A 57,671-nucleotide genomic window follows, 5' to 3' on the forward strand; every position below is an offset into this window, starting at 1 on the left:
GCCCGCTCGCGCAGGTGCTCGGCGACCGTGAAGGCGGGGTCGAGCTCGCTGACGCCGGGGACCTGCCCGAGGGCGCTGATCCGCCGCACCGCCGCCATCTTCCGGGGCAGCGGCAGACCGCCGACCTCGGCGGTGCCCTCCTTGGCCTTCATCCGGCCGGTGAGCGCGAGCAGCAGACAGGTGCGGCCCGATCCCGACGGTCCCTCGATCGCCACCAGCGCACCCGGCTCGGCCCGGAAGGAAACCTTCCGGAAGGCCCAGCCGCGCGGCCCCTTCAGTCCGAACCCGTCCGCGACGACGGCGGCGCCGTGCGGCCGCTCCTCGGCTTCCGCTCCCACGGGCCCACCCCCCGATTCCCCATTTTGAACTGACTGGTCAGTTCAAAAACTACCCCGCGCCGGGAGTTGAGGCAAAACCCCAGGTCAGCGCGATTGTCAGTGGGGCGGTGCACGATGAACACATACGGCCACAAGGCCGTCACGCGACGACAGGAGGACTCGTCATGGCAAGCCCTTCCGCAGCAGCCGCGCCCCGCCGCCACTCCGACGGCCGCCCCGCTCCCGCACGGTCCGGACCCGCGTCCGACATCCACCCCGTCCCGCGCCGCACCACCGCCCCGCCCGCCGCCCTCGACCTCCTCGCCAAGGCCCGCGCCGGACTGGCCGAGGCGGCCGGCCTCGACCGCCCCCACGAGCGGTACGCCGCCGCGCACCTCGCCGCCCTCCGGGCCGCCGCCGCCGTGCTCGCCGCCCGCGCCAGACCCGAGACCCACCCCCGCCGCCGGCAGCGGATACGGAGCGCCTGGGAACTCCTCGCCGAGCTGGCGCCCGAGCTGACCGAGTGGAGCGCCCTCTTCGCCGCCGGAGCCCAGCGCCGGGCCCGCGCCGAGGCCGGGATCGCGAGCGCCGCGACCCGGCGCGAGGCCGACGACCTGCTCAGGGACGCCGCGCTCTTCCTCCGCCTGGTCGAGCGGCTGCTCGCCCTCCAGCCGGTGCTGCCCCGTCAGCCGGGGGCGGACGAGGCGGGAGGATGATCCGAAAGCGGGGGACCAGGCCATAGGGTGGGGAACGTCCGTACCCGTCACCGAGGAGTCAACAGCCGTGCCGGACCCTTCCCCTGTCTTCGGTCGAGAGGCGACGTCGCGCCCGTCGCGCGCCTCCCTGCGCACCGCCGTCGTCTGGGACGTCCTCAAGGACGCCCTCGACCGCCGGGTCGAGGCCACCGGGAAGGACGGCCTCGACGTCCTCGACACGGGCGGCGGCTCCGGCAACTTCGCGGTGCCGGTCGCCCGCCTCGGCCACCGGGTCACGGTCGTCGACCCCAGCCCCAACGCCCTGTTCGCGCTGGAGCGCCGGGCCGCCGAGGCCGGGGTCGCCGACCTCGTCACCGGCGTCCAGGGGGACATCAGCGGCCTCTTCGACGTCGTCGGGCGCGAGAGCTACGACACCGTGCTCTGCCACGGCGTCCTGGAGTACGTCGACGACCCCGCCGAGGGCGTGCGGAACGCCGTCGCGGCGCTCCGCCCCGCCGGCAGCCTCAGCCTGCTCGCCGCCGGCCTCGGCGGCGCCGTCCTGGCCCGTGCCCTGGCCGGCCACTTCACCGAGGCCCGGCACGCCCTCGGCGACCCGGCCGGCCGCTGGGGCGCCGGCGACCCCGTACCCCGGCGCTTCACCGCCGAGCAGCTCACCGAGCTGGCCGACGAGGCCGGTCTCGACGTCGGCGCGGTGCACGGCGTCCGGGTCTTCGCCGACCTCGTCCCCGGCGTCCTCGTCGACACCGAACCCGGTGCGGCCGAGGCCCTGCTCAAGCTGGAGGCGGCCGCTGCCGAGCTGCCCTCCTTCCACGCCATCGCCACCCAGTTGCACGTGCTGGGCGAGAAGCGCGCCTGACCGGGACGGTCACCCGTTCGGCGGTGCGGGCGGTGGTGCTCCATGGAGTACGCCACAGCCCGCCCGGTAAGGGGCTCCGCCCCGTATGATCGGGGGACAGCATCCGGCATGACGGACGAGGGGCTGGGGAATCAACGCCTCAGCAACCGATCCGCATGGCGGCCCGGATTGGCTATTCGGTAGTGAGGGCGGGTTTCACGGGGGCGATTCCCTGCCTATCCTGAAAGGGCCGCAAACCGGTCGCCCCCGCGACCGACGACTAGGAGGACTCCGTGCCGCTCTCGGAGCACGAGCAGCGAATGCTCGAGCAGATGGAGCGAGCGCTGTACGCCGAAGATCCCAAGTTCGCGACAGCGCTCGAGGGAAGCGGACTGCGTACGTACACCCGGCGACGGGTCTACCAAGCGGTCGCCGGCTTCCTGGTGGGTATCGCGCTCCTCATGGCCGGAATGGTCGCACAGCAGATCTGGATCAGCGTGGTGGGATTCCTCGTCATGCTGGGCTGCGCGGTCCTGGCCGTCACCGGATGGCGCAAGGCGCCCAAGCCGGGTGAGCAGCAGGCCAGTGGTGGCGGAATGGCGGCCGGAGGCCGTCAGACCCGGCAGCGACGCTCCATGATGAACCGGATGGAAGAGCGGTGGCAGCGCCGCCGCGACGAGCAGGGCGGCGGCCACTGACGGCCCCCTGAGCGGAGGCCCCGCACCCCTCTGTACGACCGAGCCCCGTGGAGCCCGCGCCTCAGCGCGGACCCCACGGGGCTCGGTCGTACCCGGAGCCGGGCCGAGGGGGCTCGTGGCGACGAGCCCCCTCACCCCGTCCGCCGTCAGCCCGTCTCGCGCGGAGCCCTGCGGAACGGGGCCGTCACCCGGGTCACCAGCTCGTGGCGGCACACCGACCACGCCGTCGCCGTCCGCGACCAGCCGGCCGAGGCCGACCAGCGCAGCCGGACCGCCGAGCGCGGGGCGAGCAGGGCGCGGAGGCGGGTGCGGCGGTCCGCCCCCGCGTGGAAGCCCGCCCGGATCCGGGCCGCCTCCTCCGCGAGGCCCGCGACCGGCACCGGACGCGGCGCGTACAGCACCTCCTCCACCGCCCCTGCCACCCGGTGCACCGCGGCCTCGGCCTCGCCGCCCAGCTCGCCCAGGCGGACGATCCGGGCCGCCGTCGTCCTCGGCGTCCGCGCCTCGTCCGGCTCGACCCCGTAGTCCCAGGCCGTGTCGTTGATCTCCTCCCAGACCGCGAGCGTCCGTGCCGCCGCCTCCTCGGGGCCGCGGGCCCCGGCCGGACCGAGCCGGCGGGCCCGTACCCGGGTCCGCCAGAACAGCGGGACGAAGGGCAGCGCGAGGACGACGAGGATCCCGAGCGTCACCAGGAACACCGTCAGCGGGTCAGGGCCCGAGCCGTCCGAGGCCGCGCCGGCCGCGGCCGCGTCCGGGCCGCAGTCGCCGAGGCGGCGCATCTTCGGCGTGCAGCTCTCCGAGGCGCTCGGCGCGGCGGACGGCTGCGCGGAGGCACTCTGCTCGGGCCGCGCGGGACCGGTGGCCGTGCCCGAAGGCGCGACGGCCCTGGTGTAGGCGGGGGTGGAGCCGCGCGAGGGCGTCGGCTCGAACCGGGTCCACCCGGCCCCCTCGAAGTACAGCTCGGGCCAGGCGTGCGCGTCACGGATGCCGACCGAGACCGATCCGTCGGTCTGCGTGGTGCCCGGCATGAAGCCCACCGCGACCCGCGCCGGGATGCCGAGCGAGCGGGCCATCGCCGCCATCGAGAAGGAGAAGTGGACGCAGAAGCCCTCCTTGTCCTTCAGGAACCGGGAGATCGCCTGCACCCCGGTGCCGGACTCCACGTCGACGTCGTAGCGGAAGCCGCCGTCCCGGGCGAACCAGTCCTGGAGCTTCACCGCCCGCTCGTAGTCGTTGCGGGCGCCCTTGGTGACGTTCAGGGCCGTGCTCCGCACGTCCTCCGGCAGCGACGCGGGCACCTTGGTGTACTCGCGGCGCAGCGCCTCCGGGGCGGCCGTGGCCGAGGCCAGCTGCTCGGAGGTCGGCTGCACGTCGAGGCTGGCGACCTGGTAGCGGGCGCCCCTGGTGGTCTGCTTGTCGTCGCCGACGAGCATCCGCCCGGTCGGCTCGTACCGCCAGCGTCCCCCGATGTCGACCCGGGCGGCCGGGTACGGCATCGGCAGCCACTTCTGCTCGTACCCCTCGGAGGCGACGAAGTTGCTGGTCACCTCGGTGGTACGGACGTCCTGGCCGAGTCCCTGCGGCCAGGGCAGCTGTTTGGGCACGTCCTCGATCGGGCGGACCGAGGACTTCCACGAGGTGCCGTCGAACTGGTCGAGCGCGACGAGCCGCAGATACATGCCGGAGGTCTCGCGGGCGTTGGTCCGGTAGCGCAGGACCTCCCGGTCCTCCGGCTGGCGCAGGTTGTTCTGCAGGGAGACCAGCGGGTTCACGGCCGAGATCGTGCCGCCCTTGCCGGTGCCGCCCGTCCCCTCGCCGCTGCCGCCGCCGAGCAGACCGCCGCTGAAACCGGGCAGCGCGAACGGCACGACCATCGCGACGCCCATGGCCACGGCGCCGATCCGGCGGCCCGTGCGGGCCGGTGCGAAGGCACTGCCGCCGGTCGCGACGGCGGACCCGGAACGGCCGGAGCGCTGGGCTCCGCCGAAGACCCGGCCCCACGCCGAGAGCCGGTCGCGGCCCTCCGCGAGGAGCAGCAGCAGATAGCCGGAGGCCGCGAGGAGGAACCAGAGCCAGCCCGCGCCGCCGCCGGAGAGCCCGGCCGCGACCGAGTACAGGGCGAGCAGCGGCAGACCGGCCGGGGCCGCCTTGCGGAAGGTGACCGCGAGGGTGTCGACGAGGATGCCGATCGCGATGACACCGCCCACCAGCATGAGCCGGATGCCCTCGGTGTCCGGGGCGGGGATCGCGTACCGCCCGACGTCCTCGGCGCCCGCCCGGAACAGCTCGGCGGCGTGCGTGAAGACCTGCGGGCCCGGCAGGAACCCGAGGACTGCCTGCTTCCCGGCGAAGAGCGCGGTGAGTACGAGCAGCGTGACGACGAGCTGGGCGAGCACCGTCAGCGGCCGGGCCAGCGGGGCCCGTCGGGCCAGCGTGCCCACCCCGCTCACCAGGGCGAGGACGAAGGCCGCCGTGAAGATCCAGGTCGCCGGCTTCACCAGCGGGAGCAGTGCTCCGGCGCCCATCAGAGTGGCGGCCCAGGCGGCCAGGGTCAGCCGTGTGCGCCCGCTCATGACCATCCTCCGTAGGTGTCGGCGGCCGACTCGGCCCGGATTCCGGCGGCCTGCTGCCACAGGTCGGCGAGCCGGGCCCCCGGCGGTACGGCCAGGGCCGTCCAGCCGGCCTCCCGCAGCTGACGCACCCGGTCCTCGACGGCCCCGGTCACGGCGCCGCCGGTCAGCCAGGTCCCGGAGTCCAGGACGAAGGCGACGGCCGCACCGGCGCGGCCGCGCATCCGGGCGGTCAGCGCCGCCTGCTCCTCGTCGAGGTCGCCGACGAAGGCGACGAGCAGTCCCTCGTCGCCGCCGCGCAGCCGGTCGGAGGCGCGGGAGAGACCGCCGCCCTCGGAGTGGTCGACCACCGCGAGGGTGTCCATCATCAGACCGGCCGCCTCGGCCGAGTCCTGCGCCGGGGCGGAGAAGCCCTCCGAACCGTCGCCGGGCACCGTGCTCCCGGTGTCGGTGACCAGCCGCACGGCGAAGCCGCGCTCCAGCATGTGGACGAGGGCGGAGGCCGCGCCGGAGACCGCCCACTCGAAGGCGGAGTCGGGGCCGGAGCCCTGGTAGGCGACCCGGCGGGTGTCGAGCAGGACGGTGCAGCGGGCCCGCTGCGGCTGCTCCTCGCGGCGGACCATCAGCTCGCCGTAGCGGGCGGTGGAGCGCCAGTGCACCCGGCGCAGGTCGTCGCCGTGGCGGTAGGCGCGCGGGATGATGTCGTCGTCGCCGGCGAGGGCGAGCGAGCGCTGCTGTCCGTCGCCGTGTCCCAGGGCCTCGCCGACGAGCTTCACCGGCGGCAGGGCCTCCGTCCTGGGCACCACGGTGAGGGTGTCGTACGCGCTGAAGGACCGGGTCAGCTCGCACATCCCGAAGGGGTCGTTCAGCCGCAGCTGGAGCGGCCCGAGCGGGAAGCGGCCGCGCAGGTCGGAGCGGACCCGGTAGGACACCTCGCGGCGCCCGCCCGCCTCGACCCGGTCGAGGACGAAGCGGGGGCGGGGCCCCAGCATGTACGGCACGTGGTCCTGGAGCATCAGGAGCCCGGTGGGCAGCTTGGAGACGTTCTCCATCCGCAGCTGCACCCGGGCCTCGGAGCCCGCCTCCACCCGCTGCGGGGTGAGCCGGCGGGAGGCCGCGACCCGGTAGCGGGTGCGGTGCAGGACGAGGACGCAGATCAGCGGCAGCGTGGCGAGCAGCAGCCCGACGCGCAGCAGATCGGCCTGGCCGAGGACGTACGCGCAGGCGGCGGCGGCCACCCCGGCGGCGAGGAAGGAACGGCCGCGGGTGGTGAGACCGCCGAAGGCGGTCCGCAGACCGCCCCGGTCGTCCTCGTCGCCCCGCTGTCCGTCCGGCACGGCGGAGCCACTCATCACAGCCGCCGGGCGCCGGGCTGCTGGCCGTAGAGCGGTCCGGCGGGCGGGGTGGTGGCCGGCACGGGGGTGCGCTGCAGGATGTCCTGGACGACCTGCTCGGCGGTGCGCCGGTTCAGCTGGGCCTGCGCCGTCGGCAGCAGCCGGTGGGCGAGGACGGGCGCGGCGAGGGCCTGGAGGTCGTCGGGCAGCACGTACTCGCGACCGCTCAGCGCCGCGGAGGCCTTCGCGGCCCGCAGCAGGTGCAGCGTGGCCCGGGGCGAGGCGCCGAGCCGCAGGTCGGCGTGGGTGCGGGTGGCGGCGACGACGTCGACCGCGTACCGGCGTACGGAATCGGCGACGTGGACCGCGCGCACCGCCTCGATCAGCTTCAGGATGTCGTGGGCGTGGGCGACCGGCTGGAGGTCGTCCAGCGGGGAGACCGAGCCGTGCACGTCGAGCATCCGGAGCTCGGCCTCGGCGTTCGGGTAGCCGATGGAGACCCGGGCCATGAAGCGGTCGCGCTGGGCCTCGGGCAGCGGGTACGTGCCCTCCATCTCGACCGGGTTCTGCGTGGCGACCACCATGAACGGGCTGGGCAGCTCGTAGGTCTGGCCGTCGACGGTGACCTGGCGCTCCTCCATGGACTCCAGGAGCGCGGACTGCGTCTTCGGCGAGGCGCGGTTGATCTCGTCGCCGATCACGATCTGCGCGAAGATCGCGCCCGGCTTGAACTCGAAGTCCCGGCGCTGCTGGTCGAAGATCGACACGCCCGTGACGTCCGAGGGCAGCAGGTCGGGGGTGAACTGGATGCGGCGCACCGAGCAGTCGATGGACCGGGCCAGGGTCTTGGCGAGCATGGTCTTGCCGACGCCGGGGACATCCTCGATGAGGAGGTGTCCCTCGGCGAGCAGCACGGTCAGCGAAAGCCGTACGACCTCGGGCTTGCCCTCGATCACGCTCTCCACCGACCTGCGGACACGCTCCACGGTGGTGGTCAGATCAGTGAGGCTCGCTCGATCGTCATAGGTCGTCACCCGGCCCTCCTCGGCCTTCCGGAACAGGGACACCTGCCCCCGTGGGATCTCCGGGGGGTGTCACCCGAGCATTCTTGTTCGCGGGGCCGTGTCGTGTCACTCGCCCGCGGACAAGTGCGGAGGGAATGCCGGGGTTTGGGTGCTTACGCCGGGTCGGAGGACGAGTCGGCCGACGGGTCGATCTCGCGCAGGAGACCCGTCGTCACGTCGAAGACGAAGCCCCGGACGTCGTCGGAGTGCAGCAGGAAGGGGGAGGTCCGCACCCGCTGCATCGACTGCCGGACGTCCTGGTCCACGTCACGGAAGGCCTCGACCGCCCAGGCCGGACGCTGCCCGACCTCGTCCTCCAGCTCGTGCCGGAAGTCCTCGGTCAGCGACTCCAGACCGCAGTTCGTGTGGTGCACGAGCATCACGCTGCGGGTGCCCAGGGCGCGCTGGCTGATGGTGAGCGACCGGATGACGTCATCGGTGACGACACCGCCGGCGTTGCGGATGGTGTGACAGTCGCCGAGCTCGAGGCCGAGGGCCGCGTGCAGGTCGAGACGGGCGTCCATACAGGCGACGACGGCGACGCGCAGTACGGGGCGCGCGTCCATTCCGGGGTCGGTGAAATCGGCGGCGTAGCGCTCGTTCGCCCCGACGAGACGGTCGGTGACCGTGCCGCCGGTGCTTATGGCGTCGGCAGAGGGGTGCGCGGAGGTCGACATGGTTCCGACGTTAATGGTCACAGGGCTCCCGGGCCCGCTGTGAGAGCGGACAAAGAACCGCAATGAGCCTTGTTGTGAGCTAACCCACAGGCGCCACCGGGACGGCCCCGAACGAGTGAGCCGCCCGGAATGTCCGCCCGGTCGTCCGGCGCCGTGCGACGCGCCAGTCGGTTGATTGACCGGCGCGTCCGGTGGACTAAAGTGGCGCGAAGTTCACGGAGACAACGAGCGATTTCCGCGGTTTCTCCCCCGTGTGTGCGGCGGTACCTACGGCTCGGCCTCCTCCCGCTCGCCGGTCACCTCCGCGCCGGATCTGAGAGGGCGCATTGAGCAACGACCGACACGTCCCGGTCATGCTCCAGCGGTGCCTGGACATGTTGGCCCCCGCCCTGGAGCGCCCCGGCGCGGTCGTCGTCGACTGCACCCTGGGCCTCGGCGGCCACAGCGAGGCACTCCTGAAGCGGTTCCCCGAGGTGCGGCTCGTCGCCCTCGACCGCGACAAGGAGGCCCTGCGGCTCTCCGGCGAGCGGCTCGCCCCGTACGGGGAGCGCGCCACGCTCGTGCACGCGGTCTACGACGAGCTGCCCGAGGTCCTCGACCGGCTCGGCCTGCCCACCGTCGACGGCGTCCTCTTCGACCTGGGTGTCTCCTCGATGCAGCTGGACGAGGCCGACCGAGGCTTCGCCTACGCCCAGGACGCCCCGCTCGACATGCGCATGGACCAGACGACCGGCATCAGCGCCGCCGAGGTCCTCAACACCTACGCACCCGGCGAGCTGGTCCGCATCCTCCGCGCCTACGGCGAGGAGAAGCAGGCCAAGCGGATCGTCTCGGCGATCGTGCGCGAGCGCGACAAGGAGCCGTTCACCAACAGCGCCCGGCTCGTCGAGCTGATCCGCGACTCGCTGCCGCAGGCCGCCAAGCGCACCGGCGGCAACCCGGCCAAGCGCACCTTCCAGGCCCTGCGCATCGAGGTCAACCGCGAGCTCGACAGCGTCGAGAAGGCGATCCCGGCGGCCGTCGCGGCCATCGGCGTCGGCGGCCGCGTCGTCGTCCTCTCGTACCAGTCGCTGGAGGACCGCATCGTCAAGCAGGTCTTCGCGGCCGGCGCGGCCACCACCGCCCCGCCCGGACTGCCCGTCGTCCCCGAGAAGTACCAGCCCCGGCTGAAGCTGCTCACCCGCGGCGCCGAGCTGCCCACCGAGGAGGAGGTCGCCGAGAACCGGCGCGCCGCCCCGGCCCGGCTCCGGGGCGCCGAGCGCATCCGGGAGGACGTCCGGTGAGCACGGCGAAGGGGCCCCTCAAAGGGCGGGCCGCGCGACTCGGACGGCTCATGCCCTCCGGGCCGAGCACGGCGGCCCGCACCCCCTTCGTCCTGCTCGTCGTGGTGCTCCTCGGCGGTGGCCTGATCACCCTGCTCCTGCTGAACTCGGCCCTCAACCAGGGCTCCTTCCAGCTGAACGAGCTCAAGAACAGGACCACCGAGCTGACCGACGAGGAGCAGGCGCTCCAGCGGGACGTCGACGACTACGCGGCGCCCGACGCCCTGGAGCGGCGGGCCCGCGAGCTGGGCATGGTGCCCGGCGGCAGCCCCGCCTTCCTCGGCCCGGACGGCAAGGTGCTCGGCGTGCCCTCGGAGGCGGTCGCCCCGAAGCCGAGCCCGACCCCGAGCGCGAAGCCGACCCCGCCCGCGTCGGCCGGCACCCCGAAGCCGCCCGCGAACACCGGCGCCCCCGCCTCCACGGGTCCGGGCGCCACCGGCCAGGCACGGACCGAGCCCGCAGCTCCCCCCACTCAACCCTCCGGCAGGTGACCGAGCAGTGCCCTCCAAGGAGCCCCCGCGCCGCCGCGTTCCCGGACCCGCCCGGCCCGCGCGCCCCCGGCCCGCGTCCGCCGGAGCCCGCCCGTCCCGCCCCGCCCCGCGCCCGGCGGCCGCGAAGCGGACCCCGTCCCGGCCCCCGGCCCGGCAGCCCCGCACCATCCGGCTCGGCAGCCCGCGCCCCCGGCTGCGGCTGATCTCCTTCGGCCTGACCCTCGTCATGCTGGTCTTCGTGGTGCGGCTGCTCCAGGTCCAGGCCGTCGACGCCAGCGCGTACGCGGCCAAGGCCGACCGGTACCGCTTCCAGGAGTACACGCTCTCCGCCGAGCGGGGCGAGATCACCGACCGCAACGGCATCGCGCTCGCCGCCAGCGTCGACGCGTACGACATCACCGCCGACCCCAAGCTCTTCACGCCCGAGGAGTCCAAGCTCCCCGACGCGCCGGAACAGGCCGCCGCCCTCCTCGCCCCGCTCCTGGGCAAGGAGCCCGCGGAGCTGGCCAAGAAGCTGCGCACCCCCAAGTCCCGCTACACCCTGCTGGCCCGCAAGCAGACCCCCCAGGTCTGGAACCAGATCAGGGACCTCAAGCGCGTCTACGGGCAGAAGGCCCAGCGCTCCAACGGCGGTACCGGCGTCAACCTCCTCGGCGGCGTCCTCAGCGAACCCAGCAGCAAGCGTGTCTACCCGAACGGCGAGCTGGCCGCCGGGATACTGGGCTACGTCAACGCCGAGGGCAAGGGCGCCGGCGGCGTCGAGTCCATGCTCGACACGGAGCTGGCCGGCCAGGACGGCAAGATCCGCTTCACCGAGTCGCGCGGCCGCCAGGTGCCCACCGCGGGCTCCCAGGGCACCCCCGCCGTCCCCGGCTCCGACATCGAGCTGACCATCGACCGGGACATCCAGTGGGCCGCCCAGCAGGCCATCACCGAGCAGGTGAAGAAGTCCAAGGCCGACCGCGGCTACGTCGTCGTGCAGAACACCAGGACCGGCGAGGTCCTCGCCATGGCCAACGCCCCCGGCTTCGACCCCAACGACCTCTCCGCGGCCAACGCCGCCGCCATGGGCAACGCCGCCCTCCAGGACGCCTACGAGCCCGGCTCCACCAGCAAGCTGATGTCCATGGCCGCCGTCCTGGAGGAGGGCAAGGCCGCCCCCGACACCCATGTCACCGTCCCCAACCGGCTGCACCGCGGCGACCGGCTCTTCAAGGACGACGTCGACCACAAGACCTGGTACCTGACCCTCAACGGCGTCCTCGCCAAGTCCAGCAACATCGGCACCATCCTCGCCACCGGCCGGCTCGGCGACACCCAGGCCGAGTCCAACCGCGTCCTCCACGGCTACCTCCGCAAGTTCGGCATCGGCAGCCCCACCGGCCTGAACTACCCGGGCGAGACCCCCGGCATCCTCGCCAAGCCCCAGGACTGGTCCACCTCGCAGCAGTACACGATCCCCTTCGGCCAGGGCCTCTCCGTGAACGCCCTGCAGGCCGCCTCCGTGTACTCGACCATCGCCAACGGCGGCGTACGCGTCGAGCCGAGCCTCGTCCGCGGCACCAAGGGACCCGACGGGCGCTTCACCCCCGCCGCCCAGCCCAAGGAGTCCCGGGTCGTCAGCGAGAAGACCGCCAAGACCCTCGCCCAGATGCTGGAGTCCGTCGTCGACGACCGGGAGGGCACCGGCAAGAAGGCCGCCATCCCCGGCTACCGCGTCGCCGGCAAGACCGGCACCGCCAACCGTGTCGACCCCGAACTCGGCCGCTACAAGGGCTACACCGCCTCCTTCGCCGGATTCGCCCCCGCCGACGACCCGGAGATCACCGTCTACTGCGCCATCCAGAACCCCACCAAGGGCAACTACTTCGGCGGACAGATCTGCGGCCCCATCTACAAGAAGGTCATGGAGTTCGCCCTCAAGACCCTCCACGTCGCCCCCACCGGGAGCGCACCCGCCCGACTGCCGGTCGAATTCGTCCCCACCCCGTGACCCTCCGGGAGCACCAGTGACAACGATCACCCCCCATTCCGGGAACCGGAAATCGAACTCCGGCGAGGCCCCGGGCTCTTTTGGCCCCCCACAGGGTGCGCCCGGTACGCTCACCGCCGTGCCACACGCTGATCAGTACCGAACCACCCCGCCCCGGCCGGAGCAGGCCCGCCCGACACCCCTGGGCGACCTGGCCGCGCAGCTGGGCGTCGACGTCCCCGGTGTCTCCCGGACCGCCGAGATCTCGGGGATCACCCACGACTCCCGGGCCGTGCGCCCCGGCGACGTCTACGCGGCCCTGCCCGGAGCCCGCCTCCACGGCGCCGACTTCGTGACTCAGGCCGCCGGACTCGGCGCCACCGCGGTCCTCACCGACCCGACGGGCGCCGAGCGCGCCGCCGAGACCGGCCTGCCGGTCCTGGTCGTCGAGGACCCGCGCGGCCGGATGGGCGAACTCGCCGCCGAGATCTACGGGCGGCCCGGCGAGGGCCTCCTCCAGATCGGCATCACCGGCACCTCCGGCAAGACCACCACCGCCTACCTCGTCGAGGGCGGACTGCGCGGCACCGGACACAGCACCGGTCTCGTCGGCACCGTCGAGATGCGGATCGGCGACGAACGCATCAAGTCGGAGCGGACCACCCCCGAGGCCACCGACCTCCAGGCGCTCTTCGCCGTCATGCGCGAACGGGGCGTCGACGCCGTCGCCATGGAGGTCTCCAGCCACGCCCTGGTGCTCGGCCGCGTCGACGGCTGCGTCTTCGACGTCGCCGTCTTCAACAACCTCAGCCCGGAACACATGGAGTTCCACTCCGACATGGAGGACTACTACCGGGCGAAGGCCGGGCTCTTCACGCCCGAGCGCAGCCGCCTGGGCGTGGTCAACCTCGACGACGCGTACGGCCGCAGGCTCGCCGGGGAGGCGACCGTCCCGGTCCTCACCTTCTCCGCCGAGGGCCGCACCGACGCCGACTGGCGCGCCGAGGACCTCGTCCTGGGCTCCCACGACTCGACGTTCACCGCCGTCGGCCCCGAGGGCGAGCGGATCCCCGCCACCGCCCCGCTGCCCGGCCCCTTCAACGTCGCCAACACCCTCGCCGCCATCGCCACCCTCGCCGCCGCGGGCCTCGACCCGAAGGCAGCAGCCGAAGGCGTCGCCGCGGTTCCCGGCGTCCCCGGCCGGCTGGAGCGGGTCGAGGCCGGCCAGCCGTACCTCGCCGTCGTCGACTACGCGCACAAGACGGACGCCGTCGAGTCGGTGCTGCGCTCCCTGCGCGAGGTCACCGAGGGCAGGCTGCACGTGGTCATCGGCTGCGGCGGCGACCGGGACACCACCAAGCGCGGCCCGATGGGCGCCGCCGCGGCCCGGCTCGCCGACACCGCCGTCCTGACCTCCGACAACCCCCGCTCCGAGGACCCGCTCAAGATCCTCAGCACCATGCTCGCGGGCGCCGCCGAGGTGCCGGCGGGGGAGCGCGGCGACGTCCTGGTCGAACCCGACCGGGCCGCCGCCATCGCCGCCGCCGTCCGCCGCGCGCGCCCCGGCGACACCCTCCTGGTCGCCGGCAAGGGCCACGAGCAGGGCCAGGAGATCGCCGGGACCGTACGGCCCTTCGACGACCGCGAGGTCCTGCGCGCGGTGATCCTCGAACAGAACGCCCCGGCCGCCCCGGCGGACGAAGGCGCCGAAGCCAGCCACCAGAACAGTCAGGGATGAAGCAGTGATCGCCCTCTCCCTCGCCGAGATCGCCGAAATCGTCGGCGGGCAGGCGCACGACATACCGGATCCGGCCGCCCGGATCACCGGGCCCGTCGTCATCGACTCCCGCGAGGTGCGGGCCGGCAGCCTCTTCGCGGCCTTCGCCGGTGAGCACGTCGACGGCCACGACTACGCGGAACGCGCGGTCGCCGCCGGTGCGACGGCCGTGCTCGCCGCCCGGCCCGTCGGCGTCCCCGCCCTCGTCGTCGACGACGTCCAGACCGCACTGGGAGCCCTCGCCCGCGCGGTCGTCGAACGGCTCGGCACCGATGTCGTCGCCCTCACCGGCTCGGCCGGCAAGACCTCCACGAAGGACCTGATCGCCCAGGTCCTCGACCGGCACGCGCCCACCGTGTGGACGCCCGGCTCGCTCAACAACGAGATCGGCCTGCCGCTCACCGCGCTCCGCGCGAGCGACGAGACGCGGCACCTGGTCCTGGAGATGGGCGCCCGCGGCATCGGACACATCCGCTACCTCACGGGGCTCACCCCGCCCCGTATCGGCCTCGTCCTCAACGTCGGCACCGCCCACATCGGCGAGTTCGGCGGCCGCGAGCAGATCGCCCTGGCCAAGGGCGAGCTCGTCGAGTCGCTGCCCTCGGCCGAGGAGGGCGGGGTCGCGGTCCTCAACATCGACGATCCCCTCGTCCGCGCGATGGCGAGCCGCACCAAGGCCCGCGTGACCTTCTTCGGCGAAGCGGACGAAGCGGCCGTACGGGCCGAGAACGTCCGCCTCACAGACTCCGGACAGCCTTCTTTCAGGCTTCACACACCCACCGGGTGCAGCGACGTGACCTTGCGCCTGTACGGTGAGCACCACGTGTCGAACGCGCTCGCAGCGGCCGCCGTCGCGCACGAGTTGGGCATGCCTGTCGAGGAGATCGCCACCGCGCTCTCCGAGGCCGGCACCCTGTCGCGCTGGCGCATGGAGGTCACCGAGCGTCCGGACGGCGTGACGATCGTCAACGACGCCTACAACGCGAACCCCGAGTCCATGCGAGCCGCCCTGCGCGCGCTCGCGGCCATGGGCAGGGCCGGACAGGCCCGCGGGGCCCGCACGTGGGCGGTGCTCGGCAAGATGGCCGAGCTCGGTGACGCATCGCTCGTCGAGCACGACGCGGTCGGACGGCTCGCCGTCCGGCTCAACGTCAGCAAGCTCGTCGCGGTCGGGGACAGGGAAGCGTCCTGGCTGCAACTGGGCGCATATAACGAGGGTTCGTGGGGTGAGGAGTCGGTGCACGTGTCCGACGCGCAGGCGGCTGTCGACCTGTTGCGCAGTGAGCTGCGCCCGGGGGACGTCGTCCTTGTGAAGGCTTCCAGGTCGGTCGGTCTCGAAAAGGTCGCCCTGGCTCTCCTCGACACCGAGGGCGAGGTCACCGGCCGATGAGGCAGATCCTCTTCGCGGGGGCCATCGGGCTCTTCCTGACCCTGATCGGCACCCCGCTGCTGATCAAGCTCCTCGCCCGCAAGGGATACGGGCAGTTCATCCGCGACGACGGCCCGCGCGGCCACGCCGGGAAGAAGGGCACGCCCACCATGGGCGGCATCTCCTTCATCCTGGCCACGCTCATCGCGTACGCCCTGGCGAAGGTCATCACCGGCGAGGACCCGACATACTCGGGCGTCCTGGTGCTGTTCCTGATGGCCGGCATGGGCCTCGTCGGCTTCCTCGACGACTACATCAAGATCGTCAAGCAGCGTTCGCTCGGCCTGCGGGCCAAGGCGAAGATGGCCGGCCAGCTGATCGTCGGCATCGCCTTCGCCGTGCTCTCGCTGCAGTTCGCGGACCTCCGCGGGCTCACCCCGGCCTCCACCAGGCTCTCCTTCATCATGGACTTCGGCTGGTCCATCGGACCGGTGCTGTTCGTGGTCTGGGCGCTGTTCATGATCCTGGCCATGTCCAACGGCGTGAACCTGACGGACGGTCTGGACGGCCTGGCCACCGGCGCCTCGGTGATGGTCTTCGGCGCGTACACCTTCATCGGGCTCTGGCAGTTCCAGGAGTCCTGCGCCAACGCGGTGACGCTGACCAACCCCAACGCCTGTTTCGAGGTGCGCGATCCGCTCGACCTCGCGGTCGTCGCCTCCGCGCTGATGGGCGCCTGTTTCGGCTTCCTCTGGTGGAACACCTCGCCCGCCAAGATCTTCATGGGTGACACCGGCTCGCTCGCCCTCGGCGGCGCCCTCGCCGGCCTCGCCATCTGCTCCCGTACGGAGTTCCTGATGGCTCTGCTCGGTGGCCTGTTCGTGCTGATCACGATGTCCGTGGTCATCCAGGTCGGTTCGTTCAAGATGACCGGCAAGCGGGTCTTCCGGATGGCACCGCTCCAGCACCACTTCGAACTCAAGGGGTGGTCCGAGGTCCTGGTCGTCGTCCGGTTCTGGATCATCCAGGGCATGTGCGTGATCGTGGGCCTGGGCCTCTTCTACGCGGGATGGGCAGCAGAGAAGTGACGGAACAGCTCGACTGGAACGGCAAGAAGGTCACCGTCGCGGGGCTCGGGGTGTCCGGCATCCCGGCCGCCCGCGTCCTGCACGGGCTCGGCGCCCTCGTGACCGTCGTCAACGACGGCGACGACGAGCGCTCCCGGGCCCAGGCGGCGGAGCTGGAGGCGGAGGGCATCACCGTCCGCCTCGGCGACGGGGCGACCCTGCCGTCCGGCACCGAGCTGATCGTCACCACCCCCGGCTGGCGGCCCGACAAGCCGCTCTTCACGGCCGCCGCCGAGGCGGGCGTGGAGATCTGGGGCGACGTCGAGCTTGCCTGGCGCCTGAGGGGCCCGGACGCGGCCCCCTGGCTCGCGGTCACCGGCACCAACGGCAAGACCACGACCGTGCGGATGCTCGCCTCGATCCTGGAGGCCGCCGGCCTCAGGACCGCCGCCGTCGGCAACATCGGGGTCTCCCTCCTCGACGCCGTCCTCGGCGAGCAGCAGTACGACGTGCTCGCCGTCGAACTCTCCAGCTACCAGCTGCACTGGGCGCCCTCGGTCCGCGTCCACTCGGCCGCCGTGCTCAACCTGGCGCCCGACCACCTCGACTGGCACGGCTCCATGGAGGCGTACGCCGCCGACAAGGGCCGGATCTACGAGGGCAACCAGGTCGCCTGCGTCTACAACGTCGCCGACCGGGTGACCGAGGACCTGGTGCGCGAGGCCGACGTCGAGGAGGGCTGCCGCGCGATCGGCTTCACCCTCGGCACCCCCGGCCCCTCCCAGCTCGGCGTCGTCGAGGGCATCCTCGTCGACCGCGCCTTCGTCGAGAACCGGCAGAAGAACGCCCAGGAGCTCGCCGAGGTCGCCGACGTCCAGCCGCCGGCCCCGCACAACATCGCCAACGCGCTCGCCGCGGCCGCCCTCGCCCGCGCCTTCGGCGTCGACGCCAAGGCCGTACGCGACGGGCTGAAGGCCTTCCGGCCCGACCCGCACCGCATCGAACTGGTCGAGGAGGTCGGGGGAGTCGCGTACGTCGACGACTCCAAGGCCACCAACACCCACGCCGCCGAAGCCTCGTTGGCGGCCTACGACCCGATCGTCTGGATCGCCGGCGGCCTCGCCAAGGGCGCCACCTTCGACGAACTCGTCCAGAAGTCGGCGAAGCGGCTGCGCGGGGCCGTCCTGATCGGCGCCGACCGCGCGCTGATCCGCGAAGCCCTCGCGCGACACGCCCCGGAAGTCCCGGTGGTGGACCTCGACCGGACCGACACTGGGGCGATGTCCGAGGCGGTCCGCGAGGCGGCCCGGCTCGCCCGCCCGGGGGACACGGTCCTCCTCGCCCCGGCCTGCGCCTCGATGGACATGTTCACCAACTACAACAAGCGGGGCGAGGCCTTCGCGGACGCGGTCCGCGCCCTCGCCACCGGGGACGCCTGACCCGACCGCCGGGAGGGTCCGGCCGGACCGGGCACGACCAGAGGGGCAGCGACCGATGCCGAGCAAGATCGCAGGGACACGCCGGCCTTCCGCCGTACGCGGCGGAGGGCGGGCCCCCGCGACCCCGCGGCGGGGAGGCGGCGGAGGCGTACGGAGCCTCTACGAGCGCGGCCGGAAGGCCTGGGACCGGCCCCTCACGGCGTATTACGTGATCATCGGCGCGGGCATGCTCATCACCACGCTCGGCCTCGTGATGGTCTACAGCGCCTCGATGATCACGGCGCTCACCTACGACCTGGTGCCCTCCTACTTCTTCCGGAAGCAGTTCTTCGCCGCCCTGCTCGGCACCGCGCTGCTCCTGGTCGCCTCCCGGATGCCGGTCAAGCTGCACCGGGCGCTCGCCTACCCGATCCTGGTCGGCGCCGTCTTCCTGATGGTGCTCGTGCAGATCCCCGGGATAGGGCACGCGGTCAACGGCAACCAGAACTGGATCTCCCTCGGCGGCCCCTTCCAGCTCCAGCCCAGCGAGTTCGGCAAGCTGGCGCTGATCCTGTGGGGGGCCGACCTGCTCGCCCGCAAGCACGACATGCGGCTGCTGACCCAGTGGAAGCACATGCTGGTGCCGCTGGTCCCCGGCGCCTTCATGCTGCTCGGACTGATCATGCTCGGCGGCGACATGGGCACCTCGATCATCCTCGCCGCCATCCTCTTCGGCCTCCTGTGGACCGCGGGAGCGCCCACCCGGCTCTTCGTCGGGGTGCTCTCGGTGGCCGGCGCGATCGGCTTCCTGCTGATCAAGACGAGCGCGAACAGGATGAAGCGCTTCGACTGCATCGGCGCCACCGATCCCGGTGGGGAGGGGGCCCCCTGCCTCCAGGCCGCGCACGGAATCTATGCTCTGGCCTCGGGTGGATGGTTCGGTTCCGGACTCGGTGCGAGTGTCGAGAAATGGGGCCAACTGCCCGAAGCGCACACCGACTTCATCTTCGCGGTCACCGGTGAGGAACTGGGTCTCGCGGGGACGCTGTCGGTACTCGCCCTGTTCGCGGCCCTAGGCTATGCGGGTATCCGCGTGGCCGGAGGCACGGAGGACCCCTTCGTGAGGTTCGCCGCGGGAGGTGTGACCACGTGGATCACGGCCCAGGCCGTGATCAACATCGGTGCGGTGCTCGGTCTGCTGCCGATCGCCGGGGTCCCGCTCCCGCTGTTCTCCTACGGAGGGTCGGCCCTGCTGCCGACCATGTTCGCCGTCGGGCTCCTCATCGCCTTCGCGCGACAGGAACCCGCCGCGAAAGCGGCGCTGGCCATGCGCCGCCCCGGCTGGGGCAAGCGGGCCGGGACGAGATGGAAGTCGATGCGACGGCGCGTCAAGAAGCGCCCGTCCGGAGAGCGGTGAATTTCGGTGCATGTCGTACTCGCCGGCGGGGGGACCGCCGGCCACATCGAGCCCGCGCTGGCCCTCGCGGACGCCCTGCGCAGGCAGGACCCCAGCGTGGGAATCACGGCGCTCGGCACGGAGAAGGGTCTGGAGACCCGGCTCGTGCCCGAGCGGGGCTACGAGCTGGCGCTCATCCCCGCCGTACCGCTGCCCCGCAAGCCCACCCCCGAGCTGATCACCGTCCCCGGGCGGCTGCGCGGCACGATCAAGGCCGCCGAGCAGGTCCTGGAGCGCACCAAGGCCGACTGTGTGGTGGGCTTCGGCGGCTACGTGGCCCTGCCCGGCTATCTCGCGGCCAAGCGCCTCGGGGTGCCGATCGTGGTCCACGAGGCCAACGCCCGGCCCGGTCTGGCCAACAAGATCGGTTCGCGGTACGCGGCCGGGGTCGCCGTCGCCACCCCGGACAGCAAGCTCCGCAACGCCCGCTACATCGGCATCCCGCTGCGGCACACCATCGCGACCCTCGACCGGGCGCGGGTGCGGCCCGAGGCGCGCGCCGCCTTCGGCCTGGACCCCAACCTGCCGACGCTGCTGGTCTCCGGCGGCTCGCAGGGTGCCCGGCGGCTCAACGAGGTCGTCCAGCAGATCGCCCCGGTGCTCCAGCGCTCCGGCATCCAGATCCTGCACGCGGTCGGCCCGAAGAACGAAATGCCGCGCGTGGACAACATGCCCGGAATGCCGCCCTACGTGCCGGTACCGTACGTGGACCGGATGGATCTCGCGTACGCCGCTGCCGACATGATGCTCTGCCGGGCGGGCGCGATGACCGTCGCCGAGCTCTCCGCCGTCGGGCTGCCCGCCGCGTACGTCCCGCTGCCCATCGGCAACGGTGAACAGCGGCTCAACGCCCAGCCGGTGGTCAAGGCCGGCGGCGGACTCCTCGTCGACGACGCGGAGCTGACGCCGCAGTGGGTGCAGGGCAACGTCCTGCCCGTACTGGCCGATCCGCACCGGTTGTACGAGATGTCCCGCGCCGCCGCGGAGTTCGGCCGCAGGGACGCCGACGAGCTGCTCGTCGGCATGGTGTACGAGGCTATCGCCGCCCGCCGACAGGCGTAGCGCGGCGGCTGAGGGCAGGAGGCGCCACGTGGCAGCCGGACCGACGACCGCCGAGAAGAGCGGCACGAGCAGGTCGAAGGGGTCGTCGGGCGGTCCGTCGCGCACGGGTACCCGGAATCGGAGGTTCCGGGTACCCGGCACCCGAACGCTCCTCATCGCCTTCGGCGTTCTCGCACTCGTGGCCGGCGGGATCTGGGCGCTCTACGGATCGTCCTGGTTCCGTGTGGAACGTGTGAAGACTTCCGGTGCGGAGGTGCTCACCCCGGCCGAGATCGAGGCGGTCGCCGCCGTGCCCGTCGGCGCCCCGCTCGTCACCGTCGACACCGAGGCCATCGAGGCCCGGCTCCGGGAGGGGTTCCCGCGCATCGAGTCGGTGGACGTCGTGCGGTCGTGGCCGCACGGAATCGGGCTGAAAGTGACGGAACGGCAGCCCGTGCTGGTCATCGAAAAGGGCGGAAAGTTCACCGAAGTGGACGTGACGGGCATGCGGTTCGCCACCGTCGCCAAGGCGCCCAAGGGCGTCCCCCGGCTCGTCCTCGACACCGCCTCCTCGCCGAGCCTGCGCCGCTTCGGCGCGGACCGGCTGCTGCGGGAGGCGGTGCGCGTCCGGGGTGAACTCCCGGCGGAAATCGCCCGGGACACTCGTGTCGTGCGCGTCACCTCGTACGACTCCGTCACTCTGGAGCTGAGCAGGGGGCGCACCGTCTACTGGGGCAGCGGCGAACACGGTCCGGTCAAGGCCCGGGTTCTCACCGCGCTCCTCAAGGCCACTCCCAAAGCGGGGCACTTCGACGTAAGTGCCCCCACCGCGCCCGCCTCGTCCGGCAGTTGACGGACATCGGCGCCGGTCAGCACCCTGGTTGGCCAGCGCTACGGGTGATCACATAGGGTGAAAAGAAAAACGGGAGGTTCGGCGTGTTCGTTGAACGTGCGCCACTTGTCGACTTAGTGTCCTGTTCGGAAGAGTCCAGCGAACAGAGACACTGGTAACCCTAAACTTCAACGTTAGGGTTTGGGTCGGCGTTTCGGACCGTCCCAATCGGCATCCGTCGGAGCGGCGCGACCAACCGCGCAGCGACGACACGTAACTCGAGGCGAGAGGCCTTCGACGTGGCAGCACCGCAGAACTACCTCGCAGTCATCAAGGTCATCGGTGTCGGCGGCGGTGGTGTCAATGCCATCAACCGAATGATCGAGGTCGGTCTCAAGGGCGTCGAGTTCATCGCCATCAACACCGACGCGCAAGCGCTGTTGATGAGCGACGCCGACGTCAAGCTCGACGTCGGCCGTGAACTCACCCGCGGACTCGGAGCCGGGGCGAACCCGGCCGTCGGTCGCAAGGCGGCAGAGGACCACCGTGAGGAGATCGAGGAGGTCCTCAAGGGGGCCGACATGGTCTTCGTCACCGCAGGCGAAGGCGGCGGCACCGGCACCGGCGGCGCACCCGTCGTCGCCAACATCGCGCGCTCGCTCGGCGCCCTGACGATCGGTGTGGTCACCCGGCCGTTCACCTTCGAGGGACGCCGTCGCGCCAACCAGGCGGAGGACGGCATCGCCGAACTCCGCGAAGAGGTCGACACCCTCATCGTCATCCCGAACGACCGACTGCTGTCGATCTCGGACCGTCAGGTCTCCGTGCTCGACGCCTTCAAGTCGGCCGACCAGGTGCTGCTGAGCGGCGTCCAGGGCATCACCGACCTCATCACCACCCCGGGTCTGATCAACCTCGACTTCGCCGACGTCAAGTCGGTCATGTCCGAGGCCGGTTCGGCCCTCATGGGCATCGGCTCCGCCCGCGGCGACGACCGCGCCGTGGCCGCCGCGGAGATGGCGATCTCCTCGCCCCTCCTGGAGGCGTCCATCGACGGCGCCCGTGGCGTGCTGCTCTCCATCTCCGGCGGCAGCGACCTCGGTCTCTTCGAGATCAACGAGGCCGCGCAGCTGGTCAGCGAGGCGGCCCACCCCGAGGCCAACATCATCTTCGGCGCCGTCATCGACGACGCCCTCGGCGACGAGGTCCGGGTCACGGTCATCGCGGCGGGCTTCGACGGCGGCCAGCCGCCGGCCCGCCGGGACAACATCATCGGTTCGGTCTCCGCCAAGCGCGAGGAGCCGGCCCCGGCGCCCCGCCACGTCGAGACCTCCCGCCCGCTGGGCGGCCTCGGCACCGTCGCCCCGCGCGAGGAGCCGGTCCAGGTCCCGGTCGAGCCGGCCCCGGCCGTCAACGAGACCCCGCTGTCGCCCGCGCCCCCGGTCGTCCCGCCGGCCCGTCCGTACGCGGACTCCCAGGCCGAGGAGCTGGACGTCCCGGACTTCCTGAAGTGATAGGACAGCGCTTCGACGCGAACGGCGCGCACTTCGCCTTCACCGACCGGTGGGGCGGAGTGAGCGCCGTTCCGTACGAGGAGCTCAACCTCGGCGGCGCGGTGGGCGACGCCCCCGAGGCCGTGCGCGCCAACCGCTCGCTCGCCGCCGGGGCCCTCGGCCTCGACCCGGCGCGGGTGGTCTGGATGAACCAGGTGCACGGCGCGGACGTCGCCCGGGTCGACGGGCCGTGGGACGGCGCGGAGATCCCCGCGGTGGACGCGCTCGTCACCACCCGGCGCGGCCTCGGCCTCGCCGTCCTCACCGCGGACTGCGTCCCGGTCCTCCTCGCGGACCCCGTCGCCGGGGTCGCGGCCGCCGCCCACGCCGGGCGGCCCGGGATGGTGGCGGGAGTCGTTCCCGCCACCGTCGAGGCGATGATCGGACTCGGCGCCGACCCCGCCCGTATCGTCGCCCGCACCGGCCCCGCCGTCTGCGGGCACTGCTACGAGGTGCCGGAGGCCATGCGGGCCGAGGTCGCGGAGACCGAACCCGCCGCCCGGGCCGAGACGAGCTGGGGCACCCCGGCCGTCGACGTCGTCGCCGGTGTGCACGCCCAGCTCGAACGGCTCGGCGTCACCGACCGGCAGGCCAGTGCGGTCTGCACCCGGGAATCCGCTGACCACTACTCGTACCGCCGCGACCGCACCACGGGGCGACTCGCGGGATATGTCTGGTTGGACGATGTGTCCGCCCCGGGGACGACCCCCGGATCGCCGGCAGGAAAGAACAGATGACGGACCGCACGTCGGAACTCGCCGAGAACCTGGCCCGGGTGGAGGCGCGCATCGCCGCCGCCTGCACCGCCGCCGGGCGCCCGCGGGAAGAGGTGACGCTCGTCGTGGTCACCAAGACCTACCCCGCCAGCGACGTCAGAATCCTCCACGGCCTCGGTGTTCGGCATGTCGCCGAGAACCGGGACCAGGACGCCGCACCCAAGGCGGCGGCCTGTGCCGACCTTGACCTGACCTGGCACTTCGTCGGCCAGTTGCAGACCAACAAGGTCAGATCCGTGGTGGGTTATGCCGATGTGGTGCAGTCCGTCGACCGTTTGAAGCTCGTTTCCTCGCTCTCCGCCGCCGCGGAGAAGGAGGGCCGCGAGCTCGGCTGCCTCCTCCAGGTCGCGCTCGACGCCGAGTCCGGCGAGCGGGGCGCCCGCGGCGGTGTCGCGCCGGACGGGATCGAGGAGTTGGCGGCCGCCGTGGACGCCGCCCCCGGACTGCGGCTCGGCGGTCTGATGACCGTCGCCCCGCTCGCCGGCCCCTACGCCGGACGGCAACGGGCGGCCTTCGACCGGCTGATGGATTTGTCGACTGTCCTGCGCGCGACCCGCCCGGCTGCCACCATGGTGTCGGCAGGGATGAGTGCGGACCTCGAGGAGGCCGTGGCGGCCGGGGCGACACACGTACGCGTCGGTACGGCGGTACTCGGAGTCCGCCCGAAGCTCGGGTAACGTCGCGAAGCAAGTCGGACCACAGCAGAAAATATGGTCATTCCGCAGAACGGCGGGACGACCCGTGGATCGCGGGCACTCGGTGACGCTGCGGCAAGGCCACTAGGGCGATCCACCACAGAGCGGAGGAATCGGAGAATGGCCGGCGCGATGCGCAAGATGGCGGTCTACCTCGGCCTCGTGGAGGACGATGGGTACGACGGCCGGGGCTTCGACCCCGACGACGACTTCGAACCCGAGCTGGAGCCGGAGCCCGAGCGCGACCGGCGCCACACCCCCCCGCGTCAGGTGGAGCGCGAGGAGCCGGTGCGAGTGGTGCAGCCTCCGGCCCCCCGGGAGCCGATCGCCCATTCCGTCCCGGTACTCGCCGAAAGTGGACGTCCGGCCCGAATTGCCCCCGTGGCATCCATCACACCCGAACGTCCGAGCCTGGAGAAGAACGCACCGGTGATCATGCCCAAGGTCGTGTCCGAGCGGGAGCCCTACCGCATCACCACGCTGCACCCGCGGACCTACAACGAGGCCCGTACCATCGGGGAACACTTCCGTGAGGGCACTCCGGTGATCATGAATCTCACGGAGATGGACGACACGGACGCGAAGCGACTTGTCGACTTTGCCGCCGGACTCGTCTTCGGGCTCCATGGCAGCATTGAGCGCGTGACGCAGAAGGTGTTCCTGTTGTCGCCTGCTAACGTCGATGTCACGGCGGAGGACAAGGCCCGGATCGCAGAGGGCGGATTCTTCAACCAGAGCTGAGAACACGAGAACCGGACGGACCGGTCGCGACGCGGCCGGGCAAGTGAGAGCACGAAAGCCAGGGGAGAGGGAAACGCGGGATGGGCGTCGCACTACAGGTGGTCTACATCGTGCTGATGTGCTTCCTCGTCCTCCTGATCGTCCGGCTTGTCATGGACTACGTCTTCCAGTTCGCCCGTTCATGGCAACCCGGTAAGGCGATGGTGGTCGTCCTTGAGGCCACCTACACTGTCACCGATCCACCGCTCAAGCTTCTGCGGCGACTCATCCCGCCGCTGCGTCTCGGGGGCGTGGCACTCGACCTGTCCTTCTTCGTTCTGATGATCATCGTCTACATCCTGATCTCCATCGTGAGCAGCTTCGCGAGGTGAATGTGGACGATACGGTCTTGCCGACTGCCGACGACTACGTAGAGGTGAAGAAGAGATGCCGCTGACCCCCGAGGACGTGCGGAACAAGCAGTTCACGACCGTCCGCCTTCGAGAAGGCTATGACGAGGACGAGGTCGATGCCTTCCTCGACGAGGTCGAGGCCGAGCTGACCCGCCTGCTCCGCGAGAACGAGGACCTGCGCGCCAAGCTGGCCGCCGCGACGCGTGCCGCCGCGCAGAACCAGCAGCAGCAGGGCATGCGCAAGCCCCCGGAGCCGCAGGACCGTCCCGTCGGACCCGGCGCGCCGGTGCCCGCCGCCATATCCGGACCGCCGGTCCAGCAGCAGCCGCCGCAGATGGGCCCGCCGCAGCTGCCGTCGGGTGCCCCCGCGCTTCCCCCCGGCCCGATGCAGGGCGGCCCCATGCAGGGCGGTCCCATGGGTCCCGGCCCGATGCAGGGCGGCCCCATGCAGGGCGGACCGATGGGTCCCGGCCCGATGCAGGGCGGCCCCATGGGTCACCCGCAGCAGCAGCAGATGCAGCCGCAGATGCAGCAGCAGCCGCAGCAGGGCCCCGGTGGCGACAGCGCCGCGCGTGTCCTCTCGCTGGCCCAGCAGACCGCCGACCAGGCGATCGCCGAGGCCCGTTCCGAGGCCAACAAGATCGTCGGCGAGGCGCGCTCCCGTGCCGAGGGCCTGGAGCGGGACGCCCGCGCCAAGGCCGACGCGCTGGAGCGGGACGCGCAGGAGAAGCACCGCGTGGCGATGGGCTCCCTGGAGTCCGCGCGCGCCACGCTGGAGCGCAAGGTCGAGGACCTGCGCGGCTTCGAGCGCGAGTACCGCACGCGTCTGAAGTCGTACCTGGAGTCGCAGCTGCGTCAGCTGGAGACCCAGGCCGACGACTCGCTGGCCCCGCCGCGCACCCCGGCGGCGGCCTCCCTGCCGCCGGCCCCGTCGATGGCCTCGGCGGGCGCGAGCGCGCCGTCCTACGGCGGCAACGGCTCGATGGGCGGTGGGCCGTCCATGGGCGGCGCCCCCTCCTACGGCGGTCAGCAGCAGATGTCTCCGGCGATGACCCAGCCGATGGCTCCGGTCCGTCCGCAGGCACCGCAGCCGATGCAGCAGGCGCCGGCGCCGATGCGCGGCTTCCTCATCGACGAGGACGACAACTGACGGCGCGCGGTCGCGCGATGAGCGCGTAGCCGTCGGCAGGCTGCAAGGGCCGGGCCCCGGGTGAAGACCCCGGGGCCCGGCCCTTTGCCGTGGGCGGGGACGGTCTGCGGGCAGCCCCCGGCGACGTTGGGGGGCGCCTGCGGCGGGCCTTCCCCCACCCCGCCCCTTCCCGGAACCGGGGCTCCGCCCCGGACCCCATGACACGGCGGCTCCGCGCCGCGAGGCAGGGCGCGGGCCGAGCCCCGCGTGGGTCCCGGGGCTTCGCGCCGCCGGGCGGGGCGGGGTGGGGGAACAGAAAGGCCCGGCCCCCAACAGGGGCCGGGCCTTGTGCTGTTGGTCAGGCCTTGCGGAGGCGGAACGTCAGGTTCAGGGACTCGTCCGTGAACGGGTCGCCGTACGTCGTGTCCGCTTCGCCCTCGGCGTGGTCCGTGGCCAGGACCTCGTCCGCGATCAGGGCCGCATGGGCCGTGAGGGCCTCCGTGGTCTCGGGGGAGGCGGAGGACCAGCGCAGGGCGATGCGGTCCGCCACGTCCAGGCCGCTGTTCTTGCGGGCCTCCTGGATGAGCCGGATCGCGTCACGGGCCAGGCCCGCCTTCCGCAGCTCCGGAGTGATCTCCAGGTCCAGCGCGACCGTCGCACCCGCGTCGGAGGCCACCGACCAGCCCTCACGGGGGGTTTCCGTGATGATGATCTCCTCGGGGGTGACGGTGATCTCCTCGCCGTTCACGGTGAGGGGCGCCTCCCCGTCGCGCAGCGCCAGCGACAGCGCCGCCGCGTCCGCCGCGGCCACCGCCTTCGCCACGTCCTGCACGCCCTTGCCGAAACGCTTGCCCAGCGCACGGAAGTTGGCCTTCGCCGTGGTGTCGACGAGCGAGCCGCCGACCTCCGAGAGCGAGGCCAGGGAGCTGACGTTCAGCTCCTCCGTGATCTGGGCCCGGAGCTCCGGCGACAGGGCCGCGAAGCCCGTCGCCGCCACCAGCGCCCGGGACAGCGGCTGACGGGTCTTCACGCCCGACTCCGCCCGCGTCGCCCGGCCCAGCTCCACCAGGCGGCGGACCAGGAGCATCTGCTCGGAGAGGGTGCCGTCGATCAGCGCGGCGTCCGCCTCCGGCCACGTCGCCAGGTGCACCGACTCCGGGGCGTCCGGCGTCACCGGCACCACCAGGTCCTGCCAGACCCGCTCCGTGATGAACGGGGTCAGCGGCGCCATCAGGCGGGTGACCGTCTCGGTCACGTCGTGCAGGGTGCGCAGAGCCGCCGCGTCGCCCTGCCAGAAGCGGCGGCGCGAGCGGCGCACGTACCAGTTGGAGAGGTCGTCGACGAACGCCGAGATCAGCTTGCCGGTGCGCTGGGTGTCGTACGACTCCATCGCCTCGGTCGTCTCGGCGACCAGCGTGTTCAGCTCGGACAGCAGCCACTGGTCGAGCACCGTGCGGTCGGCCGGCGCCGGGTCCGCGGCCGAGGGCGCCCAGCCGGAGGTACGGGCGTACAGCGCCTGGAAGGCCACCGTGTTCCAGTACGTCAGGAGCGTCTTGCGGACGACCTCCTGGATCGTCCCGTGGCCCACCCGGCGCGCCGCCCACGGCGAGCCGCCCGCCGCCATGAACCAGCGCACGGCGTCCGCGCCGTGCTGGTCCATCAGCGGGATCGGCTGGAGGATGTTCCCCAGGTGCTTGGACATCTTGCGGCCGTCCTCGGCGAGGATGTGGCCCAGGCAGACCACGTTCTCGTAGGACGACTTGTCGAAGACGAGCGTGCCGACGGCCATCAGCGTGTAGAACCAGCCGCGCGTCTGGTCGATGGCCTCGGAGATGAACTGCGCGGGGTACCGCGACTCGAAGAGTTCCTTGTTCTCGTACGGGTAGCCGTACTGCGCGAACGGCATCGAACCCGAGTCGTACCAGGCGTCGATGACCTCGGGCACGCGCGTCGCGGTCTTCCCGCAGCCCTCGGCCGGGCACCCGAACGTGACCGCGTCGATGTACGGGCGGTGCGGGTCCAGGCCCGACTGGTCCGTGCCGGTCAGCTCGGTCAGCTCCGCGCGCGAGCCCACGCACGTCAGGTGGTCGTCCTCGCAGCGCCAGATCGGCAGCGGGGTGCCCCAGTAGCGGTTCCGGGAGAGCGCCCAGTCGACGTTGTTCGTCAGCCAGTCACCGAAGCGGCCGTGCTTGACCGAGTCCGGGAACCAGTTCGTCCGCTCGTTCTCCGCCAGCATGCGGTCCTTGACCGCGGTCGTACGGATGTACCAGGACGGCTGCGCGTAGTACAGCAGCGCCGTGTGGCAGCGCCAGCAGTGCGGGTAGCTGTGCTCGTACGGGATGTGCCGGAAGAGCAGCCCGCGGGCGTCCAGGTCCGCGGTGAGCGCCTCGTCGGCCTTCTTGAAGAAGACGCCGCCGACCAGCGGCACGTCCTCCTCGAAGGTGCCGTCGGGGCGGACCGGGTTCACGACCGGCAGGCCGTACGCCTTGCAGACCTTGAGGTCGTCCTCACCGAAGGCGGGGGACTGGTGGACCAGACCCGTACCGTCCTCGGTCGTGACGTACTCGGCGTTGACCACGTAGTGGGCCGGCTCGGGGAACTCGACCAGCTCGAAGGGGCGCTGGTAGGTCCAGCGCTCCATCTCCGCGCCCGTGAAGGACTCGCCCGTGGTGACCCAGCCCTCGCCGAGCGCCTTCTCGAGCAGCGGCTGGGCGACGACGACGCGCTCGTCGCCGTCGGTGGCGACCACGTAGGTGACCTCGGGGTGGGCGGCGACGGCCGTGTTGGACACCAGGGTCCAGGGGGTCGTCGTCCAGACCAGGAGCGCCGCCTTGCCGGCCAGCGGCCCGGAGGTCAGCGGGAAGCGGACGTACACGGAGGGGTCGACGACCGTCTCGTAGCCCTGGGCCAGCTCGTGGTCGGAGAGGCCGGTGCCGCAGCGCGGGCACCAGGGGGCGACGCGGTGGTCCTGGACGAGCAGGTCCTTGTCGAAGATCTGCTTCAGCGACCACCAGACCGACTCGATGTACGAGGGGTCCATCGTCCGGTACGCGTCGTCCAGGTCGACCCAGTAGCCCATGCGGGTCGTGAGCTCGGCGAACGCGTCGGTGTGCCGGGTCACCGACTCACGGCACTTGGCGTTGAACTCGGCGATGCCGTACGCCTCGATGTCCTTCTTGCCGGCGAAGCCCAGCTCCTTCTCGACGGCGAGCTCGACCGGCAGGCCGTGGCAGTCCCAGCCGGCCTTGCGGGCCACGTGGTAGCCGCGCATGGTCCGGAAGCGGGGGAACACGTCCTTGAAGACGCGGGCCTCGATGTGGTGCGCGCCCGGCATGCCGTTGGCGGTGGGCGGGCCCTCGTAGAACACCCACTCGGGGCGCCCCTCGGACTGCTCCAGGCTCTTGGCGAAGATCTTGTTCTCCTGCCAGAGATCGAGCACGGCGTGCTCCATCGCGGACAGGTCGACCTGGGCGGGCACCTGGCGGTACTGCGGCGGTGTCATCGAGTTCCTCCGGCGGACTGTCGTCGTTCCGTCGGAGGGACGAGAGCGCTGCTCCCGCGGTACCACCCTCCTTGGCCCGGGGCGCACCCGCCCTGAGCCCCCTCATTGGGGTCGCGACGCCGGGTCTAGTCACCGCGCTGTCCTGCGGCTTTCTTCCGACGGCTCCGGGGTGATGCTTCACATCGGGCTCGCCCCCGGGCTCTCACCGTCCCCGGGTCGCTCATGGCTGCGTACGACGCTACTCGTCCCCATCCAAGCCTTTCGCTCAGCCCAGTGTACGGGGCCGGTGGCGGGGCGGCCGACCGGATTTTCCGTGACCCGAATGGCCATACGGGGCGGTCCGGACTTGGGATGCGTCCATGTGGGGGAGGGGCGGGCCGGATTACCCGGCGGGGAGCTGGGCACAACGGAGGCAGGCCCGCCCCGAGGGGTGCGGGGGGCGGGTGGGAACGGCGGCGAGTCCCGTTGCCGCGGGCCTTGGGCCGATTTATCGTCCCAGCACGATTCGCGAGCAAGATCACAAAATGTGAAGGGGCCGCGACATGGTGGCGAAGAAGACCGCCGCGAAGAGGACCCCGGCCGCCGGTTCCACCGGCACGGCCGAGGTCGCCGAGGGCGTGGCCGGGAAGCGTACGACGGTCGCGGAGCCGCCGACGGACGCGGAGAAGAGACCCGCCGCGAAGAAGGCCGCCGGAAAGGAACCGGCCGCGAAGAAGGCGCCCGCCAAGAAGGCCGCCGGCAGGAAGGCCGCCGCGAAGAAGACGGCCGCCGGCGCGGCGGACGCGGACGGGACGGCCCCCGGGGCCGCCGACGGCGAGGCGCCGGCCGGGAAGACCGTGGCCAGGAAGGCGGCCGCCAGGAAGGCGCCCGCCAAGAAGCAGACAGGAGCCAGGACGGTGGCAGCGAAGAAGACCGCGGGTGGCGTCACGACCGCCGAGGACGGGGCCGCCGTGCCCACGGCCCGTACCGGCGAGCTCGCGGTGCGGCCCGGCGAGGACCCGTGGACCCCCGCGGAGGTCACCGAGGCCCGCGACGAGCTCCAGTCCGAGGTGCTGAGGCTGCGCAGCGAGCTGGCCCACTCCCAGGAGGAGCTGACCGGCCTCATGCGGGACTCGGGCGACGGCGCGGGCGACGACCAGGCCGACACCGGCACCAAGAACATCACCCGGGAACACGAGCTGGCCCTCGCGGCCAACGCCCGGGAGATGCTGGAGCAGACCGAGCACGCGCTCGAACGGCTCGACGCGGGCACCTACGGCCTCTGCGAGGTGTGCGGGAAGCCGATCGGCAAGGCGCGGATGCAGGCCTTCCCCCGGGCCACGCTCTGCGTCGAGGACAAGCAGCGGCAGGAGCGGCGCGGCTGACGATCTCGGCTGCCGGTCTCGTACGCCTGTGCCGTACCCTCGGTGCACGGTCAGGCATCGAGGTCGAGGGACTCACTCACGTGGCAGAGGCGGAGCGCATCATCGGTACGCCGGATTCAGCTTCAGCAGGGGCCGACGACTCGGCCGCCTCCGAGGAGACGGTGGCCGCCGGCGGAAAGGGCGCGCCGGACGCGACGGCGAGGCCCGACGGGCCGGCGGAGTCCGACGCCCGGGCCACGTCCGCGGGGACGGCCGCCTTCGACGGGACGGCCGCTCCGGACGAGACGGCCGCCGCCGAGGAGCGGCCGAAGGGCCGGCGCCGGATCGTCACGCTCTTCGTGGTGGCCGTCCTGGCCTACCTGCTCGACCTGGGCAGCAAGATGCTGGTGGTCGCCAAGCTGGAGGGCCATGAGCCGATCCGGGTCGTCGGTGACCTGCTGCGCCTCGACGCCATCCGGAACCCCGGTGCCGCCTTCGGCATGGGCGAGGCCTTCACGATCATCTTCACCTGCATCGCCACCGCCGTGATCGTCGTGATCATCCGGCTGGCCCGCAAGCTCTACAGCCTGCCCTGGGCCATCGCCCTCGGCCTGCTGCTGGGCGGTGCGCTCGGCAACCTCACGGACCGGATCTTCCGCTCGCCGGGCGTCTTCGAGGGCGCGGTGGTCGACTTCATCGCCCCCGCGAACTTCGCGGTCTTCAACCTCGCCGACTCGGCGATCGTCTGCGGCGGCATCCTCATCGTGATCCTGTCGTTCCGGGGCCTGGACCCCGACGGCACGATCCACAAGGACTGATCACGAACCGTGCGGAAGACAGAGTGTCTTCCGCACAAGGCATACTCGACGGGTGAGTACGAGTCCCGAGATCCGCACGCTGCCCGTTCCCGATGGCCTGGAGGGCGAGCGCGTCGACGCCGCCATCGCCCGTATGTTCGGGTTCTCCCGTACGAAGGCGGCCGAGCTGGCCGCCGCAGGGAAGGTCCAGGTCGACGGCTCCGTCGTCGGCAAGTCCGAGCGGGTCAGCGGTGGTGCGTGGCTCGAGGTCGAGATGCCGGGCGCGGCCGCGCCCGTCCAGATCGTCGCCGAGCCCGTCGAGGGCATGGAGATCGTCCACGACGACGACGACATCGTCGTGATCATGAAGCCGATCGGCGTCGCCGCGCACCCCAGCCCCGGCTGGACCGGCACCACGGTCATCGGCGGCCTCGCCGCCGCCGGCTACCGCATCTCCACCTCCGGCGCCGCCGAGCGCCAGGGCATCGTGCACCGCCTCGACGTCGGCACCTCCGGCCTGATGGTGGTCGCCAAGTCCGAGTACGCGTACACCTCGCTCAAGCGCCAGTTCAAGGAGCGCACGGTCGACAAGCGCTACCACGCGCTGGTCCAGGGCCACCCGGACCCGATGAGCGGCACCATCGACGCCCCCATCGGCCGGCACCCGAACCACGACTACAAGTGGGCGGTCACCGCCGACGGCAAGGCCTCCGTCACGCACTACGACCTCATCGAGGCGTACCGCTCGGCCTCGCTGCTCGACATCAAGCTGGAGACGGGCCGCACCCACCAGATCCGGGTGCACATGTCCGCCCACCGCCACCCCTGCGTCGGCGACCTCACCTACGGCGCCGACCCGACGCTCGCCAAGCGCCTCGGCCTGACCCGGCAGTGGCTGCACGCCGTCCGGCTCGGCTTCGAGCACCCCGGCGACGGCTCCTGGGTCGAGTTCGCCAGCACCTACCCCGAGGACCTGCAGAAGGCCCTGGACCGGATCGCGTCGGAGAGCCGGTGAACAGCGCGTACGGCGTCCGTGAGGCCGTCGGCGCCGAGGACCGGGAGGCGTGCTTCGCGGTGCGCCACGAGGTCTTCGTCGTGGAGCAGGGCGTGCCGCCGGAACTGGAGTACGACCCGTACGACGAGACCGCCGTGCACGTCCTCGCGGTCCGCGAGGACGGGCTGCCGCTGGGCACAGGCCGGCTGCTGTTCGGGGCGGACGCGGTCGGGAAGACCGGCGCCGACGCCTCCGTGGGCTCGCTCGGCCGGCTCGCGGTCTCCGGGGCCGCCCGCGGTCTCGGGGTCGGCGCGGCGCTCGTGCGGGGCATCGAGGACGTGGCGCGCGAGCGCGGTCTGACCGCGGTCGACCTGCACGCGCAGACCCACGCGCTGGGCTTCTACGAGCGGCTCGGCTACGTGGCGTACGGCCCCGAGTTCCCGGACGCCGGCATGCCGCACCGGGCGATGCGTCGGTCCCTCCGGGCGTAGGGCCCGCCTTTCGGATCGTGCCGGGCTCGGTCCGGTAGCCGGGGCGGCCGGGCGCCGCCGCCGTCTTCCGGTGCCGACCGGGGGGCAGTCACGGTGAAAGCGGACATACGTGGCAGGGTGTGGCCGTGGATCAATTGGCCCTGTTGTTCTTGCTGCTGCTCGGCGCCCTGCTCACCGTGCCCCTCGGTGACCGGCTCGGACTGCCCGCACCCGTCCTGATGACCCTCGTCGGGATCGCGCTGGCCTTCCTGCCCTTCGTACCGAACGTCGAGATCCCGCCGGAGTTCATCCTCCCGCTGGTGCTGCCGCCGCTGCTCTACGCCTCCGTGCAGCGCACCTCGTGGCGCCAGTTCGCGGCCAACAGGCGGCCCATCTTCCTGCTGGCGGTCGCCCTCGTCTTCGTCACCACGGCCGCCGTCGGCGCCGTCGCGCACGCGATGGTGCCCGGCCTCCCGCTGGCCGCCGCCATCGCGCTGGGCGCCCTCGTCGCGCCGCCGGACCCGGTGGCGGCGACCGCCGTGGCCGGCTCGCTCGGGCTGCCCCGCCGGCTGGTGTCGATCCTGGAGGGCGAGGGCCTCTTCAACGACGTCACCGCGATCGTGCTCTACCACGTGGCCATCGCCGCCGTCGTCAGCGGTTCCTTCTCCTGGCCGGAGGCGCTCGGCGAGTTCGCGCTCTCCGCCGTGGTCGCCGTGATCGTCGGCCTGACGCTCGGCTGGCTCTCCAACAAGCTCATCGGGCTGCTCGGCGACGTCACCCTCCAGACCGGCCTGACGCTCCTGGTGCCCTTCGTGAGCTATGTGCTCGCCGAGGAGCTGCACGGCTCCGGCGTCCTCGCGGTCCTGCTCACCGCCCTCTTCCTGGCCGAGCACGCGGCCGACGCCGACGACGTCATGGGCCGGCTCGCCGGCCAGACGTTCTGGCAGATCGTCGACACCCTGGTCACCGGCATCGCCTTCGGGCTCATCGGCCTGGAACTGATCCATGTCTTCGGGGTGGCCGAGGGCCGTGGCTGGGAGATGCTCCGCTGGGGCGCCGCCGTGGTCGGGGTGGTCGTCGGGGTCCGGCTGCTGTGGCTGCTGCCCGCCACCTGGCTGGCGAAGCGGCTGCACACGCTCCGGGACGTCGACGAGGAGATCCCCACCAGCTGGCGGGAGACGATCGTCATGTGGTGGGCGGGGATGCGCGGGGTGGCCTCGGTGGCACTGGCGCTCGCCGTGCCGCTCACCACCCACGACGGCGAGCCCTTTCCCGGCCGTGACGAGATCGTCTTCATCGCCTTCTGCGTGATCATCACCACCCTGGTCTTCCAGGGGCTCACCCTGCCCTGGCTGGTCCGGCGGCTCGGCGTGCGGGCCGACGCGGACGTCGAGCGGGCCTTCGAGCGCGACCTCGCGATCCGGGCCGCGAAGGCGGCGAAGCGCAGGCTCAAGGAGATCGAGGAGGTCGAGGAGCTGCCGGAGGAGGTCCAGGAGCGGCTGCTGCGCGGGGCGTACGACATCGGGGCGCGGATCAGCCCCGACATGGTCGACGAGGAGCGGAAGGCCGCGTTCGTGGAGCGGACGGAGCGGTTCAAGGCGGTGCAGCGGATCCAGCGGGAGCTGATGTCGGCCGCCCGGCACGAGGTGCTGGCGGCGCGCAGCGAGCCGGGCGCCGACCCGGAGGTGGTCGACCGGGTGCTGCGGCAGCTGGACGTGCGCAGCATGCGGTGACGTCCCGGCCCGTCGGAGCCGGGTGGCAGGATGGGACGCATGGACATCATGCTCTTCCACTCGGCCTACGGGCTGACCCCCTCCGTCAAGGCGGCCGCCGAGCGCCTCAGGGCCGCCGGGCACCAGGTCTGGACGCCGGACCTCTACGACGGACGGACGGTCGGGACCGTCGAGGAGGGCGTGGTGCTCCGGGACGAGATCGGCAAGGACGAGCTGCTGAAGCGGGCGGTCCTGGCCGCCGCGCCCTACTCCGAGCGGGGCCTGGTCTACATGGGCCTCTCCCTCGGGGCCTCGGTCGCGCAGACCCTGGCGCTCGGGGACGAGAAGGCGCGCGGGCTGCTGCTGTTCCACGGCACCTCGGACCTCGCGGAGTCCGCGTCGGTGGACGAGCTGCCGGTGCAGCTGCACGTGGCCGATCCGGACCCCTTCGAGACGGACGACTGGCTGTCCTCCTGGTACCTCCAGATGCGGAAGGCCGGGGCGGACGTGGAGATGTACCGCTACCGGGGCGCCGGGCACGTGTACACGGACCCGGAGCTGCCCGACTGGGACGAGGAGGCGGCGGAGCGGACCTGGTCGGTGGCGCTGTCCTTCCTCGACAGCCTGTAGGACGCGCGCGCAAGGCCGTGGCCCCCGGGGGATTCCCCCGGGGGCCACGGTCGTGTTCAGGCGGTTCAGGCGCGGTACGCGGTCCAGAAGTCGTTCATCCGGGTCACCTGGCCCGAGGTGAACTGGTACATGCAGGAGTCGTACGTGTAGTCCATGAAGTTGTGGATCGGGTCCACGCCGGCCTTGTTGGCGCAGGAGTCACGGCCGGTCGGGCACTCGTACGCGGGGCTCTTCTCGGCCGGGGTGTCGGCGACCGAGTCGCCGCTGCCGCTGCAGCCGCCCTGGAAGGTGTGGTAGAGGCCCATCCAGTGGCCGACCTCGTGGGTGGCGGTGTCGCCCTCGTTGTAGTTGGCCGCGGAGCCGCCCGGGAGGGAGGCGTCGAGGATGACGACACCGTCCATGGAGGGGCTGGAGGCGTACGAGGACGGGAAGGTCGCCCAGCCGAGGAGGCCGCCGCCGAGGTTCGCGGTGTAGACGTTCAGCGCGCCCGCGCCGCCCTTGCGGAGGGTCTGCTTCATCTGCTTCTCGGCGGTGGAGCCGGAGGACAGGTTGTACCAGGTGGCGTTGTCCGTGTAGTCGGTGCCGGCCAGGGTGAACTGGAAGTTGGTGTTCACGTTGCCGGTGCCCTGGCCGCCGTAGGCGGCGTTGAGGACCGCCATCTGGTTGTTGATCGAGGTGGCGGAGAGCTTGCCCGTGGTGCCCGAGTGGACGACGTGGAAGTAGACGGGGATGTTCACCGCGGCGGCGATCCCGGCCGTGCCGGCGGTGGCGCCGAGGCGGCCGGCGGAACGGGCCTCGGAGAGCTTCTTCTTGAAGTCCTCGTCCATGGACTTGGCCTTGGCGGCCGAGACCTCGTTCGGCTCGGCGGCGTGGCTGTCGGCGCCGCGCGCCTTCCGGGCGCCGGAGAGGGCGCCGGCGTCGTCCGCGCACTTCTCGGCGGAGGCGCCCGCCAGGGCGGTGCCGCCTACGGCCACGGGGGCGGAGAGGGGGGCCAGGGCCAGGGTTCCGGCCATGACGGCGGTGCCGAGCATACGACGTGACATACGGGGGGATATACGGACAAGAGCACGCACGGTGACTCCTCGCGGGGGGTGGTGGGGAGGAACTTCCTCCGCCACGCCGGGGAGATTACGCGTCCATGTCAGATGCTGTTGAGCAGTGATCAGGCCCAATCATTCGTGGGGCATTTCGGGGCATCGGGAAGAAAAACTGGTGTGGCTTCCGGAGTTTGAGACGCCGACGTAACAGTCGGGGTGACGGAGGCGGGTGGTGTGTCCGGATTCGATCTCCGTAACCCGCCACCCGCCGTAGCCATGTGATCTCCCGTTAACAGAAGGGATCATGGCTGAAAAGCATCGCTGCCGGACCGTCAGGGGAACCTCAGCGAACCGGCTGGTACACCCGCTCGACACGCTGCGTTCCGCTCAGCGTCCGGTAGGAGCGCGCCCAGGCGGTGGACGCGGCCGGGTCCGCCTTGTCGGAGACCGTGTAGTAGTCCATCTGCGAGCGTTCGGCGGTCACGTCGAGCACGCCGTAGCCGTGGTGGTCCATGTCCACCCACTTCACATGCCGGTTGGCGGCCTTCACGGCGCCCGCGGCCACCACCGAGAGCGTCCCCGGCGCCACGTGCAGCAGGTCGTCCAGGTTGTCCGAGGTCACCGAGGTGACCACGAACTCGGTCGCGGCGGAGGCCGACAGCGGATACGTCGCCGCCTTCACCGGAACGTCGTTGGCCCACGCCATGTGGATGTCACCGGTGAGGAAGACCGTGTTCCTGATGGCCCGCGAGGTCAGGTGCGCGAGCAGCTCCCTGCGGTCGTCGGTGTAGCCGTCCCACTGGTCGACGTTGACCGCGAGCCCCTCCTTCGGCAGGCCCATCAGCTCGGCGAGCGGCTCCAGGAGCGAGGCGGGCAGCGCGCCGAACGCGACCGGCGAGATCATCACCGAGGTGCCGACCAGCTGCCAGGTCGCGTCCGAACCGGCCAGCCCGGACTTCAGCCAGTCCAGCTGGGCGCGGCCGGTGATGCTCCGCTCCGGGTCGTCGACCGTTCCGCTGCCCACCTTCGCCGGGGCGGAGCGGAAGGACCGCAGGTCGAGCAGGTGCAGATCGGCCAGCTTGCCGAAGCGCAGCCGCCGGAAGACCGTGCCCTCGGTGGAGGCGCGGACCGGCATCCACTCGAAGTAGGCCTGCTTGGCGGCGGCCACCCGGGCCGCCCAGTCGCCCTCGGCGCCGGGGGTGTGGTTCTCGGCGCCGCCCGCCCAGGCGTCGTTGGCGAACTCGTGGTCGTCCCAGATGGCGACGAACGGGTGGGCGTGGTGCAGTGCCTGGAGGTCGGGGTCCGTCTTGTACGCGCCGTGCCGGGTGCGGTAGTCGGCGAGCGAGACGATCTCGTGGCGCGGCTCGTGCTGCCGGACGGTGTACTTCGCCTCCGGGTAGACGCCGGAGCCGTACTCGTAGAGGTAGTCGCCGAGGTGGAGGACCGCGTCCAGGTCGGCGCGGGCGGCGAGATGGCGGTACGCGGAGAAGTGGCCGGCCTCCCAGTTCGCGCAGGAGACCACGCCGAAGCGGATGCCGGGCGCGGCGGAGTCGGCGGCCGGAGCGGTGCGGGTCCGGGCGGCCGGGGAGACGGCGGAGCCGGCGGTGAAGCGGAACCAGTAGGCGGTGGCCGGGCGCAGGCCCCGTACGTCCGCCTTCACGGTGTGGTCGGAGGCGGCGCTCGCCGTGGTCGTACCGGAGGCCACGGGCCGGGTGAAGGCGCGGTCCTCGGCGAGCTCCCAGCCGACCTGGACGTCCGGGCCGAGGCCGGAGCCGGGCACGGCCTCGGGAGTGGGGGTGACGCGCGTCCAGAGCAGGACGCCGTCGGGCAGCGGGTCGCCCGAGGCGACGCCGTGGAGGAACGCGGGCTCGCCTGAAGCCGCTTGCGCGACGGCGGCCGTGCCGAGCAGGGTGGGCGCGACGGCGGCGGTGACGGCGGCGGCCTTGACGACCGTGCGCCGCGTGGGGGCGGGTGATATGAAACGACTGGTCACGGCCAGTCAGATTACTGGCGAGTACGCCCAAAGGGCAGGCGATATCCGGAAGTTCGCCGGGCCGTCGCCCGCAGGCCACACCCCGGCGGCGGACGCGATTCCTCGGGGGTCGCTAGCCTGACCCGGGATCAGGAACGGCCTTCCGTGGAGCAGTGGCCAGAGGGAGGCCGCTCGCACCGTCGCAGGGGGAGCAGGATGTCGCAGCCGCACGAGCCCTGGTACAGGCACAACCCGCCGTCCTGGCCCGCGCCGGACAATCCCTACGCCCCCGAGGGCTACGGCCCGCCGCCGCCACGCCCGCGCCGCCGCCGCCGGTGGCCGGTGGCCGCCGCGGCCCTCGCCCTCCTCCTGCTCGCCGGCGCCGGCGTGTACGTCCTCGGCGAGCGCTCCGGACCGGACCGCGCGATATCGGACGGCGCCGGATCGAAGAGTCCCGCCCCGGCGACCACCGCGCCGCCTGAGGCGACCGCCCGGCCCACCCCGACGCCCGCCCGCATCCCCACCACCGAGGAGATCGCGCAGCGGCGCAAGCCCGGTGAGGCGAGCGCCTGGATCGTCGACGACCGAACCGACCTGCCCCGCCGGAACATCCCGACCGAGGACCTCTGGATCGTCGGAGACACCGTCGTGCAGGCCATCTACAAGAAGGTCGTCGCCCACCGGCTCGGCGACGGCGCCGAGCTGTGGAGCGTCACCCTCCCGACGCCCGTCTGCGAGACCCCGGTCAACCCGACCCCCGACGGCAAGGTCGTCATCGTCCTCCAGAACGTCGAGGCCTGGACCGGCGCCCGGTGCAACCAGCTCCGGATGATCGACCTGCGCACCGGCAAGGAGGGCTGGCACAAGCAGCTGGCCGAGACCGGCGCGGGGGACGACACGATCATCGTGGACAGTGCGATCAGCGGCGGCACCGTCGCGATCGTCCAGAGCATGAAGGCCGCCGCGTACCGGGTCGCCGACGGGCGGAAGCTGTACGACATCCCCCTGGAGAACCCCGGGAAGTGCTACCCCGGCCGGGTGGCGGGCGGCAGCCGGCTCCTGGTGCTCGCCGACTGCGCGATCAGTGCGCTGGAGAGGGCGTACGACCAGGTCCGGGAGATCGATCCGGCCACGGGCAAGGTCCGGTGGCGCTACCGGACGGAGCCGGGCCGGAGGATCGGCCAGGTGCTTTCCGTCGCCCCGGCCGTGATCACCACCGTGCACCGGAAGACCCACGCCGCCGACTGGCGGGTCGTCGCCCTCGGACCCGACGGCCGGGTCCGCAGGACCATCGACCCCCGGCCGCAGGGCTTCAAGCACTGCGGCGACACCGTGGACACCTCCGCCGACGCCCAGGCGTGCCGGCAGGCCGTCGTCGGCGGGGGCCTCGTGCTCCTCGGCGGCGACGACCGCGTCGGCGCCTACGACCTCGGCACCGGGAAACTGGTCTGGGGCGTGAAGGCGGAGGGGACCGCGTACGGCTACTTCCCCCTGCGCGTGGGACCGGGCAGGACCGGGCTCGTCTACCGGCTCGGCACGTACAGCGAAGGCGGGCGCGTCTTCCGGGTCGGTCCGGGGAGCGTGAACGCGATGAAGGACGTGCTCCGGCTTCCCGCGTCCACCGCGAGGGTCGAGTTCGGGATGGGCGTCGTCGGGGAGAACGCCTACGTGGGCGACCGGCTGGTGCTCGCGCCCGCGGGTCTGAGCGGCGACGACATCCAGCACCAGCCCCGCATGCTCTCCTTCGCTCCCTGATCCGTCGGGGGCGGGTCGGGGAACGAAGGAGGCGCGATGCCGGTCAGGCCTTCAGCGCGGCGGCGATGGCCGTCTCGAACTCGGCCGCCGTCAGCGGCGGGTTCTCGCTGCCCGCCACCGTCACCGGCTTGCCGTCCATCTTCAGGGTCGGCGTGCCCGTCACTCCGCTGTCGTCGAAGGCCTTCGACATCTTCATCGCCCAGGCGTCGAAGGTGCCCTCCTCGACGTTCTTCTTGAACTCGGCGTTGCCCTTCAGCGCCGGCACCGAGTCCGCCACCTTCAGGAGGTAGGAGTCCTTGGCGAACTTGTCGTCGTTCTCCTCGGGGTGGAAGTCCGTCGAGTAGAGCGCCGACTTGTACGTCAGGAAGGCCTCGGGGCTCACGTTCAGGGCCGCGCCCAGCGCCGACAGGGCGTTCTTCGAGCCCTCGCCCGCGGTGGCGTTGTCGATGAAGGTGGCACCCACGTACTTGATCTTGTACTTGCCGGCCGCGACGTCCTTCTCGACCGTCGCGCCCACGCCCTGCTCGAAGGTCGCGCAGACCGGGCAGCGCGAGTCCTCGTACAGCTCCAGGGTCTTCTTCGCGGACTCCTTGCCGATGACGACCGTCGTGCCGTTCGTGCCCGTGGTGTTCTTCGGCGCGGACACCGTCTTCGCGTCCGCCGCCGCCTCCCAGGCGGAGGGCTTGTTGGACTGGACGACCGCGTAGCCGATGCCGCCTGCGGCGGCCAGGACGGCCACCGCCGAGACGCCGACGACCAGCTGCCGGCGGGCCCGGTCCTTCTTGGCCTGCCGCTCGCGCTCGACGCGCAGCCGCTCGCGGGCGGCGGCCTTGTTGTTCTGGCTGTTGCGTGCGCTCATGATCGTGATCTCCGTGAAGGGTGAGGAAGGAAGGGGACTGCGTGCCGGGAAGCGGGCGTGCGCTCAGACGAGAGCGACGCCGGGGCACGGCGGTCCCCGCCGTCCCACGGAGTGGGTCAGGAGGCGGGTGCGGGAGGGCCGGGGCCGTCCCGCGGGCCGTCCGGACCGGCGGGGCGCCGGACCGGCGGTACGGAAGAGGGCCGCGACGAGCAGCAGCGGCCGGAACGCGAAGGCCGCGACCGCGCCGAGCAGCCGGGCGAGCGCCCGCTCCCCGCCGCGCAGCCAGACCGCCGCCGAGAGGCCGACGGCCAGATGGGCCGCGAGCAGCAGCCACGGCAGGGCCGGGTCGGGGGAGTCGAGCAGGGCGGCGGCGCCGCCCTCGGGGGCCGCCACGCCGGGCAGCGGGGTGCCGACGGCGCCGCCGCAGAACACCTCCACGCCCACCGCGCGCAGCGAACCGGCGACCGGGCCGCCGGCGGGGCCGTAACAGACCGCCTGGCCGCTGGTGAACAGCGTGTCGGCGGCCAGTTCCAGCGGGACCAGCAGCCCGGCGATCGGGCCGAAGCCGCGCTCGCGGCCGGCCAGCGCGTACGCCGCGGCGAAGACGCCGACAGCGACCGGGACGACCGTCCCGAGCGGCAGCGGCACGCGGGAGAGCAGCACGTGGGACGCCACGGACAGCGTCACGACCACCGCCGTGAAGAACGCCGCCCGCAGCGTCCTCAGCTGCGTCCCTGCCATGTCCATCGTCGTGGAGTCTCCCATGCGGGGCCGTAAGACGTCCTTAAAGGCAGCCTGTGAACAGCCCCTCCGGCCCCTACAGCCCCGGGATCCGGCCGTTGCGGAAGAGGTCCACGAAGATCTGGTGGTCGGCCCGGGCCCGCGCCCCGTACGCGTGCGCGAAGTCCACGAGCAGCTCCGCGAAGCCCTCCTCGTCGGCGGCGATGGCCGCGTCGATGGCCCGCTCCGTCGAGAACGGCACCAGCGAGTGGCCGCTGGAGTCGTCCGCCGCCGCGTGCATCGTGGCCGTCGCCCGGCCCAGGTCGGCGACGGTGGCCGCGATGTCCTCGGGGTCGTCGATGTCCGACCAGTCCAGGTCCACGGCGTACGGCGAGACCTCCGCGACCAGCTGCCCGGCGCCGTCCAGCTCCGTCCAGCCCAGCCAGGGGTCCGCGTGCGCCTGGAGCGCCCGCTGCGAGATCACCGTGCGGTGGCCCTCGTGCTGGAAGTACCCGCGCACCGCCGCGTCCGTCACATGGCGGGAGACGGCCGGGGTCTGCGCCTGCTTGAGGTAGATCACGACGTCGTTCTCCAGGGCGTCGCTGTTGCCCTCCAGGAGGATGTTGTACGAGGGGAGGCCGGCCGAGCCGATGCCGATGCCGCGCCGCCCGACGACGTCCTTGACCCGGTAGGAGTCGGGGCGGGTCAGGCTGGACTCGGGGAGGGTCTCCAGATAGCCGTCGAAGGCCGCGAGGACCTTGTAGCGCGTGGCCGCGTCCAGCTCGATCGCGCCGCCGCCCGCCGAGAAGCGGCGCTCGAAGTCGCGGATCTCCGTCATGGAGTCGAGCAGCCCGAAGCGGGTCATGGCGCGGGCGTCGCGCAGCGCGTCGAGGAGCGCGCCCTCGGCCGTGTCCAGGGTGAAGGGCGGCAGCTCGTCGTTCTTGGCGCCGGTCGCGAGGGCGTGGATCCGCTCCCGGTAGGAGGCGGCGTAGATCCGGACGAGGTGGGTGATCTGCTCGTCGCTGAGGGCCTTGGTGTAGCCGATGAGCGCGAGGGAGGCGGACAGCCGCTTCAGGTCCCAGGTGAAGGGGCCCACGTACGCCTCGTCGAAGTCGTTGACGTTGAAGATCAGGCGCCCGTTGGCGTCCATGTACGTGCCGAAGTTCTCGGCGTGGAGATCGCCGTGGATCCAGACCCGGCCGGTGCGCTCGTCCAGGTAGGGGCCGCCGTGGGCCTCCCGCTCCAGGTCCGCGTAGAACAGGCAGGCGGTGCCCCGGTAGAAGGCGAAGGCGGAGCCGGCCATCTTGCGGAACTTGACGCGGAAGGCCGCGGGGTCGGCGGCGAGGAGCTCGCCGAAGGCGGTGTCGAAGACGGTGAGGATGTGCTCACCGCGCTCGGCTGCGGTGGGCTGCGGGACCGACATCGAGGGTGCCTCCTGGTGCAAGACTGCTCATGACAAATGGGACAGGTGTTCCCGGTCTCCCAACGCTCGACCGTACCGGCGAGTGCCCGCGCCCTGTCAGTCGGCCGACGTAGACTTCCACGCTGTCCCCCCAGAAATTCAGCCGGAGGCCTCCCCCGTGACCAAGCCGCCCTTCACGCACCTCCACGTCCACACCCAGTACTCGCTGCTGGACGGTGCCGCGCGGCTGAAGGACATGTTCAACGCGTGCAACGAGATGGGCATGACGCACATCGCCATGTCCGACCACGGCAACCTCCACGGGGCCTATGACTTCTTCCACAGCGCGAAGAAGGCCGGTGTGACGCCGATCATCGGCATCGAGGCGTACGTCGCCCCGGAGTCCCGGCGCAACAAGCGGAAGATCCAGTGGGGCCAGCCGCACCAGAAGCGGGACGACGTCTCCGGTTCCGGCGGTTACACCCACAAGACGATCTGGGCGGCCAATTCCACCGGACTGCACAACCTCTTCAAGCTCTCCTCCGACGCGTACGCCGAGGGCTGGCTCCAGAAGTGGCCCCGGATGGACAAGGAGACCATCTCCAAGTGGTCCGAGGGGCTCATCGCCTCCACCGGCTGCCCCTCCGGCGAGCTGCAGACCCGGCTCCGCCTCGGCCAGTTCGACGAGGCCCTGAAGGCCGCCTCCGAGTACCAGGACATCTTCGGCAAGGACCGGTACTTCCTGGAGCTGATGGACCACGGCATCGAGATCGAGCGCCGGGTCCGCGACGGACTCCTGGAGATCGGCAAGAAGCTCGGCATCCCGCCGCTGGTCACCAACGACTCGCACTACACGTACGCGCACGAGTCGACCGCGCACGACGCCCTGCTCTGCATCCAGACCGGCAAGAACCTCTCCGACCCGGACCGCTTCCGCTTCGACGGCACCGGCTACTACCTCAAGTCCACGGACGAGATGTACGCCATCGACTCGTCGGACGCCTGGCAGGAGGGCTGCCGCAACACCCTCCTGGTCGCGGAGCAGATCAACACCGACGGCATGTTCGTCGAGAAGAACCTCATGCCGAAGTTCGACATCCCGGAGGGGTACACCGACACCACCTGGTTCCGCGAGGAGACCATGCGGGGCATGCACCGCCGCTTCCCCGGGGGCATCCCCGAGGACCGCATGAAGCAGGTCGAGTACGAGATGGACACGATCATCTCGATGGGCTTCCCCGGCTACTTCCTCGTCGTCGCCGACTTCATCATGTGGGCGAAGAAGCAGGGCATCGCCGTGGGCCCCGGCCGAGGCTCCGCGGCCGGCTCGATCGTCGCGTACGCCATGGGCATCACCGACCTCGACCCGATCCCGCACGGACTGATCTTCGAGCGCTTCCTCAACCCCGAGCGCATCTCGATGCCCGATGTCGACATCGACTTCGACGAACGCCGGCGCGTCGAGGTGATCCGGTACGTGACGGAGAAGTACGGCTCGGACAAGGTCGCCATGATCGGCACCTACGGCAAGATCAAGGCCAAGAACGCCATCAAGGACTCCGCGCGCGTCCTCGGCTACCCGTACGCCATGGGCGACCGGCTCACCAAGGCCATGCCCGCCGACGTCCTCGGCAAGGGCATCGACCTCAACGGCATCACCGACCCCTCGCACCCCCGCTACGGCGAGGCCGGCGAGATCCGCGCGATGTACGAGAACGAGCCGGACGTCAAGAAGGTCATCGACACCGCCCGCGGCGTCGAGGGCCTGGTACGGCAGATGGGCGTGCACGCGGCCGGCGTGATCATGTCCAGCGAGCCCATCGTCGACCACGCCCCGATCTGGGTGCGGCACACGGACGGCGTGACCATCACGCAGTGGGACTACCCCCAGTGCGAGTCGCTCGGCCTGATCAAGATGGACTTCCTGGGCCTCAGGAACCTCACGATCATGGACGACGCCGTCAAGATGGTGAAGGCCAACAAGGGCATCGAGCTCGACCTCCTCGCCCTGCCGCTGGACGACCCCAAGACGTACGAACTGCTCTGCCGCGGTGACACGCTCGGCGTCTTCCAGTTCGACGGCGGCCCCATGCGCTCGCTGCTGCGGCTGATGAAGCCCGACAACTTCGAAGACATCTCCGCCGTCTCGGCCCTGTACCGGCCGGGCCCGATGGGCATGAACTCGCACACGAACTACGCCCTGCGCAAGAACAAGCAGCAGGAGATCACCCCGATCCACCCCGAGCTGGAGAAGCCGCTCGAAGAGGTGCTCGCGGTCACCTACGGCCTGATCGTGTACCAGGAGCAGGTGCAGAAGGCCGCCCAGATCATCGCCGGGTACTCGCTCGGCGAGGCCGACATCCTGCGCCGCGTGATGGGCAAGAAGAAGCCCGACGAGCTGGCGAAGAACTTCGTCATCTTCCAGGAGGGCGCGAAGAAGAACGGCTACAGCGACCAGGCCATCCAGGCGCTCTGGGACGTCCTGGTCCCCTTCGCCGGCTACGCCTTCAACAAGGCGCACTCCGCCGCGTACGGCCTGGTCTCCTACTGGACCGCCTACCTCAAGGCGAACTACCCCGCCGAGTACATGGCCGGTCTGCTCACCTCGGTGAAGGACGACAAGGACAAGTCCGCGGTCTACCTCAACGAGTGCCGCCGCATGGGCATCAAGGTGCTCCCGCCGAACGTGAACGAGTCCGAGTCGAACTTCGCCGCCCAGGGCGACGACGTGATCCTCTTCGGTCTCTCCGCCGTGCGGAACGTCGGCACCAACGTCGTCGAGTCGATCATCAAGTCGCGCAAGGCGAAGGGGAAGTACAGCACCTTCCCGGACTTCCTCGACAAGGTCGAGGCCGTCGTCTGCAACAAGCGGACCATCGAGTCGCTGATCAAGGCCGGTGCCTTCGACGAGATGGGCCACACCCGCAAGGGCATGGTCGCCCACCACGAACCCATGATCGACAATGTGGTCGCGGTCAAGCGCAAGGAGGCCGAGGGACAGTTCGACCTCTTCGGCGGGATGGGCGACGAGGCGACCGACGAGCCCGGCTTCGGGCTCGACGTCGAGTTCTCCGATGTCGAGTGGGAGAAGTCCTACCTGCTCGCCCAGGAGCGCGAGATGCTCGGCCTGTACGTCTCCGACCACCCGCTCTTCGGCATCGAGCACGTCCTCTCCGACAAGACGGACGCGGCGATCTCCCAGCTCACCGGCGGCGAGCACTCCGACGGCGCGGTCGTCACCATCGGCGGCATCATCTCCGGCCTCCAGCGCAAGATGACCAAACAGGGCAACGCCTGGGCCATCGCCACCGTCGAGGACCTGGCCGGTTCCATCGAGTGCATGTTCTTCCCGGCCACCTACCAGCTGGTCTCCACCCAGCTCGTCGAGGACACCGTCGTCTTCGTCAAGGGACGGCTCGACAAGCGCGAGGACATCCCCCGTCTGGTCGCCATGGAGCTGATGGTCCCCGACCTGTCGAACGCCGGGACCAACGCGCCCGTCATCCTCACCATCCCCACCGTGAAGGTCACCCCGCCGATGGTCACCCGGCTCGGCGAGATCCTGGGCCACCACAAGGGCAACACCGAGGTGCGGATCAAGCTCCAGGGCCCCCGGAAGACCACCGTGCTCCGGCTCGACCGGCACCGGGTGCAGGCCGACCCGGCCCTCTTCGGCGACCTGAAGGTGCTGCTCGGCCCGTCCTGCCTGGCGGGCTGACCAGCAGTTCTCCCGCACGCGCAAGGGGCGCGCCCGTCGTCACGGGCGCGCCCCTTTGCCGTACTCGGGATCCGTCAGTTGTGGCCGAAGCGCTTCTGACGGCCCTTGCGCGCCATGTCACCCGGTGTGACCTGGCTGGCGCGCTGTTCGGCCTGGGACTCCATCGCCGACTGCTGCGCCTGCTGGGCGCCGCGCTCGGCAGGCGACTGCTGCTTCTGACTGCGGTTCTGATTGCGGTTCTTGGCCATGGGGATGCCTCCTCAAAGGGACCTAGGGGCCAGGGCCGCTGTCAGACTCACATACGGTATGAACCGGCGCATGTTGGATCATTACGGAGCGTAAGGGCCTTCTGGAGGTGACATCCGCCACGCCGATGATCCAGTTCCGGCCGTCGAGCCCCCGCCCTTCGGGCAGACTCGAAGGAAATCCGAAGCAACTTCCGATCCCGAGGTTCCCGAAAGAGGGTGGAACACGTGGACCGCTGCGTCGTCCTGGTGGACGCCGGCTACCTGCTGGGTGCCGCCGCCAGTCTTCTCGCCGGGGAACCGGCCCGCTCACGGATCACCGTCGACCACGCCGGGCTCATCCAGCAGCTGCGCCAGCGCGCCGAGGCCGAGACGGCGCTGCCCCTGCTGCGGATCTACTGGTTCGACGGCGCGCCCGACCGGGTGCCCCAGCCCGAACACCGCAGACTGCGGGTGATGCCCCGGGTCACCGTGCGGCTCGGCGCCCTGACGAGGAGCGACGGACGCTGGGCCCAGAAGGGCGTCGACGCGGCCATGCACACCGAGCTGACGGAGCTGGCCCGCAACCGGGCCTGCTCCGACATCGTGCTGGTCACCGGCGACGGCGACCTGCTGCCCGGTCTCATGTCGGCCAAGGAGCACGGCGTCGCCGTCCACCTCTGGGCCGTCCAGGCCGCCGACGGCGACTACAACCAGTCCGAGGACCTGGTCGCCGAGGCCGACGAGCGGCGGGTCCTCGACCGGGCCTGGATCACCCGCGCGGTCCGCGCCAAGGACCTCAGCGGCCTCTGCGCGCCCGCGCCCGCCCCGCGCCCCGAGATCGCCGCCATCCTCTCGGCGCCCCTGCCGGAAGCCGCCCTCGCGGCCTCCGCCGAACGCGCCGCCGAGGCGGCCGCCGCCTCCGCCGCGGAGGCCGCCGCCAACGGCAGCCGCGTCCACGGCAACGGTCACGTCCACCCCAACGGTCACCTCCGCGCCGACGGCCACGTCCACGGCGGCCCCCACGTCCACAACGGCGGCGGCCCCGGCCACGACGACGGTCACGACCGGAGCGACGAGCACGCCCACGGCGAGGGCGAGCCCGCCCCGGCCCCCGGCAAGGGCGTCCCCACCCCCAAGGACCTCGCGGGCCTGCGCGGCCCCGGGAGCTCCGGGAGCGCCCCCGGCGGCGCCCCCCTGCCGCAGGGCGCGAGCGCGCTCCGCTGGTCCTCCGACCGCGGCTGGGTCGAGCGTCCGGCCGCCCCCCTCGGCGAACCGGCCGAGACCGCCTCCCTGCCCACCCTCGCCGCGCTCACGAGCGCCGAGCAGCGCTGGGCGGACCGCGAGGAGGACATCACCACCGTCGGCGGCGACCCGTTCGAGGTCGGACAGGTGTTCGCCCGCCGGTGGATGGAGCGGCTCCCCGAACAGACCCACGTCCAGAAACTCTCCACCCTCTACCCCCGCATCCCGCACCGCATCGACGGTGAACTCCTCCGCTACGCGGCACGGTTCGGCCTCCTCGCCCACAAGGACGACCAGATCGACGAACACGACCGCTACGCCATCCGGGCAGGATTCTGGCGCGAGATCGACGTCCGGGCCGCCGCCGAACACGCCCCCGCGCCCGGAGCGGGCCCGGCGACCCCGTAGGCTCTTCCCCCGTGAGTACGGTGTGCGTGGTGCGGGATCTGGTCAAGACGTACCCCGCCACGCGCGGCAGGCGCGGTGCGCCCGCGACACCCGAGGTGCGGGCCACCGACGGGATCGACCTCGACGTGCGCGGCGGCGAGATCTTCGGCCTGCTCGGACCCAACGGAGCCGGCAAGTCCACCCTCGTCCGCCAGCTCACCGGCCTCATGCGCCCCGACTCCGGCACCGTCCGCCTCCTCGGCCACGACCTCGTCCGGCACCCCGAACGGGCCGCCCGGCTCCTCGCCCACCTCGGCCAGGAGTCCACCGCCCTCGACGAGCTGACCGTCTCCCTCGCCGCCGAGACCACCGGACGGCTGCGCGGCCTCACCGCCCCCGACGCCCGCGCCGAGCGCGACGCCGTCCTGGACGAGCTCGGCCTCGGCCCGCTCGCCTCCCGGCCCCTCAAGAAGCTGTCCGGCGGACAGCGCCGGCTCGCCTGCTTCGCCGCCGCGCTCGTCGGCCGCCGCTCCGTCCTCGTCCTCGACGAGCCCACCACCGGCATGGACCCCGTCGCCCGCCGCGCCGTCTGGGCGGCCGTCGACCGGCGCCGCGCCGAGCACGGCGCCACCGTGCTCCTCGTCACCCACAACGTCATCGAGGCCGAGACCGTCCTCGACCGCGTCGCCGTCCTCGACAGGGGCCGGGTCATCGCCTGCGACACCCCCGCCGGACTCAAGGAACGCGTCGCCGGCGAGGTCCGCGTCGAGCTGGTCTGGCGCGAGGCCGCCCCGCTCCACCTCCCCGAGGTCGCCGCCCTGCGCGGACAGGCCCAGGAGACCGGTCGCCGCTGGAACCTCCGCCTCGCCCCCGACGCGGCCCGTGCCGCCGTCGCCACCGTCACCGGCGGAGCCGCCTTCGCCGCGCTCGACGACTTCACCCTGGCCACCCCCAGCCTGGAGGACGTGTACCTCGCCCTGGGCGGCGCGACCGAGGGGCTGGTGAAAGCGTGACCCGCCACCACCGGCCCGAGACCGTCAGGAGCTGTACGCAGTGAGCACCGTGTCCGCCGAGGCCCTGCCGACCGGCGCGCCCACCGTCCCGGCCCGCGCCGACGAGGACGCCGCCGCGCCCCTCGCCCCGCGCGCCCGGCTGCTGCCGGCCCTGGCCGCCGTCTACCGGGCGCAGCTCTCCCGCGCCCGGGTCGCCCGCATCCCGCTGCTCTTCGTCGCCACCTTCCAGTCCGTCGGGATCATGGTCCTGATGCGCGGGGTCGTCGACGGCGGCTCCGAGGCGCGGGCCGTCGTGGCCGGTTCCACCGTCCTCGTCGTCGCCTTCGTCGCGCTCAACCTGCTCGCCCAGTACTTCGGGCAGCTGCGGGCCACCGGCGGCCTCGACCACTACGCCACGCTGCCCGTGCCGCCCGCCGCCGTCGTGCTCGGCGCGGCGGGGGCGTACGCCTCCTTCACCGTGCCCGGCACCGCCGTCACCGCCGTCATCGGCTCCGTGCTCTTCGGGCTGCCGCTCGGCAACCTCTGGATCCTCGCCGCCGTCGTCCCGCTCGCCGGAGCGGCGCTCGCCGGCCTCGGCGCGGCCCTCGGCCTCCTCGCGCCCCGCCCGGAACTCGCCACCCTCCTCGGCCAGCTCGGCATGTCGGCCGCGCTGCTCCTCGGCGTGCTCCCGGCCGAGCGGCTGCCCGGGCCCATCGGCTGGGCCCGGGACCTGCTGCCGTCGACGTACGGCGTGGAGGCCCTGGCCCGCACCTTCGCCCCCCACCCCGACTGGGCCGCCGTCGCCCTCGACCTCGGCGTGTGCGCGGCGGTCGGCGTGGTCTCCCTGGCGGTCGCCACCGGGGCGTACCGGCGGGCCGCCGTCCGCTGAGGCGGGCCACAGGGACACCTGGCACGATGGCGGGGTGACCGCACCCCTGACTCCGCCTCACCAGCCGACACCGCACGATCCCGACCGGCTCCCCCCGCCCCCGCACGGCACGGGCGGCGACCCGATCACGGCGGCCGAGGTCCTGCAGGGTGTCCTGGTGACCGTCGTCTCGGCCCTCGCGGGCGCGCTGCTGGGCGTGCTGTGGCTGAACCTGGCCCCCCGCGTCCTGCTCGTCTCGGACGGCAGGGGCGTCTACCTCAGCAACTCCGAGGGCGAGGCGGCCATCGGCGCGGACGGCACGTTCGTCCTCCTCGCCCTGGCCTTCGGAGCGGTCGCCGCGCTCGTCGTCTTCCTGCTGCGCCGCAAGGGCGGCGTACCGCTGGTGCTCGGGCTCGCGCTCGGCGGCGTCCTCGGCTCGCTGCTCGCCTGGGGCCTCGGTACGTACTTCGGGCCGACCGACGACGTCGTCGCCCACGCCAAGGCGGTCGGGCCGAACATCGCCTTCGAGGCGCCGCTCGAACTGAACCTGGCGGTCGCCGCCATGCTGGCCTGGCCGCTCGCCGCGATGATCGTGCACCTGGCGCTCACGGCCGCCTTCGGCCCGCGCGACCCGGAGCCGGACCCGTGGGACCAGCCGAAGGCGTACACCCGGGGCCCGGGCCCCGGCTGACGGACACGGCCCGCCCGGCGCCCGCGCCGGACCGGGTCAGACGCGGCCGATCGGCGCCACGACCGCCGCGGTGAGGGCGGCCAGGTCGGCGGGGGAGAGCTCCACCTCGAGTCCCCGCCGCCCGGCCGAGACGCAGATGGACGCGTGGTCCGACGCCGAGGCGTCCAGGACCGTACGGAGCCGCTTGCGCTGCCCGAGCGGGGAGATGCCGCCCCGGACGTACCCCGTGGTGCGCTCCGCCGCCGCCGGGTCGGCCATCGCCGCCCGCTTGCCGCCGACCGCCGAGGCCAGCGCCTTCAGGTCCAGCTGGCCCGCGACCGGGACCACCGCGACGGTCAGCTCGCCGTCGACGTCCGCGACCAGCGTCTTGAACACGCGGTCGGGGGAGACGCCCAGCGCCTCCGCGGCCTCCTCGCCGTACGAGGGGGAGGCCGGGTCGTGCTCGTACGCGTGCAGGGTGAACGCGGTGCCGGCCGCCGTCAGGGCCACCGTCGCCGGGGTGCCGCCGCTGTTCTTCTTCTGCTTCTTCGCCACGCGCGCTCTTCCTCGGGATCCCGGAGGACCGGCTCGGTCCCCCCGCTCAGTTCGGGTACGTCGGGGCCTGCGTCAGGTCCACCACCGGCAGCGACGGCAGATGCCGGAGCACCGCCGTCTCCGCGCGCAGCAGCGTCAGCTCCTCGCGGAGCCGGGTCGCCGTGTCCGGGGCCTGGAGCAGCCGCTGCTTCGACGGGATGTCCAGCACGGCCGCGGCCGCGACCAGGTACGACACCACCGAGGGGTCGTCCGGCAGCTCGCTCGTCGTCAGCGAACGCTCCCGGGCCCCCGCCAGCCGCTTCTGATAGCTGCGGAAGGCCCGCAGCACCCCCTCGGCGAGGGTGCCGGCCTCCTCGCCCTGCTCCTCCGGGATCTCCTCGACCTCGCCGACCAGGAACGGCCCGCTCGCGTCGACCGACAGCAGCTTCACCCGGGTCGTGCCGGTGGCCATCACCTCGAAGCTGCCGTCCGCGCGCTCCCGGATCGACGCCGCGTCGGCGATGCAGCCGACCCGGTGGAAGGCCTGGGCGGGGTCCGAGCCGAAGCCCGCGGCCGGGCCCTTCTCCGGCAGCGCCGTCTGGTCCGGCATGCCCGGGGCGGTCGGCGCGACCTCCCGGCCGTCGCGGATGGCGACCACGGCGAAGCGGCGCGGCTCCGAGTCGTCGATCGTGAGCAGCTCGCGCATCATGGCGCGATAACGCTCCTCGAAGACGTTCAGCGGCAGCACGAGGCCGGGGAACAGCACCGTGTTGAGCGGGAACAGAGGCAGGCGAGCGGTGGTCACAGCGGTCAAGACTAATGGCCGCCGGGCCCTCCCCGTCCTGCCCGTCCGCCTCCGGTGCCCCGGAACGGTCCGAGCCGGGCCGGTTCGCCCCCGACCCGCTCCCGCGCGGCGAGGAAGCTCCGCAGCGGATCCTCCCCTCCGGCCTCCCGCCCGGCGCCCCAGGGGAACGAGGTCGCGTGGGCGCCGATCCTCCCGAACTCCTCCCGAGCCTCGTCCCGGCGCGCCCGCTGGATCAGCACGTACGCCAGCAGATTGCGGACCTCGGCCGGCCACGGGTCACCCGCCGGGTAGGCCGCCGACAGCGCCAGCGCGCGGTCCGCCGCCCGGTCGACCCGCGCCTCCGGCACCGCCGGGTCACGCAGCGGCGGCACCCGGAGCCGGTCGTAGGCCGCGCGGACCGGCAGCGCCCGTACGAGCGACCGGGGGGCGGCGTCGTCCGCCGCCTGCTCGGCGAAGTCGAAGGCCGCGCGGTGCGAGCCGTACCACTGCGCGGAGAGGTACTTCAGGGCCGCGACATGGCTGCCGTAGTGGTGCGGGGAGCGGCGCACGGCCTGCTCCCAGAGCGACTCGAAGACCCCGTGCCCGGCGTGCGCCCCGCGCGCGTGGTCCAGGGCGAGGCGCCACGGCACCGGGTCCTGCGGCGCGTTCTCGGCGACGGCGTGGACCAGCGGGCCGAGCTCGCGCAGCCGCTCGGCCCGCGCGGGGGAGTCCCAGGCCCTGCGCACGGCGAGCTGCGCCGTGACGAGCAGGGCGTCGGGGTCGCCGGGTGCGACCGACAGCCAGTGGGTCAGCCAGTCGCCCCTGCTGTACGCGAAGGTGGCCAGCCGGGTGACGTACCGGTCGCGGTCCTCCCACTCACCGGCGTCCCGGGTGGTGGCGAGCAGTTTCGCGGCGGGCTCCGGGTCGGCGAGCGCGGCGGCGACCAGGGCGGGCGCGAGGCGCTCGTCCGGGGCGTCGAGGAGCACGTCGTCGTCCGGCACGAACCCGGCGGCGGGGCCGCGGGTGTACCGGGCCGGGCGGACGGCACCGATCAGGGCACGGAGCAAGGACATGGTGCGACATATTCTCTCCCGGCCCCGCCCGGTACGGCAGCACTTCTCACCCCTGTGGCACACGTCCCACACACCGTCGGCACCCGTCGGCACGCCGTCCACACCGGCCCGGCACCAGGGCCGCCGTCGGCCCGCCGCCGAACCGGCTCACCCCCTGCTCAGCAGGCGTGTCGCGCCCGCCGCGACCGTCGTCGCCAGGATCCAGCCGAGCATGATCAGCACCGCCGCCGCCCACTGCCAGACGCCCTCCAGCCGCCAGTAGCCGTCCTGCCCGAGGTTGATCACCGGCAGCAGCAGGTCCAGGGCGTACAGCGTGCCGTTCCACTCCGGCGCCTCGTCCGCCTTCAGCGGTATCGGCCGGTAGTGGGAGAAGGCCACCGTGCCCGCCGCCCACAGGACCGCCATCCACAGCGCCGCCCGACCCGGCCGGTAGCCGTAGGCCACGGTCCAGTCCTGGAGGTACCCCCACAGCTTCCCCGCCAGCGGCAGGGTCTCCCGTCTGCGCCGCTGCTTGGCGAGCAGCACCTCGCGGGCGTCGGCGTCCTCGCCGCTGTTGCGCAGCACCGTCGCGAGCCGCTCGTACGGCTCGGGGGCGTACTCCGGGGTCGCCGCGGCCACCCATTCGAGCCGCCGGGCCAGCGGGAAGTGGCCGTACGGCACGAGGTTCTCGTAGGCGAAGCCGCCCATCGCGAGCCCGCCGGGGCCCGGCCAGCTCGTCGACAGGTCGATCAGGGTGACGACCTTGGCGCCGTTGAGCACGACCCGGCCCTCCTCGGGACGCTCGCCGTTGAACCGGAGCTCCGGGGTGACGATCCGGCGCAGCGACACCTCCTCCCGGCGCGCCCCGCTCAGCAGGAAGCGGGCGTGGTGGAGGTCCACCGCGTCACCGAAGCGGCCGTCGTCGAGCCGCACCCCGCCGTGGCACTCCACCGGCTTGCGCCGGGCGCCGTGCTCGGGGCTCACCCCGTACGGCGGGGTGGCCGTCGAGCCGCCGCTCGGATACCCGGAGCCGCCCGGGGACCCGGAGTCCCCCGGGTCCTCGTAGACCCACGCCGCGTTCAGATAGAGCGAGCGCTCCACCGTCAGCTGCGGCGCGTTGAGCGCGCGGCGGCCCTGCGCGCCGCGCAGCACGCTGCCCCGCAGGCTGAGCGACACGCCGACCTTCGCCCCGCGCAGGCTCAGCTCCCCGTACGTCTCGATCAGCTCGGCCTGGAGGTCCTGGGCGACCACCATCCCGTCCGCCGTGATGGCCCGGCCGCGCCGGTCCGGCCACACCTGGATCTGGTTGACGAGCAGATCCGTGCCGATCTGGGCGTCGGTGAGCCGGATGCCGTGCCGCACCCGGCAGCGCGGCAGGTGCAGGTCGCCCTCCGTGTGCAGCCGGGCCGCCTCCAGACGCGGCAGCGCGCACCCGACCATCCGAAGCGTGCCGAAGCGGGCCTCGGGCAGCACCACCTCGCCGTCGAACCGGCAGCCGTTCAGCTCGACGTACGGCCCTATCGTCCCGCCCGCCAGATTCAGCACGCCGGTGATCCGGACGCCGCGCAGCTTCAGCGCGGCGACCCGCCCGGAGCGGGCCGGCGGCCCGGCGAGCAACAGCAGCGCCACCACGTCCGCGCGGACGGTCCGCGCCTCTCCCCACTCCCGTCCCCCGAAGGGGTCGTCCCGCTCCGCGATCCCCTCCGTCAGATCGCACGTCCTGCCGATGCGGAAGGCCCGCCACATGGCCCGTTCCGGGCCCGTGAGACCGTCCGGCATCCCGTCCTCGTGCGGCTCGGTCACTGCCGCCCCCTCGCTTTCCACGATCCGTTCCCACGATTCCGTGCCTCCGGACGCCCGGTTCCGCACGGCCTCGTCGATTCGCACAGCCGTTCTTCCCGCTGAGTGACGGGCTGAACGCTAACGGTCAGGAGTGGCGACAAGACGCCAGTGGGGTGCGTATCAGTCAGTGATTGGCATGTATCAGCTGTTGATACGGGCGACCGGCGTTGTAGGCCGTCTGCGAGAATTGACCCGTGATCTCTCGAATCGATCTGCGCGACGAGACCCTCCCCGAGGGTTCCGCCCTGCGTGACCTGCTGCCCCGTGCCGAGTTCGACGTGGAAGCCGCCCTGGAGAAGGTGCGGCCGATCTGCGAGGACGTCAGGCATCATGGCGCGGCCGCGGTGATCGAGTACGGCGAGAAATTCGACGGCGTCCGCGTCCCGAGCCTGCGCGTCCCCGCCGAGGCGATCCGGCGCGCCCTCGACGAGCTCGACCCGGCCGTCCGCGCCGCCCTGGAGGAGTCCATCCGGCGCGCCCGGCTCGTCCACCGCGAGCAGCGCCGCACCACCCACACCACCCAGGTCGTCCCCGGCGGCACGGTCACCGAGAAGTGGATCCCGGTCGAGCGCGTCGGGCTGTACGTGCCGGGCGGCCGCGCCGTCTACCCGTCCTCCGTCGTGATGAACGTCGTCCCGGCCCAGGAGGCCGGTGTCGAGGGCCTGGCCGTCGCCTCGCCCCCGCAGAAGGACTTCGGAGGACTCCCGCACCCGACGATCCTCGCCGCCTGCGCCCTGCTCGGCGTCGACGAGGTGTACGCCGCCGGCGGCGCCCAGGCCATCGCCATGTTCGCGTACGGCACGAAGGACGGCGAGGGCGCCGACGCCGAGCCCGGCTGCGCCCCCGTCAACCTCGTCACCGGCCCCGGCAACATCTACGTGGCCGCCGCCAAGCGCCTCCTCAAGGGCCGCATCGGCATCGACGCCGAGGCCGGCCCCACGGAGATCGCGATCCTCGCGGACTCCACCGCCGACCCCGTGCACGTCGCCGCCGACCTCATCAGCCAGGCCGAGCACGACCCGATGGCCGCCTCCGTCCTCGTCACCGACTCGGACGAACTGGCCGCCGCCACCGAGGCCGAGCTGAAGACCCAGGTCGCCGCCTCCAAGCACGTCGACGACCGGATCGTCCCGGCCCTCACCGGCCGCCAGTCCGCGATCGTCCTCGTCCGCGACCTCGCCGACGGCCTCAAGGTCGTCGACGCCTACGGCGCCGAGCACCTGGAGATCCAGACCGCGGACGCCGCCGCCGTCGCCGACCGCGTCCGCAACGCCGGCGCGATCTTCGTCGGCCCCTGGGCGCCCGTCTCGCTCGGCGACTACTGCGCCGGCTCCAACCACGTCCTGCCCACCGGCGGCTGCGCCTGCCACTCCTCGGGCCTCTCCGTGCAGTCCTTCCTGCGCGGCGTGCACATCGTGGACTACACGCGCGACGCCCTCGCCGACGTCGCCCACCACGTCGTGACCCTCGCGGAGGCCGAGGACCTGCCCGCGCACGGCGCGGCGGTCAAGGCCCGTTTCGGCTGGAAGGTGCCGTAGGCAAGTGAGCGAGATCAGGATCGACGACCTGCCCGTCCGGGACGAGCTGCGCGGCAAGTCCCCCTACGGCGCGCCCCAGCTCGACGTCCCCGTCCAGCTGAACACCAACGAGAACCCCTACCCGCTGCCCGAGCCCCTGGTGGCCCGGATCGCGGAGCGGGTCGCCGAGGCCGCCCGCCACCTCAACCGCTACCCCGACCGCGACGCGGTCGAGCTGCGCACCGAGCTGGCCGCGTACCTCACCCGCACCGCGAAGCACCCGGTCGCCGCCGAGAACATCTGGGCGGCCAACGGCTCCAACGAGGTCCTCCAGCAGCTGCTGCAGACCTTCGGCGGCCCCGGCCGCACCGCGATCGGCTTCGAGCCCTCGTACTCGATGCAC

The 57,671-nt window shown here is 72.3% G+C and carries 49 protein-coding genes (2 of these 49 only partly in view); 33 read left to right on the forward strand and 16 right to left on the reverse strand.

Features of this window, described 5'->3' with window-relative positions; all coding sequences use genetic code 11:
• On the reverse strand, nt 1-338 hold the beginning of the coding sequence (locus tag ASD33_RS17235; protein ID WP_056560563.1) for an ATP-binding cassette domain-containing protein. 556 nt of this gene lie to the left of the window's left edge; the window shows 338 of its 894 coding nt (coding positions 1-338); its start codon is at nt 336-338; the stop codon falls past the left edge of the window.
• 164 nt (nt 339-502) lie between these two features.
• Between ASD33_RS17235 and ASD33_RS17240 the strand changes: the two genes are divergently transcribed.
• The 3 genes from ASD33_RS17240 to ASD33_RS17250 all read left to right on the forward strand — a co-directional run bounded on the left by ASD33_RS17240 (nt 503) and on the right by ASD33_RS17250 (nt 2,566).
• Nucleotides 503-1,033, forward strand: a complete 531-nt coding sequence (locus tag ASD33_RS17240; protein WP_056560566.1) for an SAV_6107 family HEPN domain-containing protein — start codon at nt 503-505, stop codon at nt 1,031-1,033.
• Between the two features lie 67 nt (nt 1,034-1,100).
• The gene (locus tag ASD33_RS17245) at nt 1,101-1,889 is read left to right on the forward strand and encodes a methyltransferase (protein WP_056560569.1); all 789 of its coding nucleotides are present in this window, start codon (nt 1,101-1,103) and stop codon (nt 1,887-1,889) included.
• 272 nt (nt 1,890-2,161) lie between these two features.
• Nucleotides 2,162-2,566 carry a DUF3040 domain-containing protein gene (locus ASD33_RS17250; protein WP_056560572.1) on the forward strand — a complete coding sequence of 135 codons (405 nt, stop codon included), beginning with the start codon at nt 2,162-2,164 and terminating at the stop codon, nt 2,564-2,566.
• Nucleotides 2,567-2,712: 146 nt separating this feature from the next.
• On the opposite strand, the gene ASD33_RS17255 is transcribed toward ASD33_RS17250, so the two are convergent.
• From ASD33_RS17255 to ASD33_RS17270, 4 genes are all read right to left on the reverse strand, one after another.
• Nucleotides 2,713-5,139, reverse strand: a complete 2,427-nt coding sequence (locus tag ASD33_RS17255; protein ID WP_056560575.1) for a DUF3488 and transglutaminase-like domain-containing protein — start codon at nt 5,137-5,139, stop codon at nt 2,713-2,715.
• The gene (locus ASD33_RS17260; RefSeq protein WP_056561550.1) at nt 5,136-6,488 is read right to left on the reverse strand and encodes a DUF58 domain-containing protein; all 1,353 of its coding nucleotides are present in this window, start codon (nt 6,486-6,488) and stop codon (nt 5,136-5,138) included. The genes ASD33_RS17255 and ASD33_RS17260 overlap by 4 nt, the downstream gene beginning before the upstream one ends.
• A complete protein-coding gene (locus ASD33_RS17265; RefSeq protein ID WP_056561554.1) occupies nt 6,488-7,504 on the reverse strand; it encodes a MoxR family ATPase in 1,017 nt (338 codons plus the stop codon). Before ASD33_RS17265 ends, ASD33_RS17260 begins: the two co-directional genes overlap by 1 nt.
• A 143-nt stretch (nt 7,505-7,647) precedes the next feature.
• Nucleotides 7,648-8,211 carry a carbonic anhydrase gene (locus ASD33_RS17270; RefSeq protein ID WP_056560578.1) on the reverse strand — a complete coding sequence of 188 codons (564 nt, stop codon included), beginning with the start codon at nt 8,209-8,211 and terminating at the stop codon, nt 7,648-7,650.
• Nucleotides 8,212-8,537: 326 nt separating this feature from the next.
• Here ASD33_RS17270 and rsmH point away from each other — a divergent pair, with 326 nt between their 5' ends.
• From rsmH to ASD33_RS17350, 16 genes are all read left to right on the forward strand, one after another.
• The gene (gene rsmH / locus ASD33_RS17275) at nt 8,538-9,494 is read left to right on the forward strand and encodes a 16S rRNA (cytosine(1402)-N(4))-methyltransferase RsmH (protein WP_079044824.1); all 957 of its coding nucleotides are present in this window, start codon (nt 8,538-8,540) and stop codon (nt 9,492-9,494) included.
• Nucleotides 9,491-10,024: a septum formation initiator family protein gene (locus tag ASD33_RS17280; protein ID WP_242427016.1), complete on the forward strand. Its 534-nt coding sequence runs from the start codon at nt 9,491-9,493 to the stop codon at nt 10,022-10,024. Before rsmH ends, ASD33_RS17280 begins: the two co-directional genes overlap by 4 nt.
• Before the next feature lie 7 nt (nt 10,025-10,031).
• Nucleotides 10,032-12,017, forward strand: a complete 1,986-nt coding sequence (locus ASD33_RS17285; protein WP_056560587.1) for a penicillin-binding protein 2 — start codon at nt 10,032-10,034, stop codon at nt 12,015-12,017.
• Between the two features lie 118 nt (nt 12,018-12,135).
• Nucleotides 12,136-13,734 (forward strand): UDP-N-acetylmuramoyl-L-alanyl-D-glutamate--2,6-diaminopimelate ligase, encoded by a 1,599-nt coding sequence (locus ASD33_RS17290; RefSeq protein WP_242427017.1) that lies wholly within the window; start codon nt 12,136-12,138, stop codon nt 13,732-13,734.
• 4 nt (nt 13,735-13,738) lie between these two features.
• A complete protein-coding gene (gene murF, locus ASD33_RS17295) occupies nt 13,739-15,163 on the forward strand; it encodes a UDP-N-acetylmuramoyl-tripeptide--D-alanyl-D-alanine ligase (protein WP_056560593.1) in 1,425 nt (474 codons plus the stop codon).
• Nucleotides 15,160-16,230 carry a phospho-N-acetylmuramoyl-pentapeptide-transferase gene (gene mraY / locus ASD33_RS17300; RefSeq protein ID WP_056560596.1) on the forward strand — a complete coding sequence of 357 codons (1,071 nt, stop codon included), beginning with the start codon at nt 15,160-15,162 and terminating at the stop codon, nt 16,228-16,230. Before murF ends, mraY begins: the two co-directional genes overlap by 4 nt.
• Nucleotides 16,212-17,648 carry a UDP-N-acetylmuramoyl-L-alanine--D-glutamate ligase gene (gene murD / locus ASD33_RS17305; RefSeq protein ID WP_056560599.1) on the forward strand — a complete coding sequence of 479 codons (1,437 nt, stop codon included), beginning with the start codon at nt 16,212-16,214 and terminating at the stop codon, nt 17,646-17,648. Before mraY ends, murD begins: the two co-directional genes overlap by 19 nt.
• A 55-nt stretch (nt 17,649-17,703) precedes the next feature.
• Complete coding sequence (gene ftsW / locus ASD33_RS17310) at nt 17,704-19,044, forward strand: putative lipid II flippase FtsW (RefSeq protein ID WP_056560602.1); 1,341 nt, start codon at nt 17,704-17,706, stop codon at nt 19,042-19,044.
• 6 nt (nt 19,045-19,050) lie between these two features.
• Nucleotides 19,051-20,145, forward strand: coding sequence for an undecaprenyldiphospho-muramoylpentapeptide beta-N-acetylglucosaminyltransferase (gene murG, locus ASD33_RS17315; protein ID WP_056560603.1), 1,095 nt, complete (start codon nt 19,051-19,053; stop codon nt 20,143-20,145).
• Between the two features lie 28 nt (nt 20,146-20,173).
• Entirely contained in the window at nt 20,174-20,977 is an 804-nt protein-coding gene (locus ASD33_RS17320; protein WP_056560606.1) for an FtsQ-type POTRA domain-containing protein, read from the forward strand.
• A gap of 278 nt (nt 20,978-21,255) precedes the next feature.
• Entirely contained in the window at nt 21,256-22,470 is a 1,215-nt protein-coding gene (gene ftsZ, locus ASD33_RS17325) for a cell division protein FtsZ (RefSeq protein ID WP_056560609.1), read from the forward strand.
• Nucleotides 22,467-23,246: a peptidoglycan editing factor PgeF gene (gene pgeF, locus ASD33_RS17330; protein WP_056560613.1), complete on the forward strand. Its 780-nt coding sequence runs from the start codon at nt 22,467-22,469 to the stop codon at nt 23,244-23,246. Before ftsZ ends, pgeF begins: the two co-directional genes overlap by 4 nt.
• A complete protein-coding gene (locus ASD33_RS17335) occupies nt 23,243-23,962 on the forward strand; it encodes a YggS family pyridoxal phosphate-dependent enzyme (protein WP_056560616.1) in 720 nt (239 codons plus the stop codon). Before pgeF ends, ASD33_RS17335 begins: the two co-directional genes overlap by 4 nt.
• A 138-nt stretch (nt 23,963-24,100) precedes the next feature.
• Nucleotides 24,101-24,721, forward strand: coding sequence for a cell division protein SepF (sepF, locus tag ASD33_RS17340; protein ID WP_030693462.1), 621 nt, complete (start codon nt 24,101-24,103; stop codon nt 24,719-24,721).
• A gap of 80 nt (nt 24,722-24,801) precedes the next feature.
• A complete protein-coding gene (locus tag ASD33_RS17345; protein ID WP_017238790.1) occupies nt 24,802-25,092 on the forward strand; it encodes a YggT family protein in 291 nt (96 codons plus the stop codon).
• Nucleotides 25,093-25,147: 55 nt separating this feature from the next.
• On the forward strand, nt 25,148-26,263 hold the full coding sequence (locus ASD33_RS17350; RefSeq protein ID WP_056560619.1) for a DivIVA domain-containing protein: 1,116 nt from the start codon (nt 25,148-25,150) through the stop codon (nt 26,261-26,263).
• Between the two features lie 337 nt (nt 26,264-26,600).
• Here the strand turns inward: ASD33_RS17350 and ileS are convergent, their stop codons facing one another.
• Nucleotides 26,601-29,744 carry an isoleucine--tRNA ligase gene (ileS, locus tag ASD33_RS17355; RefSeq protein ID WP_056560622.1) on the reverse strand — a complete coding sequence of 1,048 codons (3,144 nt, stop codon included), beginning with the start codon at nt 29,742-29,744 and terminating at the stop codon, nt 26,601-26,603.
• Between the two features lie 542 nt (nt 29,745-30,286).
• On the opposite strand from ileS, the gene ASD33_RS17360 reads away from it, so the two are divergent.
• From ASD33_RS17360 to ASD33_RS17385, 6 genes are all read left to right on the forward strand, one after another.
• Nucleotides 30,287-31,108 (forward strand): TraR/DksA C4-type zinc finger protein, encoded by an 822-nt coding sequence (locus tag ASD33_RS17360; RefSeq protein WP_056560625.1) that lies wholly within the window; start codon nt 30,287-30,289, stop codon nt 31,106-31,108.
• A gap of 80 nt (nt 31,109-31,188) precedes the next feature.
• Nucleotides 31,189-31,905 carry a signal peptidase II gene (gene lspA, locus ASD33_RS17365; RefSeq protein WP_056560628.1) on the forward strand — a complete coding sequence of 239 codons (717 nt, stop codon included), beginning with the start codon at nt 31,189-31,191 and terminating at the stop codon, nt 31,903-31,905.
• Between the two features lie 52 nt (nt 31,906-31,957).
• On the forward strand, nt 31,958-32,899 hold the full coding sequence (locus ASD33_RS17370) for an RluA family pseudouridine synthase (protein ID WP_056560631.1): 942 nt from the start codon (nt 31,958-31,960) through the stop codon (nt 32,897-32,899).
• A complete protein-coding gene (locus tag ASD33_RS17375) occupies nt 32,896-33,369 on the forward strand; it encodes a GNAT family N-acetyltransferase (protein WP_056560634.1) in 474 nt (157 codons plus the stop codon). Before ASD33_RS17370 ends, ASD33_RS17375 begins: the two co-directional genes overlap by 4 nt.
• A 125-nt stretch (nt 33,370-33,494) precedes the next feature.
• A complete protein-coding gene (locus tag ASD33_RS17380) occupies nt 33,495-35,081 on the forward strand; it encodes a Na+/H+ antiporter (protein WP_056561556.1) in 1,587 nt (528 codons plus the stop codon).
• 39 nt (nt 35,082-35,120) lie between these two features.
• Entirely contained in the window at nt 35,121-35,690 is a 570-nt protein-coding gene (locus ASD33_RS17385; protein WP_056560637.1) for a dienelactone hydrolase family protein, read from the forward strand.
• Nucleotides 35,691-35,755: 65 nt separating this feature from the next.
• Here ASD33_RS17385 and ASD33_RS17390 read toward each other — a convergent pair whose 3' ends face one another.
• Both ASD33_RS17390 and ASD33_RS17395 read right to left on the reverse strand, forming a co-directional pair.
• The gene (locus ASD33_RS17390; protein WP_242427018.1) at nt 35,756-36,733 is read right to left on the reverse strand and encodes a zinc metalloprotease; all 978 of its coding nucleotides are present in this window, start codon (nt 36,731-36,733) and stop codon (nt 35,756-35,758) included.
• Nucleotides 36,734-37,070: 337 nt separating this feature from the next.
• Complete coding sequence (locus ASD33_RS17395; protein ID WP_056560643.1) at nt 37,071-38,720, reverse strand: alkaline phosphatase D family protein; 1,650 nt, start codon at nt 38,718-38,720, stop codon at nt 37,071-37,073.
• A gap of 195 nt (nt 38,721-38,915) precedes the next feature.
• Here ASD33_RS17395 and ASD33_RS17400 point away from each other — a divergent pair, with 195 nt between their 5' ends.
• Nucleotides 38,916-40,454: a PQQ-binding-like beta-propeller repeat protein gene (locus ASD33_RS17400; RefSeq protein ID WP_056560647.1), complete on the forward strand. Its 1,539-nt coding sequence runs from the start codon at nt 38,916-38,918 to the stop codon at nt 40,452-40,454.
• A 43-nt stretch (nt 40,455-40,497) separates the two neighbouring features.
• Here ASD33_RS17400 and ASD33_RS17405 read toward each other — a convergent pair whose 3' ends face one another.
• The 3 genes from ASD33_RS17405 to ASD33_RS17415 all read right to left on the reverse strand — a co-directional run bounded on the left by ASD33_RS17405 (nt 40,498) and on the right by ASD33_RS17415 (nt 43,456).
• The gene (locus ASD33_RS17405; protein WP_056560650.1) at nt 40,498-41,313 is read right to left on the reverse strand and encodes a thioredoxin domain-containing protein; all 816 of its coding nucleotides are present in this window, start codon (nt 41,311-41,313) and stop codon (nt 40,498-40,500) included.
• Nucleotides 41,314-41,376: 63 nt separating this feature from the next.
• The gene (locus ASD33_RS17410; RefSeq protein WP_056561558.1) at nt 41,377-42,060 is read right to left on the reverse strand and encodes a hypothetical protein; all 684 of its coding nucleotides are present in this window, start codon (nt 42,058-42,060) and stop codon (nt 41,377-41,379) included.
• Nucleotides 42,061-42,130: 70 nt separating this feature from the next.
• The gene (locus tag ASD33_RS17415) at nt 42,131-43,456 is read right to left on the reverse strand and encodes a DUF2252 domain-containing protein (RefSeq protein WP_056560652.1); all 1,326 of its coding nucleotides are present in this window, start codon (nt 43,454-43,456) and stop codon (nt 42,131-42,133) included.
• Nucleotides 43,457-43,613: 157 nt separating this feature from the next.
• Here ASD33_RS17415 and dnaE point away from each other — a divergent pair, with 157 nt between their 5' ends.
• The gene (gene dnaE / locus ASD33_RS17420; RefSeq protein ID WP_056560655.1) at nt 43,614-47,153 is read left to right on the forward strand and encodes a DNA polymerase III subunit alpha; all 3,540 of its coding nucleotides are present in this window, start codon (nt 43,614-43,616) and stop codon (nt 47,151-47,153) included.
• Nucleotides 47,154-47,227: 74 nt separating this feature from the next.
• Here dnaE and ASD33_RS35790 read toward each other — a convergent pair whose 3' ends face one another.
• Nucleotides 47,228-47,401 (reverse strand): hypothetical protein, encoded by a 174-nt coding sequence (locus ASD33_RS35790; protein WP_191094710.1) that lies wholly within the window; start codon nt 47,399-47,401, stop codon nt 47,228-47,230.
• 216 nt (nt 47,402-47,617) lie between these two features.
• Here ASD33_RS35790 and ASD33_RS17425 point away from each other — a divergent pair, with 216 nt between their 5' ends.
• The 4 genes from ASD33_RS17425 (at nt 47,618) to ASD33_RS17440 (ending at nt 51,560) form a co-directional block, all read left to right on the forward strand.
• Complete coding sequence (locus tag ASD33_RS17425; protein WP_056560658.1) at nt 47,618-49,030, forward strand: NYN domain-containing protein; 1,413 nt, start codon at nt 47,618-47,620, stop codon at nt 49,028-49,030.
• A gap of 11 nt (nt 49,031-49,041) precedes the next feature.
• A complete protein-coding gene (locus tag ASD33_RS17430) occupies nt 49,042-50,022 on the forward strand; it encodes an ABC transporter ATP-binding protein (RefSeq protein ID WP_199863533.1) in 981 nt (326 codons plus the stop codon).
• A 64-nt stretch (nt 50,023-50,086) separates the two neighbouring features.
• Nucleotides 50,087-50,890, forward strand: a complete 804-nt coding sequence (locus tag ASD33_RS17435; protein WP_056561560.1) for an ABC transporter permease — start codon at nt 50,087-50,089, stop codon at nt 50,888-50,890.
• A 34-nt stretch (nt 50,891-50,924) separates the two neighbouring features.
• On the forward strand, nt 50,925-51,560 hold the full coding sequence (locus tag ASD33_RS17440; RefSeq protein ID WP_056560663.1) for a hypothetical protein: 636 nt from the start codon (nt 50,925-50,927) through the stop codon (nt 51,558-51,560).
• 36 nt (nt 51,561-51,596) lie between these two features.
• Here the strand turns inward: ASD33_RS17440 and ybaK are convergent, their stop codons facing one another.
• The 4 genes from ybaK to ASD33_RS17460 all read right to left on the reverse strand — a co-directional run bounded on the left by ybaK (nt 51,597) and on the right by ASD33_RS17460 (nt 55,712).
• On the reverse strand, nt 51,597-52,094 hold the full coding sequence (ybaK, locus tag ASD33_RS17445; RefSeq protein ID WP_056560666.1) for a Cys-tRNA(Pro) deacylase: 498 nt from the start codon (nt 52,092-52,094) through the stop codon (nt 51,597-51,599).
• A gap of 46 nt (nt 52,095-52,140) precedes the next feature.
• A complete protein-coding gene (locus ASD33_RS17450; RefSeq protein WP_056560669.1) occupies nt 52,141-52,878 on the reverse strand; it encodes an LON peptidase substrate-binding domain-containing protein in 738 nt (245 codons plus the stop codon).
• 11 nt (nt 52,879-52,889) lie between these two features.
• Nucleotides 52,890-53,930 carry a hypothetical protein gene (locus ASD33_RS17455; protein ID WP_056560672.1) on the reverse strand — a complete coding sequence of 347 codons (1,041 nt, stop codon included), beginning with the start codon at nt 53,928-53,930 and terminating at the stop codon, nt 52,890-52,892.
• A gap of 147 nt (nt 53,931-54,077) precedes the next feature.
• A complete protein-coding gene (locus ASD33_RS17460; RefSeq protein WP_056561562.1) occupies nt 54,078-55,712 on the reverse strand; it encodes a hypothetical protein in 1,635 nt (544 codons plus the stop codon).
• 233 nt (nt 55,713-55,945) lie between these two features.
• Here ASD33_RS17460 and hisD point away from each other — a divergent pair, with 233 nt between their 5' ends.
• Entirely contained in the window at nt 55,946-57,289 is a 1,344-nt protein-coding gene (gene hisD, locus ASD33_RS17465; protein ID WP_056560675.1) for a histidinol dehydrogenase, read from the forward strand.
• Between the two features lie 4 nt (nt 57,290-57,293).
• Nucleotides 57,294-57,671, forward strand: partial view of a histidinol-phosphate transaminase gene (locus tag ASD33_RS17470; RefSeq protein WP_056560678.1) — the beginning only. It continues 735 nt past the right edge of the window; 378 of the gene's 1,113 nt are visible here — the first part of the coding sequence; the start codon lies at nt 57,294-57,296; the stop codon falls past the right edge of the window.

It is taken from the genome of Streptomyces sp. Root1304, from assembly GCF_001426405.1.
GTDB lineage: Bacteria > Actinomycetota > Actinomycetes > Streptomycetales > Streptomycetaceae > Streptomyces.

What these genes read in the sequence shown, in the direction of transcription:
- ftsW (WP_056560602.1), top strand. Translation starts at nt 17,704, where the DNA reads ATGCCGAGCAAGATCGCAGGGACACGCCGGCCTTCCGCCGTACGCGGC.
- mraY (WP_056560596.1), top strand. Translation starts at nt 15,160, where the DNA reads ATGAGGCAGATCCTCTTCGCGGGGGCCATCGGGCTCTTCCTGACCCTG.
- murD (WP_056560599.1), top strand. Translation starts at nt 16,212, where the DNA reads ATGGGCAGCAGAGAAGTGACGGAACAGCTCGACTGGAACGGCAAGAAG.
- ASD33_RS17390 (WP_242427018.1), bottom strand. Translation starts at nt 36,733, where the DNA reads ATGTCACGTCGTATGCTCGGCACCGCCGTCATGGCCGGAACCCTGGCC.
- ASD33_RS17345 (WP_017238790.1), top strand. Translation starts at nt 24,802, where the DNA reads ATGGGCGTCGCACTACAGGTGGTCTACATCGTGCTGATGTGCTTCCTC.
- ASD33_RS17385 (WP_056560637.1), top strand. Translation starts at nt 35,121, where the DNA reads ATGGACATCATGCTCTTCCACTCGGCCTACGGGCTGACCCCCTCCGTC.
- ASD33_RS17270 (WP_056560578.1), bottom strand. Translation starts at nt 8,211, where the DNA reads ATGTCGACCTCCGCGCACCCCTCTGCCGACGCCATAAGCACCGGCGGC.
- ASD33_RS17335 (WP_056560616.1), top strand. Translation starts at nt 23,243, where the DNA reads ATGACGGACCGCACGTCGGAACTCGCCGAGAACCTGGCCCGGGTGGAG.
- ASD33_RS17410 (WP_056561558.1), bottom strand. Translation starts at nt 42,060, where the DNA reads ATGGACATGGCAGGGACGCAGCTGAGGACGCTGCGGGCGGCGTTCTTC.
- ASD33_RS17400 (WP_056560647.1), top strand. Translation starts at nt 38,916, where the DNA reads ATGTCGCAGCCGCACGAGCCCTGGTACAGGCACAACCCGCCGTCCTGG.
- sepF (WP_030693462.1), top strand. Translation starts at nt 24,101, where the DNA reads ATGGCCGGCGCGATGCGCAAGATGGCGGTCTACCTCGGCCTCGTGGAG.
- ASD33_RS17240 (WP_056560566.1), top strand. Translation starts at nt 503, where the DNA reads ATGGCAAGCCCTTCCGCAGCAGCCGCGCCCCGCCGCCACTCCGACGGC.
- ASD33_RS35790 (WP_191094710.1), bottom strand. Translation starts at nt 47,401, where the DNA reads ATGGCCAAGAACCGCAATCAGAACCGCAGTCAGAAGCAGCAGTCGCCT.
- ASD33_RS17455 (WP_056560672.1), bottom strand. Translation starts at nt 53,930, where the DNA reads ATGTCCTTGCTCCGTGCCCTGATCGGTGCCGTCCGCCCGGCCCGGTAC.
- ASD33_RS17360 (WP_056560625.1), top strand. Translation starts at nt 30,287, where the DNA reads ATGGTGGCGAAGAAGACCGCCGCGAAGAGGACCCCGGCCGCCGGTTCC.
- ASD33_RS17405 (WP_056560650.1), bottom strand. Translation starts at nt 41,313, where the DNA reads ATGAGCGCACGCAACAGCCAGAACAACAAGGCCGCCGCCCGCGAGCGG.
- ASD33_RS17255 (WP_056560575.1), bottom strand. Translation starts at nt 5,139, where the DNA reads ATGAGCGGGCGCACACGGCTGACCCTGGCCGCCTGGGCCGCCACTCTG.
- ASD33_RS17415 (WP_056560652.1), bottom strand. Translation starts at nt 43,456, where the DNA reads ATGTCGGTCCCGCAGCCCACCGCAGCCGAGCGCGGTGAGCACATCCTC.
- ASD33_RS17260 (WP_056561550.1), bottom strand. Translation starts at nt 6,488, where the DNA reads ATGAGTGGCTCCGCCGTGCCGGACGGACAGCGGGGCGACGAGGACGAC.
- ileS (WP_056560622.1), bottom strand. Translation starts at nt 29,744, where the DNA reads ATGACACCGCCGCAGTACCGCCAGGTGCCCGCCCAGGTCGACCTGTCC.
- ASD33_RS17350 (WP_056560619.1), top strand. Translation starts at nt 25,148, where the DNA reads ATGCCGCTGACCCCCGAGGACGTGCGGAACAAGCAGTTCACGACCGTC.